Source organism: Psychrobacter lutiphocae DSM 21542 (genome assembly GCF_000382145.1).
Classification (GTDB): domain Bacteria; phylum Pseudomonadota; class Gammaproteobacteria; order Pseudomonadales; family Moraxellaceae; genus Psychrobacter; species Psychrobacter lutiphocae.
Genome location: NZ_KB907639.1, coordinates 1 through 57,671, shown reverse-complemented (window position 1 = coordinate 57,671; position 57,671 = coordinate 1). Strand labels below are relative to the sequence as shown.

The 57,671-nt window shown below is 41.3% G+C and carries 49 protein-coding genes, 2 tRNA genes, 1 rRNA gene and 2 pseudogenes (1 of these 54 running past the window's edge); 23 read left to right on the top strand and 31 right to left on the bottom strand.

The window, feature by feature from the left end:
• The 4 genes from torA to H140_RS0108075 all read right to left on the bottom strand — a co-directional run.
• On the bottom strand, positions 1 to 1,170 hold the start of the coding sequence (gene torA, locus H140_RS0108095; protein WP_019673157.1) for a trimethylamine-N-oxide reductase TorA. 1,353 nt of this gene lie to the left of the window's left edge; 1,170 of the gene's 2,523 nt are visible here — the first part of the coding sequence; its start codon is at positions 1,168 to 1,170; its stop codon lies beyond the left edge, outside the window.
• Between the two features lie 47 nt (positions 1,171 to 1,217).
• Entirely contained in the window at positions 1,218 to 2,453 is a 1,236-nt protein-coding gene (gene torC / locus H140_RS0108090) for a pentaheme c-type cytochrome TorC (RefSeq protein ID WP_019673156.1), read from the bottom strand.
• 413 nt (positions 2,454 to 2,866) lie between these two features.
• A complete protein-coding gene (locus H140_RS15530; protein ID WP_019673154.1) occupies positions 2,867 to 3,019 on the bottom strand; it encodes a periplasmic nitrate reductase, NapE protein in 153 nt (50 codons plus the stop codon).
• 655 nt (positions 3,020 to 3,674) lie between these two features.
• On the bottom strand, positions 3,675 to 4,253 hold the full coding sequence (locus H140_RS0108075) for an isochorismatase family protein (protein WP_019673153.1): 579 nt from the start codon (positions 4,251 to 4,253) through the stop codon (positions 3,675 to 3,677).
• 192 nt (positions 4,254 to 4,445) lie between these two features.
• On the opposite strand from H140_RS0108075, the gene H140_RS15180 reads away from it, so the two are divergent.
• Both H140_RS15180 and H140_RS0108065 read left to right on the top strand, forming a co-directional pair.
• Complete coding sequence (locus tag H140_RS15180; RefSeq protein ID WP_019673152.1) at positions 4,446 to 5,501, top strand: phosphatidate cytidylyltransferase; 1,056 nt, start codon at positions 4,446 to 4,448, stop codon at positions 5,499 to 5,501.
• A 55-nt stretch (positions 5,502 to 5,556) separates the two neighbouring features.
• Complete coding sequence (locus H140_RS0108065) at positions 5,557 to 5,799, top strand: hypothetical protein (protein ID WP_019673151.1); 243 nt, start codon at positions 5,557 to 5,559, stop codon at positions 5,797 to 5,799.
• Between the two features lie 161 nt (positions 5,800 to 5,960).
• Here H140_RS0108065 and fadA read toward each other — a convergent pair whose 3' ends face one another.
• Both fadA and fadB read right to left on the bottom strand, forming a co-directional pair.
• Positions 5,961 to 7,133, bottom strand: coding sequence for an acetyl-CoA C-acyltransferase FadA (fadA, locus tag H140_RS0108060; RefSeq protein WP_019673150.1), 1,173 nt, complete (start codon positions 7,131 to 7,133; stop codon positions 5,961 to 5,963).
• Positions 7,134 to 7,349: 216 nt separating this feature from the next.
• Positions 7,350 to 9,506 carry a fatty acid oxidation complex subunit alpha FadB gene (fadB, locus tag H140_RS0108055; RefSeq protein WP_019673149.1) on the bottom strand — a complete coding sequence of 719 codons (2,157 nt, stop codon included), beginning with the start codon at positions 9,504 to 9,506 and terminating at the stop codon, positions 7,350 to 7,352.
• Positions 9,507 to 9,945: 439 nt separating this feature from the next.
• On the opposite strand from fadB, the gene H140_RS14255 reads away from it, so the two are divergent.
• The 11 genes from H140_RS14255 (at position 9,946) to H140_RS0107990 (ending at position 20,692) form a co-directional block, all read left to right on the top strand.
• The gene (locus H140_RS14255) at positions 9,946 to 10,935 is read left to right on the top strand and encodes a polyprenyl synthetase family protein (RefSeq protein ID WP_019673147.1); all 990 of its coding nucleotides are present in this window, start codon (positions 9,946 to 9,948) and stop codon (positions 10,933 to 10,935) included.
• A 569-nt stretch (positions 10,936 to 11,504) separates the two neighbouring features.
• Positions 11,505 to 13,568 (top strand): tetratricopeptide repeat protein, encoded by a 2,064-nt coding sequence (locus H140_RS0108035; protein ID WP_019673146.1) that lies wholly within the window; start codon positions 11,505 to 11,507, stop codon positions 13,566 to 13,568.
• Between the two features lie 141 nt (positions 13,569 to 13,709).
• Positions 13,710 to 14,402, top strand: coding sequence for a lipoprotein insertase outer membrane protein LolB (lolB, locus tag H140_RS0108030; RefSeq protein ID WP_156819125.1), 693 nt, complete (start codon positions 13,710 to 13,712; stop codon positions 14,400 to 14,402).
• 88 nt (positions 14,403 to 14,490) lie between these two features.
• The gene (gene ispE / locus H140_RS0108025) at positions 14,491 to 15,465 is read left to right on the top strand and encodes a 4-(cytidine 5'-diphospho)-2-C-methyl-D-erythritol kinase (RefSeq protein WP_019673144.1); all 975 of its coding nucleotides are present in this window, start codon (positions 14,491 to 14,493) and stop codon (positions 15,463 to 15,465) included.
• 183 nt (positions 15,466 to 15,648) lie between these two features.
• Positions 15,649 to 15,724: transfer RNA gene (locus H140_RS0108020), tRNA-Gln, on the top strand.
• Positions 15,725 to 15,952: 228 nt separating this feature from the next.
• Positions 15,953 to 16,028: transfer RNA gene (locus H140_RS0108015), tRNA-Gln, on the top strand.
• Between the two features lie 89 nt (positions 16,029 to 16,117).
• Complete coding sequence (locus tag H140_RS0108010; RefSeq protein ID WP_019673143.1) at positions 16,118 to 17,074, top strand: ribose-phosphate pyrophosphokinase; 957 nt, start codon at positions 16,118 to 16,120, stop codon at positions 17,072 to 17,074.
• Positions 17,075 to 17,513: 439 nt separating this feature from the next.
• Positions 17,514 to 18,191: a 50S ribosomal protein L25/general stress protein Ctc gene (locus tag H140_RS0108005; protein WP_019673142.1), complete on the top strand. Its 678-nt coding sequence runs from the start codon at positions 17,514 to 17,516 to the stop codon at positions 18,189 to 18,191.
• A 202-nt stretch (positions 18,192 to 18,393) separates the two neighbouring features.
• The gene (gene pth, locus H140_RS0108000; protein WP_019673141.1) at positions 18,394 to 18,981 is read left to right on the top strand and encodes an aminoacyl-tRNA hydrolase; all 588 of its coding nucleotides are present in this window, start codon (positions 18,394 to 18,396) and stop codon (positions 18,979 to 18,981) included.
• Positions 18,982 to 19,154: 173 nt separating this feature from the next.
• The gene (panD, locus tag H140_RS0107995) at positions 19,155 to 19,535 is read left to right on the top strand and encodes an aspartate 1-decarboxylase (protein ID WP_019673140.1); all 381 of its coding nucleotides are present in this window, start codon (positions 19,155 to 19,157) and stop codon (positions 19,533 to 19,535) included.
• A 203-nt stretch (positions 19,536 to 19,738) separates the two neighbouring features.
• A complete protein-coding gene (locus tag H140_RS0107990) occupies positions 19,739 to 20,692 on the top strand; it encodes a calcium/sodium antiporter (protein WP_019673139.1) in 954 nt (317 codons plus the stop codon).
• 45 nt (positions 20,693 to 20,737) lie between these two features.
• Here the strand turns inward: H140_RS0107990 and H140_RS0107985 are convergent, their stop codons facing one another.
• Together H140_RS0107985 and H140_RS0107980 are read right to left on the bottom strand one after the other, a co-directional pair.
• Positions 20,738 to 22,015 carry an outer membrane protein transport protein gene (locus tag H140_RS0107985; protein WP_019673138.1) on the bottom strand — a complete coding sequence of 426 codons (1,278 nt, stop codon included), beginning with the start codon at positions 22,013 to 22,015 and terminating at the stop codon, positions 20,738 to 20,740.
• A 175-nt stretch (positions 22,016 to 22,190) separates the two neighbouring features.
• Positions 22,191 to 24,446: an FAD-dependent oxidoreductase gene (locus tag H140_RS0107980; RefSeq protein WP_019673137.1), complete on the bottom strand. Its 2,256-nt coding sequence runs from the start codon at positions 24,444 to 24,446 to the stop codon at positions 22,191 to 22,193.
• Between the two features lie 649 nt (positions 24,447 to 25,095).
• Between H140_RS0107980 and H140_RS0107975 the strand changes: the two genes are divergently transcribed.
• Entirely contained in the window at positions 25,096 to 26,778 is a 1,683-nt protein-coding gene (locus tag H140_RS0107975; RefSeq protein WP_019673136.1) for an AMP-binding protein, read from the top strand.
• A gap of 218 nt (positions 26,779 to 26,996) precedes the next feature.
• Here H140_RS0107975 and H140_RS0107970 read toward each other — a convergent pair whose 3' ends face one another.
• The 10 genes and pseudogenes from H140_RS0107970 to H140_RS0107935 form a co-directional block, all read right to left on the bottom strand.
• Positions 26,997 to 28,145 carry an aminotransferase class V-fold PLP-dependent enzyme gene (locus H140_RS0107970; RefSeq protein WP_019673135.1) on the bottom strand — a complete coding sequence of 383 codons (1,149 nt, stop codon included), beginning with the start codon at positions 28,143 to 28,145 and terminating at the stop codon, positions 26,997 to 26,999.
• 252 nt (positions 28,146 to 28,397) lie between these two features.
• On the bottom strand, positions 28,398 to 28,868 hold the full coding sequence (bfr, locus tag H140_RS0107965) for a bacterioferritin (RefSeq protein ID WP_019673134.1): 471 nt from the start codon (positions 28,866 to 28,868) through the stop codon (positions 28,398 to 28,400).
• A 100-nt stretch (positions 28,869 to 28,968) separates the two neighbouring features.
• Entirely contained in the window at positions 28,969 to 29,460 is a 492-nt protein-coding gene (gene bfr / locus H140_RS0107960; protein ID WP_019673133.1) for a bacterioferritin, read from the bottom strand.
• A 482-nt stretch (positions 29,461 to 29,942) separates the two neighbouring features.
• Complete coding sequence (locus H140_RS16245) at positions 29,943 to 30,647, bottom strand: RNA-guided endonuclease InsQ/TnpB family protein (protein WP_228127163.1); 705 nt, start codon at positions 30,645 to 30,647, stop codon at positions 29,943 to 29,945.
• Between the two features lie 6 nt (positions 30,648 to 30,653).
• The gene (locus H140_RS16240; protein WP_227672882.1) at positions 30,654 to 30,842 is read right to left on the bottom strand and encodes a hypothetical protein; all 189 of its coding nucleotides are present in this window, start codon (positions 30,840 to 30,842) and stop codon (positions 30,654 to 30,656) included.
• Positions 30,835 to 31,080 carry a helix-turn-helix domain-containing protein gene (locus H140_RS16235; RefSeq protein WP_227672883.1) on the bottom strand — a complete coding sequence of 82 codons (246 nt, stop codon included), beginning with the start codon at positions 31,078 to 31,080 and terminating at the stop codon, positions 30,835 to 30,837. The genes H140_RS16240 and H140_RS16235 overlap by 8 nt, the downstream gene beginning before the upstream one ends.
• Complete coding sequence (locus tag H140_RS0107950; RefSeq protein ID WP_026348941.1) at positions 31,077 to 31,697, bottom strand: IS607 family transposase; 621 nt, start codon at positions 31,695 to 31,697, stop codon at positions 31,077 to 31,079. Before H140_RS0107950 ends, H140_RS16235 begins: the two co-directional genes overlap by 4 nt.
• Positions 31,698 to 31,913: 216 nt before the next feature.
• The gene (locus H140_RS0107945; RefSeq protein WP_019673131.1) at positions 31,914 to 32,117 is read right to left on the bottom strand and encodes a (2Fe-2S)-binding protein; all 204 of its coding nucleotides are present in this window, start codon (positions 32,115 to 32,117) and stop codon (positions 31,914 to 31,916) included.
• A gap of 287 nt (positions 32,118 to 32,404) precedes the next feature.
• Positions 32,405 to 33,587: pseudogene (locus H140_RS14925) on the bottom strand (RNA-guided endonuclease InsQ/TnpB family protein).
• A 390-nt stretch (positions 33,588 to 33,977) separates the two neighbouring features.
• Complete coding sequence (locus H140_RS0107935) at positions 33,978 to 34,619, bottom strand: thiol:disulfide interchange protein DsbA/DsbL (protein ID WP_019673130.1); 642 nt, start codon at positions 34,617 to 34,619, stop codon at positions 33,978 to 33,980.
• Between the two features lie 453 nt (positions 34,620 to 35,072).
• Between H140_RS0107935 and ubiG the strand changes: the two genes are divergently transcribed.
• The 4 genes from ubiG to H140_RS0107915 all read left to right on the top strand — a co-directional run bounded on the left by ubiG (position 35,073) and on the right by H140_RS0107915 (position 37,951).
• Positions 35,073 to 35,876 carry a bifunctional 2-polyprenyl-6-hydroxyphenol methylase/3-demethylubiquinol 3-O-methyltransferase UbiG gene (ubiG, locus tag H140_RS0107930; RefSeq protein ID WP_019673129.1) on the top strand — a complete coding sequence of 268 codons (804 nt, stop codon included), beginning with the start codon at positions 35,073 to 35,075 and terminating at the stop codon, positions 35,874 to 35,876.
• Between the two features lie 97 nt (positions 35,877 to 35,973).
• Positions 35,974 to 36,681: an HAD family hydrolase gene (locus tag H140_RS0107925; protein WP_019673128.1), complete on the top strand. Its 708-nt coding sequence runs from the start codon at positions 35,974 to 35,976 to the stop codon at positions 36,679 to 36,681.
• Positions 36,682 to 36,771: 90 nt separating this feature from the next.
• Positions 36,772 to 37,548 (top strand): YciK family oxidoreductase, encoded by a 777-nt coding sequence (locus tag H140_RS0107920; RefSeq protein WP_019673127.1) that lies wholly within the window; start codon positions 36,772 to 36,774, stop codon positions 37,546 to 37,548.
• Between the two features lie 136 nt (positions 37,549 to 37,684).
• On the top strand, positions 37,685 to 37,951 hold the full coding sequence (locus tag H140_RS0107915; protein ID WP_019673126.1) for a DksA/TraR family C4-type zinc finger protein: 267 nt from the start codon (positions 37,685 to 37,687) through the stop codon (positions 37,949 to 37,951).
• Positions 37,952 to 38,361: 410 nt separating this feature from the next.
• Here H140_RS0107915 and ompR read toward each other — a convergent pair whose 3' ends face one another.
• The gene (gene ompR, locus H140_RS0107910; RefSeq protein ID WP_019673125.1) at positions 38,362 to 39,108 is read right to left on the bottom strand and encodes an osmolarity response regulator transcription factor OmpR; all 747 of its coding nucleotides are present in this window, start codon (positions 39,106 to 39,108) and stop codon (positions 38,362 to 38,364) included.
• A 290-nt stretch (positions 39,109 to 39,398) separates the two neighbouring features.
• Here ompR and H140_RS0107905 point away from each other — a divergent pair, with 290 nt between their 5' ends.
• From H140_RS0107905 to H140_RS0107885, 5 genes are all read left to right on the top strand, one after another.
• Positions 39,399 to 41,900 (top strand): Tex family protein, encoded by a 2,502-nt coding sequence (locus tag H140_RS0107905; RefSeq protein ID WP_019673124.1) that lies wholly within the window; start codon positions 39,399 to 39,401, stop codon positions 41,898 to 41,900.
• Positions 41,901 to 42,256: 356 nt separating this feature from the next.
• Positions 42,257 to 43,165, top strand: a complete 909-nt coding sequence (dapA, locus tag H140_RS0107900) for a 4-hydroxy-tetrahydrodipicolinate synthase (protein ID WP_019673123.1) — start codon at positions 42,257 to 42,259, stop codon at positions 43,163 to 43,165.
• 342 nt (positions 43,166 to 43,507) lie between these two features.
• Positions 43,508 to 43,873, top strand: coding sequence for a hypothetical protein (locus tag H140_RS0107895; protein ID WP_019673122.1), 366 nt, complete (start codon positions 43,508 to 43,510; stop codon positions 43,871 to 43,873).
• 174 nt (positions 43,874 to 44,047) lie between these two features.
• A complete protein-coding gene (purC, locus tag H140_RS0107890) occupies positions 44,048 to 44,785 on the top strand; it encodes a phosphoribosylaminoimidazolesuccinocarboxamide synthase (RefSeq protein WP_019673121.1) in 738 nt (245 codons plus the stop codon).
• 256 nt (positions 44,786 to 45,041) lie between these two features.
• Positions 45,042 to 45,353 carry a YqfO family protein gene (locus H140_RS0107885; RefSeq protein ID WP_019673120.1) on the top strand — a complete coding sequence of 104 codons (312 nt, stop codon included), beginning with the start codon at positions 45,042 to 45,044 and terminating at the stop codon, positions 45,351 to 45,353.
• Positions 45,354 to 45,418: 65 nt separating this feature from the next.
• Here the strand turns inward: H140_RS0107885 and yjgA are convergent, their stop codons facing one another.
• The 12 genes and pseudogenes from yjgA to rrf all read right to left on the bottom strand — a co-directional run bounded on the left by yjgA (position 45,419) and on the right by rrf (position 57,520).
• Positions 45,419 to 45,928, bottom strand: coding sequence for a ribosome biogenesis factor YjgA (gene yjgA / locus H140_RS0107880; RefSeq protein ID WP_019673119.1), 510 nt, complete (start codon positions 45,926 to 45,928; stop codon positions 45,419 to 45,421).
• Positions 45,929 to 46,000: 72 nt separating this feature from the next.
• Complete coding sequence (rapZ, locus tag H140_RS0107875; protein WP_019673118.1) at positions 46,001 to 46,960, bottom strand: RNase adapter RapZ; 960 nt, start codon at positions 46,958 to 46,960, stop codon at positions 46,001 to 46,003.
• A 108-nt stretch (positions 46,961 to 47,068) separates the two neighbouring features.
• Entirely contained in the window at positions 47,069 to 47,923 is an 855-nt protein-coding gene (panC, locus tag H140_RS0107870) for a pantoate--beta-alanine ligase (RefSeq protein WP_019673117.1), read from the bottom strand.
• A gap of 441 nt (positions 47,924 to 48,364) precedes the next feature.
• The gene (panB, locus tag H140_RS0107865) at positions 48,365 to 49,177 is read right to left on the bottom strand and encodes a 3-methyl-2-oxobutanoate hydroxymethyltransferase (protein WP_019673116.1); all 813 of its coding nucleotides are present in this window, start codon (positions 49,175 to 49,177) and stop codon (positions 48,365 to 48,367) included.
• Positions 49,178 to 49,453: 276 nt separating this feature from the next.
• Complete coding sequence (gene folK, locus H140_RS0107860) at positions 49,454 to 49,972, bottom strand: 2-amino-4-hydroxy-6-hydroxymethyldihydropteridine diphosphokinase (protein WP_019673115.1); 519 nt, start codon at positions 49,970 to 49,972, stop codon at positions 49,454 to 49,456.
• Positions 49,973 to 49,998: 26 nt separating this feature from the next.
• Entirely contained in the window at positions 49,999 to 52,011 is a 2,013-nt protein-coding gene (gene pcnB, locus H140_RS14240; RefSeq protein WP_019673114.1) for a polynucleotide adenylyltransferase PcnB, read from the bottom strand.
• A gap of 176 nt (positions 52,012 to 52,187) precedes the next feature.
• The gene (locus tag H140_RS0107850) at positions 52,188 to 52,784 is read right to left on the bottom strand and encodes a rhomboid family intramembrane serine protease (protein ID WP_019673113.1); all 597 of its coding nucleotides are present in this window, start codon (positions 52,782 to 52,784) and stop codon (positions 52,188 to 52,190) included.
• 105 nt (positions 52,785 to 52,889) lie between these two features.
• A pseudogene (locus tag H140_RS14920) lies at positions 52,890 to 53,883 on the bottom strand (5'-nucleotidase).
• 236 nt (positions 53,884 to 54,119) lie between these two features.
• A complete protein-coding gene (locus H140_RS0107840) occupies positions 54,120 to 55,409 on the bottom strand; it encodes a TRAP transporter large permease (RefSeq protein WP_019673112.1) in 1,290 nt (429 codons plus the stop codon).
• A complete protein-coding gene (locus H140_RS0107835; RefSeq protein ID WP_019673111.1) occupies positions 55,406 to 55,933 on the bottom strand; it encodes a TRAP transporter small permease in 528 nt (175 codons plus the stop codon). Before H140_RS0107835 ends, H140_RS0107840 begins: the two co-directional genes overlap by 4 nt.
• A 17-nt stretch (positions 55,934 to 55,950) precedes the next feature.
• Positions 55,951 to 57,030, bottom strand: coding sequence for a TRAP transporter substrate-binding protein (locus H140_RS0107830; protein WP_019673110.1), 1,080 nt, complete (start codon positions 57,028 to 57,030; stop codon positions 55,951 to 55,953).
• Positions 57,031 to 57,406: 376 nt separating this feature from the next.
• Positions 57,407 to 57,520 (bottom strand): 5S ribosomal RNA (gene rrf / locus H140_RS0107825).
• Between the last annotated feature and the right edge of the window lie 151 nt (positions 57,521 to 57,671).

Genomic DNA, 57,671 nt, shown 5'->3' with positions numbered 1-57,671 from the left:
ACCTAATAGACTGGCGATAATTGCACCCATCCAATAAGGCTGCTCACCATGTTGCTGGCGCTGAATCGCCCAACCAAAACATAGCTGAGTACGGTTGCTGGCCATTTTACGTGCCAGCTCACGAATTCTATCGGCACTAATGCCACAGATCTTGGCAGCCCACTCTGGTGTTTTTTCAACCTTATCGACCGTCTCACCCATCAAATAGGGGATAAACTCATCCAAACCTAAAGCATACATATCAATGAAGTCTTTGTCATATAAGTCTTCAGTGATCAGGGTATGCGCCAAGCCAAGCATAAAGGCAACATCAGTCATTGGATTTACAAACTGATGCTCACACTCTAAGTAGTTTTGGGTTTTGCTTTTTACGGGGTCAATACAGATAACTTCGATTTCTTTATTTTTGACCTTATCACGTAAGATTTCATAGTACTCATAGGCTTCATGAGTTTCTGTATTCCAACCCACTTGCAAGTTCTTAATTGGGTCGTTAGCCCAGAAGATAATTAGCTTTGAGTTTTCTAAAATCAGTGGCCATGAGGTGCCTTGTGAATACACTTCTGTCGAACCTAGGACATACGGCAAAATCATCTGGCCAGCACCAGTTGAGTAGTCACCTGCAGTACCGACACTATTGCCATGCATCCCAATCGCACGAACCATGTGGTTACCACAGCTGTGAATGTTGCCCACTGAGCGCCAACCCACGTTTGCGGTATGTAGCGCCCAAGGTCCATATTCTTTTTGTACCCGCTCAAGCTCTTCATACAAGGTGTCTAGCGCTTCATCCCAGCTAACACGCACAAAGCGGTTATCACCACGCTGAGACGTATCACTCTTATGACGATTTTTGTACCAATCAACTCGGATCATTGGATAACGTACACGTGATGGGCTGTACAGAATACCTGGTACACCGTCTAAGATTTTGGTTGGATACTGATCAAATTCAAATGGCTTAATTTCGACCAACTTATCGGCTTCAACGCGAGCTCGGAACGCACCCCAGTGCGCTCCTGACATTTTCCAACCACTCCAATCTTGCTTCTCACCACCTGTTGCTTTGGTTAAGACACTGTCATCTGCAAGTAACGGCATAGGTAGCACAGCGGTGCCAGACAAAGCGGCCAGCGATTTTAAAAAGCCCCTACGATTTATAGTTTTCATAAAATACCTCTAATATTTTAATGCTTGTTGTGGCTAAGCTGCACTTTTTATGGTCTGGCTGTTTGGATCGCATTTTCAGGTGATCCAGGTGCATGCGTACCTGCGGCAAAGTCAGATGAGTTAAGTTGTAGATATTTCAATACCAAACCGCCTGTGTCATCATCAAGGTTAGTAAACCCAACCATACCTGCCCATAAACCTGGCCACTGGTTCGCATCATGCCCTGCTGGATCTGGCTGACGGTGACACACACTACAATTATCTTCATAGGTCTGACCAGCAATGTCCCAAGCAGTTTCAAGACTATTCATTAATAAGCCATCTTCAACCCAGAATTGACCACTCACTTTCTGCCACTCTAGTCCAGTCATAGGATCTTCTTTTGACTCTTTAACCGTAATCAGTGACTCATCACGTGACAGCTCTTTGTCAATAATCGCATCCACAATGTTAAGACCGAAGTGCGTATACCAAACACGGCCATAGCCTTTGTTCTTACGCCACATATCAAGCTCAATTTGAGTCATGCCATTTTCGTGAGCGATTACTTTGGCTGGAGCAGCTACTTCGATAGTACCTACTTGTTTGGTTTTTTCTGCATCTAAATATAATGGCTGTGGTACAACGTTATAGTAAGTCTCACCAACGTTAATTTTGGTATGATTAGCTTCTGATACTAAGGTATCAAAGGCAGGGTTGTGCATACCTTCTAGGACAGGAAGCTCATGCGCAATACCTTTGTGACAGTCAACACAGCTGGCGTCACGCTCAGCTGCACTACGCATAATCATCTGTGAGGTCACACGCATTTTACTAAAATCCATACTGTCATAATCATGACAATTACGACATTCTTTTGAGTTATTGGCTTTAAAGCGGGCCCACTCACGTTGCGCTAGCACACCGCGGTGTGCTAAAAACTTCTCACGTGTACCAATATCTCCCATCACGTGCGATAACACTTCACGTGATGCTTGCATTTTACGAGCGACTTTATCTGTAAACTTATGCGGTACGTGACAATCCTGACATTCAGCACGAACCCCTGTACGGTTTTGCCAATGCACCGTTTTTTGTAATTCTGGTAGCATGTTGTCTTTCATTGTGTGGCAAGACAAACAAAACTCTTCACTGTTTGTGGCCTCAAGACCAGCATTAAATCCAGCCCAAAACCAGACACCACCAGCAAAGCCAATAATGACCAATAGGCCTAGACCGATTTTTGCTGAAGGTTGAAATAAAAGCCGACGCAGCCAGCTAAATAGGCGTTTAATTGCGTTCATGATAATTCCTTGCCATTTGTATCGTATCAAGGTCGAAAATTTGAAAAATAATCTCGCTTCAATGCATATTTATGCTTATCTTCATGCGTAATGCGTATCTAAGTTATCGTATCGACATATTTATTGATTTGCCTAATCTTCCTAAACCTAATCTATCATCAAACATAGTACAAATAGATCTAGCTGAAATAGACATAGTGCAACTAGGCAGTGTGAAAGAGGTTCAAAAAGCTATCAATAAAAAAAACTCTCAATATTAGAAAGCGTCGTCATCCATTAAAGCCGCACTTTGCTATTTGCTTGCCACAAATTTTGACTGTTGCTCAATATACGCTTATTTTAGATTCACCCTTATTTAAATACACCATTAACAGATAAGCAGCTTGACTTAAACCACTTGTTTTGAGCAACCCTTAGGTCGGTGGTCCCCAAAACAACATCTGACCAAACCAAACAATAAAGCCATAAGCACAAATAAACAATAAAGCGATTATTGGTAAGGCAAAGAAAGACATGACCAACGCAGTTAACCACTCACGCTTGACAGGTTGTTCTTTGGTTTGCATAGGTTTCCCCTTTTTTTCGATTTTGTATTTTGGCTAATCCCTAGGTGACTTATTACTAACTTATTAAGACTTACTCATTTCTTACAACCCTATGAACAGATAACCCTATGAACAGATATCGCAAAGTGATAAAAATGAGTTTTTAATATCGCGAAGACAACGCAAAGTTGTTAATAGATGTTTTCTGCTAGCGTCTTGCTATTTGCTTGCATATATAATTGGAGCTGATAAGAAAGCTCACACAGTAATAAACAGCTAATTGGCCATTTATCTTGGTAAATTGTTTAGAAGCTTATCTTAACAGTACCAAAATAATAGTTGTAAAATATAAAAAGATAATAACTGTACAAAAATAATGCTGTTTTATGTCAAAAAAGTTTTTAGATAGTTTATGCGAAAAATAAGAATATCCTTATTATAATTAAGGTTATTATAAATAGCTAGCATTTAACTACTATATTCTGACTATACAGGTGACAGTATTTGATTAGACACCTAGTTATTTTGTTTTTCTTAACATACAGTCTTTTATTATTAAGTTAATATAAATAAAAGACTGTTGAACTTTAATGCTTACTTATTAGTTTTAGCACCTATATAACATAACTAAAATAACTGAATGGCTGAAAATACGGTTTCATTGGAAATACGATATCTACTTAATCAACTGACTAATGGCCTTGAATGCTGGATCTTTACTAGAACGACACAGCTCAAATAATATGGCCTCAGTCGTGGTAATTACAGCTCCTGCTCGGCGCATACGGCGAATGGCTTGACGCCGATCATAGCTATCTCGTGAGCCTATGGCATCGGCTATCACTACTGGTTGCATACCATTGTCTAGCAGATCTAATACGGTCTGCATCACGCACACATGTGCCTCAATACCACATACAATCACCGAAGTTCGATTTTGCTGGGCAACATGATACCACGCTTCATCATTGTCACAGACGCTAAATGTGACCTTTTCCACGATTTTAGTCTTAGAGACGTCAAGCACGTCCATAATCTCAGGCAGTGTTTCACCGAGTCCTTTTTTATACTGTTCATTGAGCATGATCGGCACGCCCAATATTTGTAAGCCTTGAATTAAGGTAACAGTTTTGTGCAGAACATCTTCATTACGATAGATATGTGGGGCAAGCCTCTGCTGTACATCAATAATGAGTGCTTGCGTATTGTCGCGCACAATACGATAAGTTTTGTCTGTAATGGTGGTTTTTGACATAACACGCTCCTTGTGTTGTTAAAAAAACAAACGTCATTGCTTTATTAAAGCATATTACACCTAAGAATCCTATAAAACACATCAAGGTAACAGTTTTAGTTATACTAAGACATCACAAAAACAATATTAAGACAATATTAAAATAACTCTAATCTCTAGGGTTTGTTGAACATTCAAATATGAGATAATCAGATGACATGGACCGCCAGCACTATGCTTATGCCCAGCATTGTATTTATACCCAGCGCTGTATTTATACCTAGCATTGTATTTATGCTTAGCATCTTAACGATAAATCTTATCGTCTGGATACTATTATCTATACCCAACAATCGAAAAAAGCTACCTAAGGTCTATCTGATAGTCCGCTCATGGCTATGGATGTTGTCTGCGCTATTTATGTGTTTTTATCTCTCCAATATTAGCAATCAAGCTAATATCCAGCCTTACTGGTGGGCAATTGATATATTATTGGTGATCATCGGCTTACGGGGGTTATTTGAAATATCACGCTTGTGGCGATCCAAGAGTAAGCTTGCCTTTGTCGAAAAGCTTGAACGGTTGAAGGTTCAGCCTGTCCCAGTTGCCATTCATAAGCTTATCTTTACTAGTGTTAATACCAACAGCTTTAGTTTGTTTAGCTTACCTCCTTCTAAACCAAGCCCATCTCAATCAATCCCGGCCAAAGCACACCAAGCCACATTAACATTAAGCCGAGCCAAACGTCTGGCAAACTGGTGGCAACGTGTCACTTGGGTTGATACAGGACTGTGCGTCGCCTTTGTTTATCTAATTATCAGCCTAATTGCACTGGCGCATCTGAGTATCGTCCGCCAGCAGGCTGGGGTATTTTTATTTGTAATTTTTGCCAGTCAGTTTAATGACATTGCTCAGTATTTGTGCGGCCGCTGGCTTGGTGGTCGCTTATTTAGTAAAAAACTAGCACCAACTTTAAGTCCTAATAAGACCATCGAAGGCGCCTTATTTGGTAGCTTACTGTCCGCTTTATTAGCGACCTTATTGGGGTTATGGTTAACCTCATTTTCGGTCATCCAATGCTTTGCAATTGCCTACTTTTTGGCAATCAGTGGTATTATCGGTGACTTATTTGAATCAACCTTCAAACGTCGACATGGCATAAAAGATACTGGCACCATGCTTGCTGGACATGGTGGTATCCTAGATCGGGTGGATAGTTTGTTAATTGGGGTGCCGGTGATAACTTTTATTTATTGGCAATTTTTGTAACAAGATATTTACTCAAACAAACCATTGTAATAGGGTAAAAATTAAGGAAAACACTATGAATATGAAAGAAATAATAGGTATTGAAGTAGATTACTCTCAATTGCCGAGAGATAGAAATACATCAATGCACCCTGAAGCTGTGAAATACCGTAGAGCTTTAGCAAGGGCAAGTAACGCCATCGAGGGCGTTATTTTAACAGAAGAAGATAAGAAATTTTTAGATAGTATTCCGAATAATCTATCTAAAGAGAAAATTAAAAAGCTAGTATTAAAAAATATACATTCACGTTCTAAGTAAAGATAAAGCTATGGGTTCAGGAAAATCAGATAAACTACAAACCAGAAACATAAAAATCACAACAAAAAAAGCACCTCTAACATTACGTCAGAGGTGCTTTTTGATGCCAAAGGTTTAAATCATCCTAATCCTATTGACATATTACTTATCTAAATCAGTGATTAAACACGCTCAATAACCGTAGCAATACCTTGACCTAAACCAATACACATAGTCGCTAGACCGATCTCTGTATCCATCTGCTCCATCGCATTTAATAACGTGACTGTGATACGTGCACCCGAACAGCCTAGTGGGTGACCCAAGGCAATCGCACCACCATTGATATTGATGATGTCTTGCTTATCAGTCAGATTTAAAGCTTTTATTACCGCTAAACTTTGGGCTGCAAACGCTTCGTTTAATTCGATAGTTTGCATATCATCAAGACTCATACCAGCACGCTTAAGCGCTTTTTGAGTCGCTGGCACTGGACCGTAGCCCATGATAGCGGCGTCACAACCAGCTACGGCCATACTGCGGATACGAGCACGAGGTTTTAGACCTAAGTCTTTCGCTTTTTGAGCGCTCATCACAAGCATTGCAGAGGCACCATCTGACAAGGCAGACGAGGTGGCGGCAGTGACAGTACCATTAGCTGGATCAAATACAGGGCGTAGCTTCGCAAGCGACTCAACCGTGGTATCTGGACGGATAACTTCGTCCACTGTACAAAGCTGTAAGCGACCTTCAGCATCATGGCCTTCGATACCTACGATTTCATTAGCAAAACGACCCTCAGTAGTCGCTGCCCATGCACGACGATGTGACTCAGCACCGAAGGCATCTTGCTCTTCACGAGAGATATTATTCATGCGCCCTAGCATTTCTGCAGTTAGACCCATCATAAATGAGGCTTTGGCAAAGTGCTTAGAGGCCGCTGGGTTGATATCAACACCATGCATCATACCCACGTGACCCATGTGCTCTACACCACCGATGATGAAGATATCACCTTGGTTGGTCATGATTTGAGCTGCTGCTGTATGCAGTGCTTGCATTGAAGAGCCGCATAAACGGTTGACAGTCTGGCCACCCGTTGTTTTTGGAATATCAGCCATTAATGCACTGTTACGTCCAATATTATAGGCCTGCTCTAAAGTTTGTTGTACACAGCCCCAAATAACATCTTCAATCTCAACAGGATCAAAGTCATTACGCTTGATTAATGCACGCATCAGCTCAGCTGATAAGTCATCAGCTCGAACATTACGAAACATACCATTCTTAGATCTACCCATTGCAGAACGTACACCATCTACGATGACCACGTCTTTTGGACTTAATGTTGTCATTTAATACTCCTTGAATCTTTATTATGGTTAGGACTTACTTGAATAGCCATCATTCATCATGTTATAGCGACTGTATATTATTGAAGATGCTTTTTGCGTAGTCTCTTAGATAGTGCAATCTATCTTTTATAGGCTGCAAATAAATAATACTCAGTCACAAAAGCCATATTGTCAGTAAGCCCTAATTAAATTGTTTAAACGTTTATCGTATTAGGCTTATGGGTAAAATGTCTCGCCAGCGGCAGCCATATCACGGATTTTTTGTGGTGCTTCATAAGCTTTACCTAAGTGAGCATATTTCTCACATAGCGCTAAGTAGTTATCAAGGCCAACTTGGTCGATGTAACGACATGGACCACCACGGAATGGAGGGAAGCCAACACCCATGATCATTGCCATATCTGCTTCTGCTGGGGTTGCAACAATTTCATCTTCTAAGCAACGAACGGTTTCGTTACAGAACGCAAGCATCATACGATCAATGATGGTTTGATCTTCAAAAGCTTGTTTGTCACTATCAGTCGTTGCTTTTAGTAGCTCATAAGTCGCTTCGTCTGCCACTTTTTTCGGCTTACCACGCTTGTCAGTTTCGTACTTATAAAAACCCACACCATTTTTCTGACCTAGACGCTCATTTTCAAACAAATGCTTGATAGCGCCTTTATAGTCTGGCTTCATACGATCTGGGAAGCCTTCTGCCATGACTTCTGCACCATGTACACCCGTATCCAAACCCACCACGTCAATTAAGTATGCAGGGCCCATAGGCCAACCGAATTTTTCCATAACTTTGTCCACATGAACAAAGTCAGCGCCTTGTTTTAATAACAGATCAAAGGCACCAAAGTATGGGAACAATACGCGGTTTACTAAGAAGCCTGGGCAGTCATTAACCACAACAGGCACTTTACCCATACGCTGAGCTAGTGCAACAGTGGTTGCAATCGCTTCTTCTGATGACTTCTCACCACGAATAACTTCGACCAGTGGCATACGATGTACTGGGTTAAAGAAGTGCATACCAACGAAGTTCTCTGGACGCTCAAGCACAGTGGCTAGATGAGTGATAGAGATGGTTGAGGTGTTGGAAGCCAAAATAGCGTTTTCTTTTACTAGACCTTCTACTTCTTTTAATACTGCGTGTTTAACTTTTGGATTTTCAACTACCGCTTCGATAACGATGTCCGTTTCACCAAAGTCACCATAATTTAAAGTAGGGCGGATACGGCTTAGCGTTTCGCCCATTTGTGCTGGGGTCATTCTCTTACGCTCAACCTGTTTACCTAGTAGCTTGCTGGCTTCACCCATACCCAAGTCTAATTGCTCAGACTTAATGTCTTTCATAATAATTGGCAGGCCTTTTGAAGCCGCTTGATAAGCAATACCACCACCCATGATACCAGCACCAAGTACTGCTGCTTCATTGATGTCATGCGCATTTTTAGTGTGCTGTTTGGCCAGTTTCTTAACAGCTTGGTCATTTAAGAACAGACCCACTAAGCTTTCTGCTTGTGGGGTTTTAGCCGCTTTGGCAAAGTGCGCTGCTTCAACCTTGATTGCTTCGTCACGACCCAAGTTGACATGCTTTTCAATCGCTTGTATCGCAATTGCCACCGCTGGATACTGCTTAGGATTGGCTTTAGCGAAGATAGCGCCTTTAGCACTATTAAATGCCATGGTTTGCTCAAGCTGATTTAATTTAACAGGTTGCAGCTTCTCTTCACGTTTTGCTTGCCAGTCTAAGTCACCAGCAATGGCTTTTTTGACTAGGTCAATCGCTGCGGCTTGCAAGTCATCTTGTGCAACAACGGCGTCAACCAAGCCTAGTTTTAATGCTTGTGCTGGCTTTTGCGCTTTGCCCGTTGCGATAAGCTCTAGTGCATTATCAATACCGATGACTCGTGGTGTACGTACGCTACCACCAAAGCCTGGGAAAATACCTAACTGAGTTTCTGGTAAACCGATTTGCGCTTTTTCGCCCATAACTCGGTATTCACAAACTAAGGTCATCTCACAACCACCGCCTAGTGCTGCGCCATTGATAGCGGCAACTTTAGGAAAAGGCAAGTCTTCAAAACGATTGAATACACCGTTAATTTCAACGATCCAGTCTCTGATTTCAGTTTCTTCCTTACGGAAATGACCGACAAATTCAGTAATGTCAGCACCAGCAATAAATACACGTTTACCTGATGTAACAATTAAGCCTTTAATACTGTCTGCTGCTTTTTCAAGCGCATCAACAGCTTCGGAAAACTGTTGATTGGTTTCGGCATCAAACTTGTTAACGCTTTCATTTTCTGCGTTAAAGTGCATATTGGCGATGCCTTCTTCTAACATCGATACCGTAATGCGGTTACCTTGATATATCATGTAAATCTCCTTGTTATTGTTAACACGCTTTGCTTGGTAGTGCTTAGCCTATCATTGAAAGCCACAGCTATCATGAATTTTATTAGAGACTGTATAACATACAGGATAAAAATACACAGGTTGTATGAATTTTATATTATATAATTTGCACGAAATTATCTGTACACTACAATCTTATGCCGGCTAGTGTAGGGGATTTAACCCCTTGCTGTCACAGCGCAATGACTGACTCATAGGTCATATATTGATTATAGTGAATGTACACCCCAATAATGATAAAGCCAATAGTGTTAAAACTCACTGTATGCAAGCCACCGATAGTATTTAACACATTGATAGCATTTAAAATATTAACAGTCTTAAAATGAAACGAATAGTGTCATAATAAGTCACGTAAGTAAGTCACGTAGCCATTTTTTTAATTTTTATATCGAGCTTTATGTTTATGTCAAAACAGCAGGTCACTCCTCAATCCACACCAGAGCTTAGCTCCAGCCTCAGCACCGACAATACCTTTGGAAGCTTTAGCCAACAAGTCATTGCCACTTTACAAGCAGATATCGACACTCTACTGACGTATGCTAGGCTACCAAGTCCGCTAAAAGAAGCCTGTACTTATGCGATGACAGGTGCTGGTAAGAAGGTACGCCCCTTATTGGTGGCCAGTGCCTATGCCACCGTTCAATCCTCACAGGTTGATAAAAAGAGTACAAATACATTTATCTTAAATGCTAACTGTCGCCGTGCCATGTTGGCGGTTGAATTGTTACACACTTACTCTCTGATTCATGACGATTTACCCTGTATGGATGATGATGACTTACGCCGAGGTCGCCCAACCTGCCATATTGAATTTAACGAAGCCACTGCCTTGTTGACAGGTGATGTATTACAGACCTTAGCCTTTGAGGCATTAGCTGCTGATCTTCCAAGCTTTGAATCTATGCCTGAAGCAAAAGCTGCTAAGTTAATCAGTATCTTTGCTCCCAGAGCCAGACGCATGGTCTCTGGACAAATGCTCGACTTAAACGCTGAGAGCAAACAGGTAACCCAAGCAGAGCTTGAGGCCATTCATCGCGATAAGACTGGCGCATTGATAGAGGCTGCCACATTGATGGGTGGTGTATGCGCCAAGGCGAATGATACGCAGTTGGCAGCACTAGAGTTATTTGCCCGCAGCCTAGGCTTAGCGTTTCAAGTACAAGATGATATTCTTGATGTAATCTCAGATACCGATGTATTAGGTAAGCCTACTGGCAGTGATGAGGGGCTAAACAAGTCAACTTATGTTAAGCTCATGGGTGTCGCAACTGCAACAGACTATGCCAAGTCTTTATTCACCGAAGCCACTAATAGCATTGAGCATCAGTTTGGTCATAATACTACTTTAAACACATTGGCCGACTGGCTATGGGATAGAAAAAAATAGTTTTTTTTATCCCAATCCGCTATAAAACCTAGCTGTTTTGGGTAGAGATATAAGGCGGCAATAGCTATCGATGCAACGGTAGGATAGTTTGAACTCAAGCGACAACTGCAATATCAATATCAATTTCAGTATCAAGTATGCAGGTTGTCAGCTTGAGATTATAGATTAGGAGTTACACTACCCAAACCTATTCATACTGTCGTAAAATAAGTGGTGGTAGTATAAATGAAGTGATTTTGTTGCTTGGTTTTATTAACCCATCTAGTAGCTCATACTCGAGCAACCTCACTCTCAACTCTTTGCGTAGGCTGTGAGCATATTTGGTTAAAAAATAAGTTTCGCTGGGCTAAAAGCATCAGCCTACATTGGATTATAGTAAATTGGATTATAATAAGTTGAGAATGGGGTATTCTTATATATAGTAACTGATATAATCCAAAGCTGACATAATCCTATTATTAACTGCATTATCCAATGAATGACTTACACAACCTTTTTAACAAACTACCAAGCGAACTAACAAGCGAACTAACAAGCGAACTAACAAGCGAACTAACAAGCGAAAATCTATGCGTTTGATGCGTCCTTTTCAACAGCCTAAACTAGCAATCCATAAGCTCGAAACCTGCTTTCGAGCTACCAAGTTGCCTGTTAAAGCAATAAAGCCTAAAATCATCAAGCCCATCACACTACTGCATACTCCAAGCTTCATACGAAAAAAATCGCTGACCGCACATCAGCCAACCTCGTCAATACCAAAAAAAACACCACAACGACTCACGCTCTCTCGCCAGCGCCTACTTCGTACTTGCTTACTGATTAGTTTGGCTGGCGTGGCTACTCACTCCATCTCAGCCAATGCCAGTGTATTAGATCCGCTGCGCCGTGTGCTATCGCCTCTTATAAACCTGATCAGTAAAGACAACACCCAACAAGAGCTACCTGAATCAGACAGCTTATTTACCGAACAGGTGACTTTAGATCCTAACTCGCCTAGTCACCCTGTTAATACTAGCAACAATCGCCTGTCATTAACTGCAGACAGACCAAGCTTGCTTAATGTCATGCAGGCAGAGTTTATGGTAGATCGGGGTGACATTGATAACGCTCTTAACTTATATAAGCAAGAATCGCTCAAACAAGAATCAACCAGCGTATTTGAGCGAGCGCTTGAGCTATCACTTTTGTATGACGAGCCAGCAGAGTCACTTGCCTTTGCCTTGCAATGGCAACAACAAAACCCAGAGCACATTCCTGCTTTGTTTTATGTGGCACATTTGGCACTAAAAGCTAATAATTATGAGCTAGCTGGTGAGGTATTAGGACAAATACTAGATTACGATCCACAAGCAGATTTAAGTGAAATTTTAATCGGAATTTACCCCACTACCCAGCAAGATCAGCGCCTGCTATTAGAAACCTTGCTGACCCTACCTAAGCATGACAACCCCTCGTTATTGGTAATGCAGGCTGGTCTGATGTCCCAGCTTGGGCAACCGGATATTGCACTGGTCAGTATCAATCGTGCGCTACAATTCGCGCCTGACAATGCCGCATTTATCGTCCTGAAATCAGACATCTTAAAACAGCTAGAGCCAGATCGTGAGGTGCTGCAATACGTCAGTAATGAGCGCAAACGCCTCAAAGACAACAAGTCATTATATTTGTATGAAATTCGGTACCGATTAGAGCTTGGTCAGACTCAAGAGGCTTGGCACTTACTACTTGAAGCGCATGACTTATTTCACGATGATGAGGTAACACTACTTGCAGCTTTAGTCAGTATCGACATAGAGGCCTATGATAGCGCAGATGAGCTGCTATCTGGACTGGCGTCTTCACCCTCTTATATTGATCAGGCTTATTACTACTTAGGTATCAGTGCTGAGCGCCAACAAAATTATGAGCGTGCTGAACGTTTTTTATCGAAAGTCATGCAAGAAAGTCTGGTGCTGCCAGCACGTCAAAAGCTGGTCTCTATTTTGCTACTAAAAGGCAATCCAGACCAAGCATTAGCAGCTCTAGAAAAATTTAGCCAACAATTTGAAGTTTATGCACCCGAAAGCGCCATTATGCAGGCAGATATTTTGCGACAACAAAACAAACTGCTTGAAGCACACAGGGTATTAACGGAGGCCAACCAGCGTTATCCAGATGATACCAAGTTGTTATTTGCTCGTGCGCAACTATTGGATAATGAAAAGGATGCAGCCTTAAAGCAGCGCTTACTCGATCGGTTAATTCTAATAGATCCAGAAAATCCAAACTATCTTATAGCGTTGGCAACCTTATTATTTGAATCTAATGATGAACAGGACGTAAAACAAGCACTAAGCTTGGCACATTCTATATTGGATATTCCCTTTAACTCACCCATATTTAATCAAGATAACTACTTAACAGCACTCAATTTAATCGCAGCAGATGCCTTATCTGAAGCACGTTATCAAGAGGTGATTGGCTATTTGGAAGAAGCTTATAATATCTCCCCTACTTTAGATTCAGGTATTCTGTTATTGCGCGCATATCAAGGCATGCATCAAGACGATAAGGTAGCGAACTTATTTAATGATATTCAACAAAGGTTTGCGCTGGGTCAGCAGGATTTAAGTGATCGCCTTCAAGCGTACTAAACTCGTCTTGTAGAGGCAATCTACCGCCCAGTCTAAATTCAAGTGCTAGCTGTTATTTAAGCTATCAACTACTATTTACATTACACTATCAAATGCTATTTAACATATTACAACATCAAAGAACTACAACTAAGGACAACCATGACTACCCCACCTTCTATCCCCCTATCTCCAACAAGCGTTCACACCACTGACCATACTAAGACGAACATGCTGATCACCTCAAAAAAACGGTTTGGCTTGATTATTGCCAGTTGCGCTCTCGTAGCTACTGGTTGCCAAACCACACAACAGATGAATGCTGGTACCAGTAGCACCGTAGTTGCGCCTAAAGATACTGCCTACCCTGAGTTATTACAAGCCTTTAATATCCGTGGCAAAATTGGTGTCACCACTCCGCAGACAGAAAGCACCAGAGCTCAGTCTGGCAGCGCATTTTATGTCTGGGCGCAACAAGATGACCGCTTTGCCATCGATATCACAGGTGCCTTAGGTATTGGTCATACTGTTATCGAATACAACGGTGAAACCGCTACCTTAGTGAGTGAGCGTACTGGTGAAATTAGCGCCAGCTCACCAGAAGCACTACTACAACAAGCCACAGGCTGGCAAGCACCTATCTCTCAACTACGCTATTGGATTTCTGGGCGCCCAGCACCTTCAGATATCAATAGTCAGTTAGATCTAAACGGACGACTCAGCAGCAGCCAAAATAATGACTGGACAGCCAACTTTGATTACCCAAATACTACTTCTAGTCAGCGCCCCAGTCGAATCAAAGTAGTGCGCCACGATGGTCACAGAGTCACCATGACCATTGAGCATGCCAAATAAACATACCATGATAGATAGATAGATAGCTACCCAAACTAACTAACTATCCATCTATCCACCTATCTATCTGCATATAATGATATCTGCTATGACACCAATCACCAGATTAAGCTTATTTTCACCAGCCAAAATCAACCTATTTTTGCATATTATTGGTAAACGTGATGATGGATATCACAACCTACAAACCGTATTTCGCTTATTAGATTGGGGCGATCAGCTCACATTTTCTACCTTAGAGCAGAGCTTTGATCTACATCAAGCCAGGGATCCTGCCAAGACACCAATTCGCTTAACCAGCAACCTTACTATTACCAACAATCTGGCAGATAACTTAATTACAAAAGCTGCAATAGCACTGTTAGACGAGTTAAAGACCAATCTAGCTATGCCTGACACATTACCAAAACGCTTACCGATAATTGATATCAAATTACACAAGAAAATCCCCACTGGCGCAGGATTAGGTGGTGGCTCATCAAATGCGGCGACCACCCTAATTGCACTCAATCAGTTGTGGACACAAGCTTTAGATTGCACACCACTTAAGCAAGCAGAACTCATCAAAATTGGCGCAACTGTGGGTGCCGATGTGCCGATTTTTGTATTTGCGCAAGATGCCATTGCTGAAGGCATTGGCGACAAGCTCACTGCCATCAAGTTACCAGCGCAGCACTTTTTATTGCTACATCCTCAAGCGCACGCCTCTACCCAAAACTTATTTCAACATCCAAATTTGCGCCGTGATATGCCCGCTTTACCTCTATCTATCATTAAAGAGAACCAAGCCGACTATTTAAACCAACTGCGCCCACCTTATTGCAATGTATTTGAAGCTGTAATGACAGATTTAGTACCTGAGGTCTGCGAGGCATTAAGCTATCTTCAGCGTATAGAAGTACTGACAAGTTGTAGCGCACGCATGACTGGCACTGGCAGTTGTGTTTATTTACCAATAAAGACCACTCAGCTAGATACGGTGACACAATATCTAGAGCAAAATCCACCACCCTGTGATTATGTGCTTTGTCAGTCGCTACAAGCCGCAGCTCAAACAATTTAGATAATTTAGACAATTTAGACAATTTAGACAATTTAGATAATTAAGACAATTAAGACAATTAAGACAATTTAGATAAAAACACGCAAAGCAGGCGCAAAATACGCCTAAAATAAATTACTTTGCAATTATTACTGAAAAACGGTTGCATTAATAGAAATACTCTGTATAATAACTCGCCCATATAGGGGTATAGCCAAGTTGGTAAGGCATCAGGTTTTGATCCTGACATCCGTTGGTTCGAGTCCAGCTACCCCTGCCATATTCGTCATAAGTTCAGATGTTTCAATATACAAAATAAAACAGCCGAACTTGTTGACACACATGGTTAATTTTCGGTATAGTTCGCCACGAACGCAACCAAGAAAATAGCCAGCAAAAAATTATCAAGATATTAGCAAGCCTATTATTAATATTTTGGTAGCAAATCATCAAAAGAGATGCTAGATTAATATCAGCATGCTGCATCTTGATAAAGTTAGTCTAATACAGGGGTATAGCCAAGTTGGTAAGGCATCAGGTTTTGATCCTGACATCCGTTGGTTCGAGTCCAGCTACCCCTGCCATTTTCTTCTAGACGTTCAATTTTCTTCTTTATTTTTGCAGTCTCTACTGCTCCTTCTTATTATTAAGTCAAATAAATAGGACTTGAGCCATGCCATATCTGGCGATTTTTACGGGTAATGCCCACCCTGAACTGGCAAAAACTGTTGCAGATCACCTTCACATTCCTCTTGGCCGTGCTGATGTCACGCGCTTCTCTGATGGCGAAATTGCTGTTGAAATTAAAGAGCATGTGCGTGGTAAAGACGTCTTCATTCTACAACCTACCTGCGCTCCAACTAACGACAACTTGATGGAAATTATGGTGATGGCTGATGCATTGCGCCGTTCTAGTGCTGGTCGCATCACCGCAGTCATGCCGTACTTTGGCTATGCCCGTCAAGATCGTCGCCCACGCTCCGCACGGGTGCCTATCTCTGCCAAAGTAGTTGCAGATATGTTAAACATCGTCAGCATTGACCGTGTTATGACTGTTGATTTGCACTCAGACCAAATCCAAGGCTTTTTCGATATCCCAGTAGATAATATCTACGGCACGCCTGTCTTGCTAAAAGATTTGCAAAAGCAGGGTTATGAGGATCTTATGGTCGTCTCACCTGATGTAGGCGGTGTGGTTCGTGCACGTGCTATGGCAAAAGAGCTAGGCGACACTGAATTGGCAATTATTGACAAACGCCGTGCGCGTGCCAATGAGTCACAAGTGATGCACATTATCGGTGATGTCAAAGACCGCGACTGTGTCATTGTGGATGATATGGTCGATACCGCAGGCACCTTGTGCAAAGCTGCTCAAGCACTAAAGGATAATGGTGCACGTCGTGTTTTAGGTTATATTACCCACCCTGTATCATCAGGTAAAGCGTTAGACAACATTAGCAGCTCAGTACTTGATGAGCTGGTTGTAACCGACACCATTCCATTATCTGAAGAAGCAAAAGCTTGCGAAAAAATCCGTCAGGTAACCATTGCACCGTTATTGGCAGAAAGCTTACGCCGCATTAATAACGAAGAGTCTATTAGTGCGATGTTTGAGTCTATTAATACTTAATACTCTTTCGGTAAGCCCTAACAAAACTAGACCTAGCCAAACATTTCTTAAATACTAAGTCTAGGGCGTATCTTCATTTTTTAGCCTTAACCCATTTAAATGTCATTGAACGAATTGAAGACACGCCCTAGTACCTATGAATCTTGCCAACTGTTTTAAAAAACCGCTCCTATTTTAGTGAGCGGTTTTTTACTGGATTTTATATGTTCATCAGCGTATAATACGCCTTTTCTGCGTCTTGCTAGGACTGGCGACCATTCTGTCCTGTCCTATTAACAGCATTTTACACGCTGCTATTTGTGAAAAGCTATGATGCTAACCGACGAGTAGAATACAGATTGACAGCAGAAAAAACTCAAAGATGTTGCCTTAACTATGTTGGTCGCAAGCATGGTTAATACACATCATCCAACCCAATTATTTAAGCAAGGATACTCTTATGAGTAATGAACTATATACGGTAAACGGTATCGTCCGTACCGAAGATCAGCAGGGCAAAGGTGCGAGCCGCCGCCTGCGTAAGCAAAACTTAGTACCAGCCATTATCTATGGTGGTAACGAAGAACCAACAGCGATCTCAATCAAAGACAATGAGTTGCGCAAATTACTTGAGAACGAAGCGTTCTTCTCAAACATTCTAACCATTGAGCTAGATGGCGAAGATCATCTGGCCGTTATTAAAGACTTACAGCGCCATCCTTCAAAAGGCTTCCCAATGCATGCTGACTTCCAGCGCATTGTAAAAGGTCAGAAGATCAACATGCAGATTCCAATCCACTTCACTGGTCGCGAAGATGCGCCTGGTCTGAAAGCTGGTGGTATCCTATCTACACTAGTGACTGACATTGAAATCGTATGTCTTCCACAAGATCTACCAGAGTACCTAGAAGTTGACGTATCTGAGCTAGAAATTGGTGAGTCACTACACTTAACAGACATCAAACTTCCAGAAGGCGTTATCATCTTCGAACTTGACGTTGATGAGCCAGTGGACCGCACTGTTGTTAACATGCAGGCACCAACTGTTGAAGAGGTTGACGAAGATACTGAAGTAGAAGTTGATGCAGCTGACGTTCCAGCCAGCTCTCAAGGTGATGAAGAAGACAAAGGCGAATAATTTTTGGCGTATCAATTGTTGGCGTATCTTAGTAAGCGCACCTAAGCAAGGTTAAATTAGACCACTCTTTCTATCTTGCTTAGAAAATAAGTAGCTACTATTTGTAATATCGTCAATATTTATAGGCTTCTGTCTTACCATTAATTGTTTTAAAATAATTTGTTTTTAAAATAATCTATTTTTAAAGTAAAGTGAGATCGCTATGTCCCAACTTAAACTTATTGTTGGGCTTGGCAACCCAGGCCAGCAGTATGCAGAAACTAGGCATAATGCTGGCTTTTGGTTTGTGGCCCTGATTGCTGACCGCTTCAATATTGAGCTGGCAGCTGATAAAAAATTTCATGGTTTAACTGGTCGTGGTCGTATCTATGATACCGATGTGCGTCTATTATTGCCGATGACTTTTATGAATAAATCAGGTCAGTCTGTCGTCCCTATGGTCAACTACTATGGAATTAAGCCCAATGAGCTGTTAATCGCTCATGATGAGCTTGATATTCCTGCTGGCAGTATTAAGTTAAAAACAGGCGGTGGTCATGGTGGTCATAACGGTCTTCGTGATATTACCCCACATCTTGGCAATGATTTTCATCGTCTGCGCATTGGCATTGGTCATCCCGGCCATAAGTCCAAAGTTAGCGGTCATGTCCTCTCTAAGCCATCCCCTGATGATCAAGTCGCTATTGAGGCTGCGTTAGATGCAGCCATGGATGCACTCCCTTTGCTGGTTTCTGGTGAGTTTGAAAAAGCACGCACCCAAATTAATGGGTTTAAGCTGTCTTCAAACTAATACCTCAAGCACAAGTCAAAACACAAGCCCGCCAGCAAACCTCATATTTACGCACAAACAGCGTGCAAAAAAACTTCAGCATCTGACTCTAAATATGGGTATAATTTGCAGTTAAGTTTTTTTATGCATTGCTGCATATTATAGTTAGAGTCTATTATTTCAAGGAACCCTCTATGTTATTGACCTTATTAAAAGGCAAAATACACCGTGCCCGTGTCACCCATGCAGACCTTCACTATGAAGGCTCATGCGGTATAGATGGTAACTTATTAGAGTTGTCCGGGATTCGTGAAAATGAATCGATTGATATTTATAATGTCACCAATGGCAAGCGCTTTCGTACCTATGCAATTCGAGCTGAAGCAGGCTCAGGCATTATCTCCTTAAATGGTGCTGCCGCTCATATGGCAGATTTAGGTGATATCGTCATTATCTGTGCCTATGCACAAATGGATGATAACGAAGCAGACAACCATAAGCCCAGGCTGGTCTATTGCAATGAAGACAATACAGTAAAAGATACCGCCAACGTCATCCCAGTGCAAGTGTCTTAGTTGTTGATGCAAATAGTAGTTATTGATGCAAATAGTGGTTATTGCACATACCTAGTTATTTAAGTAAAAAAAACGTCTTTAAGTTAACAACTCTTAAGTAAGTATTAAATATATTGTTATAAATAAAATGAATACTAAGCGCTAAGTGATTGTATTACTTAGCGCTTTTTTAAATGACTTTAAATGAATAGTTGGAGAAGTTTATGGCACTAGCACTATTTGCGGTCATTGTTGGCCTAATCATATTAGTATGGAGTGCTGATGCCTTTATTGATGGTGCTACCGATTTGGCCATCCGCTTTAATATGCCAAGTTTTTTAATCGGAGTTGTCATCTTAGGGGTTGGTACTTCTGCTCCAGAGATGGTGGTCTCCGCCCTAGCCGCCCTATCAGGCAGCCCTGGCCTAGCGCTGGGAAATGCGTATGGCTCCAATATCATTAACATCACCTTGGTGCTGGGAGTTACCGCCTTGATCAGCCCAGTATTGATTCGCAGTGATGTGGTACGCTATGACTTAGTGTTACTGCTGCTGGTGACCGCTTTGGCGGCTTTTCAACTGGTCGATGGCAGCTTAAGCCTAGTTGATGGCGTTGTCCTCATGATAGCTTTGATTAGCGTATTGTTAATTCAAATCTATTTAAGCTTACGTCATCACACCGATGCCGAAATAGATCCAGAAAAAAAGGTCAATACCCTCAAAGCGGTCATTGGCATTGTTGTTGGTTTGGGATTGTTAATTGGTAGCTCGCAAGCGATTGTGTGGGGTGCTGTTAAGCTTGCCACCTTCTTGGGCATGAGTGAGTTGGTTATTGGGTTAACCATTGTCGCCGTAGGGACATCATTGCCTGAGCTGGTCGCCAGTGTTACCGCTGCCAGACGTGGTGAGCACGATATGGCACTGGGTAATGTGATTGGCTCCAACTTATTTAACACCTTGGGTGTGGTAGGACTGGCGGCCATCATTCATCCCATGGATAACATTGAGCCACAAGTGCTATCACGTGATATGCTGATGGTCGGCATTGCCACTGTGTTGCTATTTGTGTTGGCCATTATCGCCTTTAAGCGTCAAGGCGTCATGAAGCAGGCCAGTGGCTTAGTACTGTTATTAGCCTTTATTGGATACTCAGTATGGCTTGGCCTGACATCACTTTAAGCGTTAACTTGGCGCTGATCGTTTACCTTAGCGCGAAGCATTTAACTAAAACTTATAACCCAGCTTCATACCCACCGCATAGCCAGTGCCATCTTTAAATTTGGCAATGGCTCGCTGTGATAAGGTATCTTCGATGGGTAGCTTTGAATACGCCAAACCGCCATCAAACCATATGTACTGAGCACCAGCAGAGACATTGAAGTTATTGGTGACATCATAACTACCGCCTAATGCCACTGTCTTAAATGCATCGTATGGGCCAAGCAAGCTTAGTGGTTCGCCTGTACCTGAGTCATAACCTACCCGTATCTCACCAGAGAACTTAGGAGTAAACTGCTTACCCAAAGCAACCTCGACCGAATAAGCATCTTTCCCATATTCTGCCAATGGCTCACCGACCACTTGTGTAATTGCATGTGGCGTTATCTCAAACTTACTCCACTCTACCCAACGTGCATTGAGCATTCCCAAAAGTTGATATTTCTCACTAAGTCCAGTTTGAAAATCAAAGTTAACTGATTGTGGGGTTTTAAGGCTAAGTTTTGTTGGGCCAAACGTCACTTCTGGCAATGCTAATGCCTGCTTAATACCGCTTGGAATGTGGTTATAATCTGTTGGTGCTGTTGGATTCAAAAGACCATTATTAACCAATAAGCTTTCTGACGCTTTAAGACTGTGTCGGCCTTCCCCACGCCAAGTGAGGGCTGCTCTTAGCATGATACGGGGGACTTCATAAGCAAAGCCCACCACAGGGATATAAGTATGACTTTTGCCTGACGTTTTTAAGTCATAATAAATAGGATCCTCGTCAAATTTTTGTGCTAGGGTCAAAAATCCTTCTGCTTGTTGATACTCAAGCCCGCCATAGACCCAAACATTGTTGTGTATCTTACCACCACCCAGTAAAGTTAAGCCTCTGGTATCCACTCGTGCTTCCGTAGTACCCATCGCGTTATTAAACTCACTACCAGTAGTGTACAGTGTATCGACTCCAAACGGCTCATCATATATCAAAGCCAACGCCGTATCTTCGGTAGGTGCTACCTTAATTGCGGCACCAAAAATATTAAAATCATCCATCATATCGCGAATTTTGTTATTCTGAGCTGAACCCAAACCGCCTGTCACATCGTGCCCTTCAATTTTGGGATCAACATAGGCATAGGTTAACTCGGCATAATTGCCGTCTTCAAAAATAGGTAGAATAGATTGTTTGGTATATTCAAGACCAGCAGCGTGTGCAGGAGTGGTGGCAAAGATAGTAGCAATTATGCTTGTGGCCATTGCTGTGTGTCGCATTGGGCATAGTAGCTTTTTACTCATGACAATTCCTTTTGTCAGTTAACAATCTTTTATCTTACTGACTTGTTTGCTAAATGTAAATTATTATTTCAAGCTTCTTAAAACAAAATAAAAAAGAGCGCTTAAGTTAATAAGCACTCTTTTTTACAGTTAATATCAGTCTTTTGTTTATAGTAATGTTTTTAAAGCTTAGTTTTTAAAGCTTAGCGGCCAGCTCTGCCCCATCACGTATTGCACGTTTTGCATCCAACTCAGCAGCCAGCTTAGCACCACCAATGATGTGGTATTGGGTCTTCGCTTTTGCGCCGCCTTTAGCTTTGCCATCTTTAACTTTGCCATCTGTCACCGCTGGCATCAGCTCATTAACTGACTCTTGACCAGCACAAACAACAATAGTATCAACACGCAATAGCTGGCTATGACCTTGTGGTGTGGTAATCCATAGCCCTTCATTGGTCACCTTATCATAAGTAACCCCTGGCATCTGCATCACGCCGTGTGACTTAATATGAGCACGATGCACCCAGCCTGTGGTTTTATTTAAACCCTTACCCAAGCGGCCAGAACGACGCTGTAATAAATATACTTGACGGGCTGGTTTGATTTTTTCAGGCTGGGTTAAGCCACCATCTGTTTGATACTCCACATCCGTGTTCACCCCCCACTCTTGCATCCACTCTTCAATACCTTGTGGCTCTGGACGATAGCTTGGATCTTTTAGGGTCTCAGGACCAAGCTCATGTAACGGTTGACCGTGACGTGCGGTCAAATATTCGCTAACATCAAAACCAATACCACCAGCGCCAATTACCGCCACTGTATCACCCACTTCTTTTTCACCCGATAGCAGCTCAGCATAGTTAATAACTTTTGGATTATCTGCACCTTCAAGCTTACCAATCAAGCTGCGTGGCACTACCCCAGTGGCCACAATCACATGATCATAATTACCTTCATCCAGCATCTCTTTGGTAACCTTGGTGTTAAGCTTGATCTCAACCTTATTGTGATTAAGCTCATTTAAGAAATAGCGGGTGGTCTCAAAAAACTCCTCCTTACCAGGAATCACTTTAGCATAGTTAAACTGACCACCTAAAATATCTTTTTCTTCAAATAAAGTGACTTTATGACCACGTTTTGCAGCAACAGTTGCCGCTGACATACCAGCGACACCACCACCGACTATTGCAATATTTTTTGGCTTTTTGGTAGGCTCATATACCAGTTCAGTCTCATAACAAGCTTGTGGGTTTACTAGGCAGGTTGAACGCTTGTTTTCAAAAGTATGATCGAGACAGGCTTGGTTACACGCAATACAGGTGTTAATAAGATTTGTTTGACCATTGCGCGCTTTATTAACCCAAGCTGGATCTGCTAAAAATGGACGTGCCATTTGAATCAAATCAGCCTTGCCAGAAGCCAATACCTGCTCAGCAGTCTCAGGCATATTAATGCGGTTGGCTGCCATTACTGGAATTGACACGTGCTTTTTGACCTCAGCGGTATAATCAGCAAAAGCTGCACGTGGTACACTAGTCACAATAGTTGGTACACGTGCTTCGTGCCAGCCAATACCAGTATTAATAATGCTAACACCTGCCTCTTCTAATGCCTTAGCTACCGTAATCACTTCATCCATGACGTTACCATCTTGCACTAGATCAATTACCGACAGGCGGAATAAGATAATAAAGTCGCTACCGACAGCTTGACGGATAGCCTGTACTACCTCGATGGCAAACTTCATGCGCCCATGAATATCACCACCATATTCGTCCTTGCGCTGGTTGACATGACGTGACATAAACTGATTGAGCAAATAGCCTTCTGAGCCCATCACCTCAACACCATCATAGCCAGCTTGCTTGGCCAAGCTCGCTGCACGCGCATAATCTTCAATGGTACGCTTAATATTTCTGATACTCATTTGGCGAGGTTTGAAGGGTGAGATGGGGGATTTAATCGGGCTAGCCGATACCACAAATGGATGATAGCCATAGCGACCACTATGCAAGATTTGCATGATAATTTTGCTATCATAACGATGTGCAGCACGAGTGACACGTTGATGGTTGATAACGTCTGCCTTGGTATTCATCGTGCCACCAGCAGGTAATAGCCAACCTTCACGGTTTGGTGAGATACCACCTGTAATCATCATAGCAACCCCACCTTTTGCACGCTCTGCAAAATAGGCGGCCAATTTGCCATAATTATAAAAGCGGTCTTCAAGTCCAGTGTGCATTGACCCCATTACTATCCTATTTTTTAAGCTGGTATGACCTAAATCTAATGGCTCAAAAATATGGGGGTAGCTGATACTGGTAGTTGTCAGTTGATTGTCTGATTTATCTAACGGCTGGCTACTTTGTGGCTGGCTGTTTTTTATCTGATCAGCGTTTTTTTCCTGACACTCTTTCGAGTTTAGGTTAAAGGTAGCGGCGACTGCCATAAAAGATATCCTTATATAAATATAGATGAAAAAAAGATCAAAATAGAAAGCAAAAGATATAAAAACGAAAAAACATATCCAATTTAGATAAGCAACGTTACCATAATTTAGAGGCTGTATTATATATTTTGTGCTGCTGTATCACTTATTGAATGGATTATTGAACCGTTTATTGCTATGACTACACAGTGATGATCTTGACTTATATCCTTACCATAATAGCATTTTTAAAAAAAGGTAGTTGACCCTAGGATTTAAGTTAACATATACTCACTAACCATAGTTATAAGTTACTCATTTTGGCTCAAAACCTTAATTGACCTAGTTAAGTTAAACAATTAAATCAGGGTCTATTGAATATTTGTCTTCCTAGAAAAAATTAGCCTCTTTTTACACGAAAATGATATTATCTGCGTTATTTTCCCAGTCTGACTGCGATTTATCTTATTTTTATCACCATTTTCAAAATGAAGACACGCCCTAATATGCTTATCATAATCCTATTATGCTAATGCATGCAAAGAATATGCAATGACCGCTTAGACATTAACTTAAACCAGAGTAGAAGCTATATAGAATTGATGCATAAACTGCAATCTGGTTGATAATTTAACTGCTATCTCTCTCACTTTTGATAAAGGACTATCATATGACCGACTATAATAGCGGCTTGGACAAAACCGAAGCCAACCATCAGCCACTAACGCCTATTCAATTTATCGCACGTGCTGCTTTTGTTTATCCCAACAAAACATCTATCATTTATGATAACTTACAGCACACCCCCATTACCTACACTTGGTCACAGACTTATGCCCGCTGTCGTCAACTGGCACATGGCCTACGCAAGCTTGGTATTGCCAAAGATGATACGGTTGCTATCATGGCTCCCAATACCCCAGCTATGGTCGAAGCCGCCTTTGGCATACCCATGTCACAAGGCGTGCTCTGTACACTAAATACACGACTCGATATCAATGCCATCACCTTTTGTTTGCAACACTCAGAAGCTAAAGTACTGATTATGGACAGTGAATTTGCACATCATGTGGACTTGATTCAAGAAGCCTTCCCAAAACTAATCATCATCCATTCAACAGATATGGCGCTGGCCAACGTACCTGCCTTTGGCAAAATGAGCTATGAGGAGTTAGTAGAGCTTGGTCAATTTGACAGCACCGAAGATGAGCAAGCTTTTGACCGTACAGTTTATCCTGATGATGAGTGGGAGGCTATCTCTTTAAACTATACTTCAGGTACTACTGGACGACCCAAAGGCGTGGTTTATCACCACCGCGGAGCTGCTTTAAATGCCATTGCAAATATTTTAGATTGGGATATGCCTAAACATAATACCTACCTATGGACCTTACCTTTATTTCACTGTAATGGTTGGTGTTTTCCTTGGACTATCGCTGAACGTGCTGGTATCAATGTCTGCCTACGTCAAATTGATGCTGATTTAATCTTAAAGCTGATTGCCAAATATCAAATTACCCATTACTGTGCAGCACCTATCGTACACAATATGATTGCGGCTGGTGATGAACAGCTAAAGCAAGCCATTGACCATAGTGTTAAAGCCTTTGTTGCTGGTGCGCCACCATCTGAAGCAATGCTAGAAAAAATGGAGGCAATGAACTTTAACATCACCCATGTTTATGGATTGACCGAAGTCTATGGCCCTGTAACCATTTGTGCTGAGCATGACGAATGGCAACAACTGTCGGTCTCTGAGCGTGCCAGTAAAAAGTCGCGTCAAGGTGTAGTATCGCACCTTATGACTGGTTTTGAAGTATTTAAGACTGGTACCACTGAGCCAGTTGCTGCTGATGGTGAGGAGATGGGCGAACTGGCACTAAAAGGCAATATGGTGATGAAGGGGTATTTAAAAAGCCCAAAGGTGACACAGGATGCCTTCGCTGGTGGCTGGTTCCGTACTGGTGACTTGGGAGTTAAATATCCAGACGGCTATATTAAAGTCATGGATAGATTAAAAGACATTATCATCTCAGGAGGTGAAAACATCTCAAGTATTGAGATTGAAAATGTCTTATATCGTATGCCTGAAGTCGCAAGCTGTGGTGTAGTCGCAGCTTCCAATGAAAAGTGGGGTGAGGTACCAGTCGCCTTTATTGAAATTGCTGATGGCGCTACCTTAACTCGTGATCAAGTCATAGATCATTGCCGTCAACACTTAGCTAGATTTAAGGTACCAAAGCACATTATCTTTGCTGAACTACCCAAGACCAGTACAGGTAAAATTCAAAAGTTTGAGTTACGTCATGCAGCTCAATCTATGGCGATAGAAGAACCAAAAGTTAAGCCTTAATATCTTAAATCTACTACAAACTCAAACGACTAAAGTAAAGTTAAGGTAAACGTAAAAACATCACCATAAAAAAAGCCAACTTACTCAATAAGTTGGCTTTTTAGTTTTTGGTTTTTAAGACTACCTAGGCCGTATCTTCAATAAGATTATGAAGCCAAAAATGAGATAGACTTTTGCCAAACCAGGATAAATTTGCAGATAATATCAATGCAAGGCTGTTATTTTGCTGGCTGCACTTTATCTAATACTGCTTTAAAGCGATTTACTGCGCCATCAATATCTGTCAGCTTATCCAAACCAAACAGACCTAAGCGGAAAGTTTTAAAGCTATCTGGCTCACCCACTTGTAGGGGTACACCAGAAGCAATTTGCATGCCGTGCTCAGCAAAAGCACTGCCTTTGTGCATACCCTCATCTTCGGTATAGCAGACCACCACACCTGGGGCTTGATAACCTTCAGCGGCAACACTTTGAATACCACGATCTTCTAACAAGTCACGGATTCGGTTGCCCAGCTCCCACTGTGCTGCTTTTAATTCATCAAAGCCAATACCTTTGGCTTCAAGCATCACATCACGGAACATACGTAAGCTGTCGGTTGGCATGGTCGCATGATAGGCATGACCACCATTTTCATAAGCACGCATGATGGTTAACCACTGTTTGAGATCTAAGCTAAAGCTATCTGATTCGGTGGCTTCAACTTGCGCCACGGCCGCCTCACTTAGCATGACCAGACCGGCACAAGGGGTGCTGCTCCAGCCTTTTTGTGGTGCAGACACCAACACATCAATGCCAAGCTGCTTCATATCAAGCCAGATACAACCTGACGCGATGCAGTCAATAACCAACAGACCGCCAATGCTATGCACCGCATCTGCCAGCTGTTTGATGTAGTCATCGGCTAAGATCATACCTGAAGCGGTTTCAACGTGTGGTGCAAATACGATTGCTGGCTTTTGCTCTTTAATGACAGCCACAGCGTCTTCAATAGCAACTGGTGCAAACGGCTTTGGCTGACCGTCTTCAGCCTCATCCTCTACTTGATGTGCTTTTAACGCACCAACGCTTTTGGCAATTTTGCCTTTTTCTAAAATCTGGGTCCAGCGATAGCTAAACCATCCGTTACGAATAACCAAACAGTCCTTGTCAGTGGCCAGTTGACGAGCAATAGCTTCCATTGCATAAGTTCCTGAGCCGGGCACAATGGCCACCGCATCGGCGGCATATACTTGTTTTAAATTGCTCGATAAGTCATTCATCACTTGTTGAAAGACCTTTGACATATGGTTTAGGGCACGGTCAGTATAAACAACGGAATACTCTAATAAGCCATCTGGATCGACATCTGAACGTAATGCTGGCATACCTACTCCTTAGTGTATGTGATATTAATATCTTGTGGGCACAACATAAAATTTAGTTAAAGCTAATTTTATTTAAAGCCAATTAAGTATAGCGTTAACCGAGTACAGAATACAATCATATCCCCTGACAAAAAAAACGACAACAAAAAAAACAGCCGTAAGCAAATGCTCAGGCTGTTTTATTATCATGTTTTACCAGTGATTTTCAAAATATGAATACTTTACTGCTAACCATCGGTCAAGCCAATAGCTTTAATCATCCATTTTTTGTTGGATGTAGTTTTCAATACCGATATCTTTAATTAAGTCCTGCTGTGTATCTAACCAGTCTAAGTAATCTTCATTACCATCTTTTAGACCTGTTAAAATTTCACGTGACACATAATCACGCTTTTGTTCACATAAGGTAATGGCTTCTGCAATAATTTGATATTTTTGCTGTTCTAAGCGCTCATCACACTCAAGAATTTCTGCCACATCTTCACCGATAAGTAACTTACCATAATCTTGTAAATTTGGTAAACCTTCTAACAGTAAAATACGCTCAATCAACTCATCTGCCCACTTCATCTCTTTAATGGACTGTTTATAAAAAACTTCATTGAGCTCTTGAATATCCCAGTTTTTGGCAATACGCGCATGCAAAAAGTACTGGTTAATCGCCACTAGGGTTTGACCCAATACTTTATTTAACGCACGAATGACTTCTTTATCACCCTGCATAATTTTCTCCTACTTAAATAGAGACCGCGTCAACAGCCCTATTGATTTCGTTAATATCTTACTGACTTTATAAATACTTAATGAGGCGATTTACGCTTTATTAAGCATCACTGTCATCGGATACTTCACCAATTTGGCTTTGTAGGTAGTTTGGCAAACCAACCATATCAATCAAGCGTAGCTGTTTTTCAAGCCAGTGTGCATGATCAACTTCTGTATCTTCTAGCTGTGCTACCAAGATATCGCGGGTTACATAGTCACGCTCTTCTTCACACAAAGCAATAGCATCTTTTAAATGCTTTTGAACTTTGTATTCAAGCTCTAAATCGAGTTGTAGCATTTCTGGTACTGTACTACCAATACTGATTGGATCTACTGTCATATCTGGCTTACCACCAATCATTAGCAGACGGCGGATAATTTGTTGTGCATGCATGGTTTCATCATGCATTTCGTGATGGATACGGTCATATAATTTACCGTAGTTCCACTCACCATACATCTCTGAATGGATAAAGTATTGGTCACGTGCACCAAGCTCGCCACCTAATAAGAAGTTTAAACAATCAATTACTTTTTGACTACCTTGCATGATATACACCTTAATCTAGTTAATAGTATGAATACGCTTTATATCATTTATTCCATACTCAGTTATTAGTTATAAGTACGGTAAAATATAAGCGTTTGACTTAAAAATAGGCGTGGGCTAGGGATTGAGCTCACCATTCAATAACACTAGTTTACTGCTTTATAAAAGAATATATAGCATAAAACAGCAATTTATTACGTACATAATAGCAAACTATCTTTGCTTATTCAGTTTCTTTTAGAACTGCGAATGAGGAGACTATCAGGAATGAGAAACAAACTTATTTGGTTGTATAATAAAATCAATAAGGGCAAAGCCTACATATTGAATAGACTTCACCGTTCCGAAAAACTTACCTAAATCCACTCACGTAGTTTTAGCGTTTTCTTCCTGCTTCATAGACGTTTGCCATTATGATTGCACGTAGGTATTACATCGTCTCCACAGGCTAATACGGTGGAACTCACCGCTTTTTTAACTCATTAGTGATGGGTTAAAACTTTGTCTGCATGATGCAGTATATTGATACTGGCATTGATATCCCTGTCATGAGCTTGCTGACAAGATGGACACTGCCACTGCCTAACTGATAGAGGCAACTCAGCCTTATCTAGCAAGTGACCGCAATTAGAGCATGTTTTAGAGGATGGATACCATCTATCTAACTCTTTGACGGTTTTACCGTATTGATTAGCCTTATAAACAAGCTGACGCTTAAACTCATAAAAACCTAAATCGCCAATAGCACGACTTAGCTTGCGATTTTGCATCATGCCTTTTGTGTTTAGGTTCTCAATCGCAATAACATCATACTCACTCACTAAACCAGTAGTAAGTTTATGTAGTGCGTCTTTGCGGATATTGCTGATTTGCAGGTGTAATCGTGATAGCTTGGCTTTCGCTTTAGCACGATTATTACTGCCTTTTTGTTTACGACTTAATTGGCGACTAAGCCTTTTAAGTTTTTTGATTTTTGTTTTAAGTGGCTTAGGTGCTTTGACTGTAATACCGTCTGACAAGCTAATTAAGTTGGTAATGCCTAAGTCTATCCCTGTCTGTTTACCTGTCTTTTTGGTAGCTGTCGTAATTTTTGCTATTTCAACAGCAATGGATACAAACCACCTACTACCTTTGCTAAAGACTTTTGCTGAGAGTATCTTGCCGTCAAAGCGCAGAGCTTCACGCATACGAACCTAACCTAAGTTAGGTATACGGATGTATTTATCTTTAACGCTAAACTGGTCGTTAGTAAGGCTGAATCTATCGTTAACGCCTTTTTTCCGATACTGAGGGTATCTGGCTTCACCTTTAAAGAAACGTTTATAGACATCACCTAGCTGCATAATAGCAAGCTGTGGGGCGCATTTTGTCACCTCAAGCATGAATAATGGCGTTTAATTGCTTGCGTAGCTTGCCTTGACTAGGTTTTAGTAGTTTGCTGTCATCAACGTCAATACCAATGATACGACAAGCATCACGATAGGCTTTATCTTGAGTATATTGTTTTTGCCACTGGGCTAACGCCCAGTTATAGGCAAGACGAGCAATACCGCAAGCCTTGGCGAAATAAGTGGCTTGCTTGTTGTTTGGATTAAGCTCAATAACCTGCCCTCGTATCATTCTAAACTCGCCTTAACTGCTTCAATGAGTTTTTTGTTCTTCTTGCTACGTGAGCCATAAAGCCTTGCCGAAAATACGGTTATAATCTCAAGTACATCTTGCGCCAATTCTTCTTCAAACGATAAGTTCTCACCTTGATTGATAATAACGACTTCAACCTGACGAGCTTCACATAAAGCAAATACAAGCTCCGCACCAAAGCGCAGTAACCTGTCTTTATGAGTTAGCACCAGCCTATCTATTTTGTTATCTAAGATATCATCAAGTAAGCGCTTTAGCCCTTTTTTATGGTAATTCATGCCACTGCCTAAGTCGCTTATAACCTCGAATGACCAGCCTTGAGCAGAGCAATACAGCTCAAGCATTTCAATTTGACGTTGTAAGTCTAATTTTTGCTCATGACTTGAAACACGTGCATAAGCAATGGTTTTGCGTTGTTGCTCCGCTTTGTTACGAATCAGGTTTGGATTTATTTTAGATAAGTCGTATCTGCGATGACCTTTTGGAGTTCTTTGAGCGACAAGCATTCCCGCCTCATCCCATCTTCGCAGGGTTGAAACAGAAACGCCTAATTGGTTAGCTGCTTGTTTTATGCTTAATAATTCATAGTGAGTGATTGTAAATAGATTTAGATAGGTTTGTCGTTACTGTTTGCAACCCTTACTTACTTGTTTAAACTTAGTTATGTTGTTTAGGCTTAGTGATTAGTATAACGCTTGGATTATTATTTGTTGGTTGCTATTTGTTATTTTTTAGCCCATTTAAATGTTGTTACACGAATTGAAGACACGCCCTAGCGGGCATATCACAATTAAGAACAAAGCAAATTCAACTTATACGGCATAAGCCAGCTTATCAACCAAAGAGGCATTAATTGAATGGTGTTCTTCTAGATAATCATTGACCATAGGCTCACAGCAGCCACAGCAGGTGGCAACATCTAACGCTGCTTGCAATCCTTCCATGGAATCCACGCCTGAAGCGATGGCCGCTTTAATTTGGCGGTCTTTAACGTCATTGCAGATACAAATAACCATGTCATGCTCCTTGTCAACTTATGCCTTTTGCTGTTTATCGCTATAAGCTAATGCCATTTTTTATAGGCGTAAGTTTTCTCTTATATACATTTTTATCATATAGCTTGAGTGAGTAGCTAGGTGGTATTCATTGGCTTATCGACACATATTTAGCGCTAACGAGTACACATTACACCTAACCATCAAGCACAAAAAATAAGTGCCGTAATGAATACACATAATAACGATAACGGTTCTTATTTACAATATGTTTTTTACTTTTTTACAAAAAGATAAGCTTGTAGCCGCTATTTCATCGTCAAGGGGCCATTTGACTTCCTCCCCTCCCTAAAGGGGATTCCTACATCTAGACGGTCAAGCCCGACCGCAAGGATATTTTCCGCAGCATTGATATCTCTATCATGCCATGTGCCACACTCCGCACAAATCCATCCTCTTATTCCAAGAGATGCTCTACCTTTTGGACTACTATCGCTTATTTTGCGACAGTGCGAACAAGTCTGGGTAGTGTAACTCTCATTTACTATCTCAAACTGACAACCTGCATGCTTGCATTTATATTCCAGTTGTCGCTTAAATTCAAACCATCCTGCATCGTATGTTGATTTAGCTAGTTTGGTTTTTTTGTTGGTAAATGAGCGTGATTTAACATCACCAACCACAATTAAGGCATTGTCTTTGACTAATTGGGTGGTGAATTTGTGTATTGCATCTAGTCTTGAATTTTTTATTTTGGCGTGAATCGCTTTGACTCGCTTTTTATTGTTTGCTCGTTGAGCGATTGCAAGTGTATCCGCCCATTTTTGAGTTTGTTTGATTGTCAGTTTATCACCATTTGAGGTGGTGGCTGACTCTGTTAAGCCTAAATCAATACCGACACTCCCATTGCCTCTTGTTTGTTTAGGGTAGTCTTTAACAGTGATACAGGCATACCAACGGTTACGACTGTCTTGTACTATTTCTAGGGTGTTTAGGTTATACAATGCCAGATTATAGCTATCCCATAGGTCAATAACTAACTTTTGACCCTTGGCTAATGTTTTGATCCTTAACTAATGATAGCTGTATGATTGATTTAAGTGCCTTTTTGCCTGTTTGGTGTGTGGCAATATGCTTGATGGCTGATTTTTTAAAGGGTATCCAGCCTAAAGATTTATGTTTAGCATCGGGTCGGTTGGTTCGCCAGTTAAGTTTGGCTTTTTTAAATTGCTTACGAGATTTGGCATGAGTCTCGTTAATGGCTTGCAAAGATTGGCTGTGCAAGCCTAAATACTCACCACTTCCTTTGGTATATTCGTTTAGGTCGTAGGCTGAAAAGAATCTACCTGTCTTTCGTAGATGCTTGTAACTTACGTCATTAACATAGTTCCACGCGTCATTAACATGGTTCCACGCATAGTGAACACTGCCAGCTATTTTGTTTAGCTGGTTTGCGTGTTTGTCTTTGATGCGCAGCTTGAGTGTTTTCATATACTTAGTATGCCAAGGTTAATATTGATATACTACCCTTTAACCGCTTTTTACGACAGTTTGTGTCGCCTTATATCCACCCCCTGAAGTGGGTGGTTTTACGGCGACTGGTGATAAATAATACATCCAGCTTTTAAGACAGACAGAGCTAAGCTAAGGCATAAGATGAGCTAAAGTTGAAATGAGCTAGGGCGTGTCTTCATGTTAAAAATGGTGACAAAAATAAGATAAATCGCAATCAGATTAGGAAAATAACTGGTTAATATCATGATATTAACCAGTTATTTGAGACGTATGACAAGATTTAGCTATTTCTAGCCCATTTAAATGTCATTGCATGAATTGAAGACTTGCCCCAGTCAGCGACTACTTATTATTTACTTGTACTGATTACTTACCTGCTTTTAAGTCCATCCGAACCTGTTTTACTAAGTAATCAACAATCTGTGGTACTCGCTCTGGCTCAGCTTGTACAACATAACGACCATGCACAACCACTGCTGGCACACCTGTCAATTGATAGCGCATAGCGCCAGATTTTGAACGTGCTACCTTAGTACTAACCGCAAATGAGTTATATAGCTCATCAAACTTCTTTTGATCTAAGCCTTGTGCAGCATACCACTTGGACAATGACTTTTGATCAAATAAGCGCTTATTGTCTTTGTGCACCGCATCAAATAACTTATTATGAGTTTGTGCTTGATAGCCCATCAACTGAGCTGCATAAAAACCACGTGCATTCACCTCCCAAGTTGGGTTAAGCGCTGCGGGCGATTCTAAGAAAATCACGTCATCTGCTTTGGTTTGTGCCCACTTTTGCATATAAGGATTTAATGCATAACAATGGGGACAGCCATACCAAAAGAACTCACGTACGATAATCTTATCACCACTAATGGTTTCTGGATTATCCAATACCCTATAATCTTTGCCCGCCACATAATCTGCTGCTGTCGCAGGCAAGGAGGCCAAACCAACGGCTGCTACTAATGAGGCTAGAGCAAAACCTCGTTGAGAATAAAACGTCATCGTAATTCCTTAAGAATATTTAGGATATAATTGCATCACTTGGAGTTTTAAAACGTGCTAACTAAATGCTAGTAATAATATTAGCTTATTATCTATAACATATTGCCACTATTTAAATACATCTATGATAACGCATTTACCCTAGCTCTGTGAACCATTAGCCTTGCTAAAACCTTAATAGATGGTTAAATATGCGTTATTTGGATTGCTACAAACAATTCAGTCAAACAACGCACCATAGACAACACTGGCATGGTAAGATATCCGACATAATACAAGATACAACCTGCTAAAATGTTAGCCATTGCTACTGCTAGCTACTGATAAAAAAAACAGCAGGTTACCAATTTCAGACAAGTCACAATAAATACGGTCAATATTTAAATACAGTCAATATCTAAATGCTATCAACCTTAAAATACTGTCAATCTTATAGCTAAACTAGGATTTCTTATGACACAAAGTACTCAACCTTCTAACAGCCAGTCTCACAGCAACCACACTGAGCACTCTGTGCTAGGCAACCATGTTAACGTTGACATGAGTGAAGTGGGCAAGTTTACCCAGTTGGCCAGTCAGTGGTGGGATAAGCAAGGCCCATTTGCTACCTTGCACGAAATCAACCCTCTACGCCTCAACTGGATTGAAAAAAACGTAAACCGCCATACTGGTAGTGGCTTAACTGGAAAAACCGTATTGGATGTCGGTTGTGGTGGTGGTATCTTAACCGAGTCTATGGCTCGCCGTGGCGCTGATGCCACTGGCGTTGATCTTGGTATTGAGAACCTACAAGCTGCCAGTGTTCATGCTGAACAAAGCGGTCTGACAGACTCTCTACGCTACAAGCATATCCCAATTGAAGATCTTGCAGCTCAACAACCAGCAAGCTTCGATGTGATCACCTGTATGGAAATGCTCGAGCATGTACCAGATCCAACCCAAATTGTACAAGCCTGCTATGAGCTGCTTAAACCAGGCGGGGTTTGCATTTTGTCAACCATTAACCGCAATCCTAAATCCTATCTTTTTGCTATTATTGGTGCTGAATATATTTTGCGCCTATTAGACAAAGGTACTCATGATTATGCCAAATTTATCACTCCAGCAGAGCTGGATAAAATGGCAATTAATGCAGGGTTTAACCGATTAGATCTTATTGGTTTACACTACAACCCTATCACGAAGCGCTACTGGCTTGCTCAAAACGTTGATGTTAACTATATGATGGCCGTTGTCAAACCAACGCAGCAATTTTAATTCCTAGATTAATACATGAAGTGGAATAATAAAAACTTATAACTATTAACCAAACCACAACATTAAAGTAGATAACCATTAAAAAAAGTAGAAAACTATGTCAACCCAATATGTCAAAGCCGTCTTATTTGATTTAGACGGTACGCTAATAGATACCGCTGCTGACTTTATTCGTATTATTAGACGTATGTCAGAACAAAACAACTGGCAGACTCCACCAAATGAGGCCATCCGCGAACAAGTATCAGCTGGGGCATCAGCTATGGTAGGTCTCATGCTCAAATACAATAATCAGCCCTTGTCAGAAGACTTGATTCAGCAATATCGCCAACAGTTTTTGGCTGAGTATGAGGCAGATATTTGTGTCGATAGCACCCTGTTTGATGGTCTAGAACCATTATTACGCCATTACGAAGAAAATGACATACCTTGGGGTATTGTCACTAATAAACCGCGCCACTTGTCTTTCAAGCTACTCGATAAGCTTAGCTTAAATGAGCGTTGTAGCGTATTGGTCTGCCCAGATGATGTCAGTACCACCAAACCTGATCCAGAGCCACTGTATCTGGCATTAGAGAAGTTGGAATTACCGCGTGGTATTGCCAATAGTGTTATTTATGTTGGTGACCACATTCGTGATGTCCAAGCTGGTGCGGCAGCTGGCATGACAACCATATTAGCCAGCTACGGTTATATTCCGCCTGAAGATCAGCAAAATCTGGACACTTGGGGTGCGGACTATGTTGTCGATACTCCACAACAGTTGGTTAAGTTACTAAAATCTAAGCGATTTGACTATCTTTAACCGTATAGTCTTTAACTGTATAACACTTTATTCACACCAAACCTATTAACGTTAAACTGTTTTAAATTACTTGAATAAGCAGCCTAAATTATGACCCAACCTATACTCACTCATGATGACATTCGTAACTTTTCTCCCACATCAGGATGTCTAGAGAATAAAACTATTCTGGTCACTGGTGCTGGTGATGGCATTGGCCGTGTGGCCGCTTTGACTTATGCTAGCTATGGTGCAACCGTCTTACTGCTGGGCAAAACTCAAAGCAAGCTCGAAGCCGTCTATGACGAGATTGAAAGCGCAGGTGGCAAACAACCTGCCATCATGCCCATGAATTTAGAAACCGCAAGTTATAGCGATATGCAACAACTGGCCAAATTAATTGAAACTGAAATTGGCGATCTACATGGTGTATTACATAATGCCAGCGTTTTAGGTGCGCTGACCCCGCTTGAGATGTATGACATTATTACCTTTGAGCAGGTCATACGGGTCAACACCACTGCCACCTTTATGTTAACTCAAGTACTAATGCCCTTGCTTAAAGCAGTTGACAATGGCTCTTTTGTGTTTACCAGTAGTAGTGTTGGCACCCATCCTCGAGCCTTTTGGGGTGCTTATGCCTTATCAAAGCAAGCTGTCGAAGGTATGAGTGATATCTTTACTCAAGAGACGCAAAACACTACCAATCTTCGCTTTAACTGCATCAATCCTGGTGCAACTCGTACTAATATGCGAGCACACGCCTACCCTGGCGAAGATCCTATGTCGCTCAAAACACCTGAGGACATCATGCCAGGCTATGTGTGTTTAATGAGTGATGCCAGCATTGGTGTGCGTGGTCAAGTCATTGCGCTACAACCCAAATAAATATACGATAGCTCATGGCCTTCTGCTTTAATTGTTTAATATGCTCATTAACGGGCTGTATAGAATTTATTTGTGGAACTGACAGTAACATTTATCAATTATCAATGCTAGACAGCCCTAGTCCAAGGAGGTTTTTATGGCCGGAGGCTGGGCGCCTGATGGAGCCGAACTTGAACAAATAGAAGCCACAATCAACGATGCCTTAGAGCGAGCCAGACGTGCATTGCCAACAGGCGAAAGCTTGAGGTATTGTGATGAGTGTGGCGAGCCTATTCCTGAAGCACGTCGACAAGCGCTACCTGGTGTACAGCACTGTGTTAGTTGCCAAAGCCAACTTGAGGCAACGACCAACAGTCAAGAGCTATACAATCGTCGAGGCAGCAAAGATAGCCAGTTGCGCTAGATAGCGGTCACCCGTTTAACATCTGAGTAACCACAAGCTGTTTAATGAGAAATGAGCTCGCCAAACATTTGGTTCAGTTTTACTGCAAGCCTATGCTATGGACTGAAGCTTATGGCTTGCTTATAGCTGACTGCTAATAACTAACGGTGTAGCGACTGATACACTCAGGAGGTACATCGAAAAACAAGAGCGCCTGATTAGAGCGCTAGTGCTGATATCTCCACCTAAAATCCAAGATTATAGATTATAGGTGGAAAGTAAAAAACTAATACCAAATCTGAAAATTAAGATATCGAGGAAAACGAGTGCAAACACTACAAGTAGTAAGTTTAGCGAGTTTGACAAAGATAGGTTGTTTTTCAGAAAAGGTATTAGGTGGAAAGTCACCTACAATAAGTTAAATCCAACCATTAAGCATCTTCTTCATCTGGTACAAATACATAACCCACACCCCAAACGGTCTGAATATAACGAGCTTGTGATGGATTGTCTTCAATTAAACGACGTAAGCGTGACACCTGCACGTCAATTGAGCGTTCCATAGCCCCCCACTCACGACCACGAGCCAAATTCATCAGCTTATCTCGTGTTAATGGCTCACGTGGATGTTGCACCAAGGCTTTTAATACCGAAAACTCGCCTGTGGTTAGGGTAACCAAGTTGCCATCCCTTTTTAGAGTACGTGTCGATAAGTCTAATGTCCAAGGACCAAACTCTACCACTTCAATTTGCTGTGAGGGTGCTCCAGGTAACTCACGGCTATGACGGCGTAATACTGCTTTGATACGAGCTAACAATTCCTTTGGATTAAAAGGTTTGGGCAAATAATCATCAGCACCAGCCTCAAGCCCTGCGATTCTATCGCTATCTGAGCCTTTGGCAGTCAACATGATAATAGGAATATCACTATTTTCTTCACGCAACCGCTTACAAATGCTAATGCCATCCTCACCAGGTAGCATTAAGTCTAATACAACCAGTGAAAATAGCTCACGCTGCATAAGCTTATCCATTTGACTGCCATCATGGGCAGTGCGCACCACAAAGCCATCATCTTCCAAAAAACGTTGCAACAAAGAGCGCAGACGGGCATCATCATCGACAACTAAGATGCGGTGGGTTAAAGTATCTGTATTATTCGTTTTGTTCTCTGGCATCATAATTTCCTTTTATTTGTTTTTCTTTTAGGATTTTAGTTTGAATTTTAGTACTATCTTATAGGTTGCAATAAAACTTAGAGTTTGCAATAGCAATAAGTATCTTGCACTTACTCATTAGTGTATAAGATTATGCAACAAATTACACACCTGTTAGATAGTAATGCTGTATGCATTTGTTAAAAAAACATCTAACTTACACAGAAACAAACATAAATAAGCAAAAACATTCTTATTGTGTCAGCTTTTGCTATAATGTAAACCACACTTACTTATAACTCGATACGGATATGACCCAAACCGATACCAACACGACAAATACACTCGCCAGCCAGAGCGCAAATACGTTGCCGGCTGAAGTCACTGCTAACATCCATAACAAGCTTGCAAAGCAACTGGGCATTAAGCCTGCGCAAGTCAATGCGTTTGTTAAACTTTATGATGAAGGTGCAACCATACCCTTTATTGCCCGTTATCGTAAAGAAAAAACGCAAGGCTTAGATGACAGTCAGCTACGTGCTTTGGAAAAAGGATTAAGTTATGAGCGTGATATGGCATCACGTCGCGCAAAAATCTTGGAATTATTGGCCAATCAAGGCAATTTAACTGAAGCCTTGCAAGCGCGTATTGAGCAAGCCAGCTCTAAGCTTGAGCTAGAAGATATTTATCTCCCCTACCGTCCGCGTCGCCGTTCTTTGGCTGCCAAAGCACGCGCTGCTGGTCTCGATAAAATTGCTGAACAAATTTTAACCCAAGATATTGCCCCACTTGACGCACTACAAAACTACCGTCTGCCCAAAGAAGTTACAGATGATACGGGTGCCGAAATTGAAGTGGACTTTGCTGACAGCGACAAACAACTTGCTGGTATAGAGGCGATTATTATTGATGATTGGACACAGCAATTAGAGCTATTAGATGAGTTGCGCAATGGTTTTGTTAAAACTGCCACCATCAATTCAAGCTTAACCAATGAGGAAAAGCGTGAAGTAGGTGAAAAATTTGCCGATTACTTTGAACACAGCGAAAGCTTAGCTCGCCTACCTAACCATCGCCTACTAGCTATGCTGCGTGGTCGTCAAGAAAACGTCCTAACACTTAAAGTTGACGGTGAAGATGCCCCTTTTATCGAAAAGATTATCAGCAACCTAGAGTTAGATGCCAAACAACCAATAGCCCGCCGTGAGTTTTTGGTAGCAGCTGCCAATAGCTTATGGAAAGACAAATGGCGCCCACATTTAGAACATCGTTTATTAACCGAAAAGCGCCTAGCTGCTGAAGCTGATGCAATTGAAGTCTTTGCAAATAACTTGCAGCACTTATTAATGGCTGCGCCTGCTGGTCGCAAAGTTATCCTTGGTGTCGATCCAGGCATTCGTCATGGTGTGAAAATGGCGGTTATCGATGCTCAAGGTCAAGTTATCCATGATGCTGATGGTCAACCAGCCACTGCCACAGTTTACCCTTTTGCTCCAGACAACAAAATGGACGAAGCAAAAGCTACTATTGGCGAGCTACTAAAAACCTATCAAGTTGATCTTGTTGCCATTGGCAATGGGACAGCCAGTCGTGAAACAGACGCCATGATTAAAGAGCTGTTTGATGCTGATAAAGACATCAGCGCTAAAGCGGTAGTGGTCAATGAGTCTGGTGCATCAGTTTACTCTGCCAGTGAACTTGCCAGCGATGAACTTGGTGATTTAGATGTGTCCATTCGTGGCGCTGTGTCTATCGCTCGTCGCCTGCAAGATCCCCTTTCTGAACTGGTGAAAGTTGAGCCCAAAGCGATTGGCGTTGGGCAGTATCAACACGATGTGAACCAAACTCAACTGTCCGATAGCCTAGACAAAGTCACTCAAGACTGTGTAAACGCAGTTGGTGTTGATGTAAACACTGCAAGTCCCGCAATCTTGGCGCACATCGCTGGCCTTAATCGCAACGTAGCACAGCAAATTGTCAACTACCGCAAAGAACACGGTGCTTTTACTAATCGTGAAGAATTAAAAAATGTACCAAGACTTGGTGTAAAAACTTTTGAGCAGGCTGCTGGCTTCTTGCGTATCCGTGATGGTGAAGAGCCTCTAGATGCCACAGGCGTACACCCTGAAAGCTATGCCTTAGTCAAAGAGATGCTAGAAAAGTCTGGCAAAAAGATTACAGAAGTTTTAGGCAATGATAGTGTTATCAATACCTTAACTACTGAAGGTATTACAGCGGCCAATGATGACAATATTAGCATCGCTGCCATTAAACAAGAGCTTGCTAAGCCAGCTCATGACCCACGTCCTGAATTTAAAACCGCTCAATTTAGAGAAGACGTCAATAGTGTCAGTGACCTTGAAGTAGGTATGCAACTTGAAGGTGTGGTGACCAATGTCACCGGTTTTGGCTGTTTTGTAGATGTTGGCGTTCACCAAGATGGCTTGGTACACATCTCTGAGTTGGCCAATAGCTTTGTTGCCGACCCAATGAATCTGGTAAAACCAGGTGATATCGTCAGTGTTCGCGTTATCTCTATTGATGAAAAACGTGGTCGTATTGGTTTTAGTATGAAGTCTAATCAAGCTGTAAGTAGCAAACGTCCGCCTGCATCTATGCCAGCTAATAAGGCAGTGGCAAATAAGCCACCACAACGTAAATCCAATCGTACTAAGTCTAGTGGCGCAACTAAAACAAGTACGCGCAGTGATAACACTAAAAAAACAGGCAAATCAAAGTCCAACAAGCCAAAAGTAGATAACAACAAAATTGGCACATTAGGCGCTTTATTAAAGCAAGCAGGTCTAAAGTAGTATCTTTAGCATATCTCTTTAATATTAAAAGAACATAAGAGAGCGCCCTAGGGCGCTCTTTTTTTTAATAGATCTGGCTATTTCATATTTCAGCCCTAAACAAAACAACCATAACAGTTGTCACTTGCTAAATATAACCATATTGTATTGTTGTTTTATTTTAAAACGTGACATAGCTTGATGCTTGAGCAAGTGAGAATGTGCTACACTAATTGCATCTAGCTCTGATTGGTATAATCATGCATTACAACCAATAAACCAATTCTTTTACAACAAACGAAACTCACCTCTATTATACTAATATTAAATTCATACCATCTCATTCATATAACAGGTTAAGATAACAAGGCGATATTATGAGTAACCCCTATTCTGATTTTAAAACCCAACTACAAGGCTCGATGGTTGCCTTAGTCACTCCCATGCAAGCTAATGGTGATGTGGACTATCCACGCCTAGCTGAACTGATTGACTGGCATATCGACCAAGGTACCGACTGCCTTGTCGCAGTAGGTACCACAGGTGAATCTGCAACCTTGTCTATGCAAGAGCACAGCGATGTTATCCACTACTTTGTAAAGCAGGTTAATGGCCGTATTCCAGTCATCGCAGGCACAGGCGCCAATAATACTCAAGAGGCTATTCACCTAACCACAGAAGCCAAAGCGGCTGGTGCAGACTGTGCGCTATTGGTTGCCCCTTACTACAACAAACCAACACAAGAAGGTCTATATCAACATTACAAAGCTGTTGCTGAAGCTGTCGATATGCCACAAATGCTTTATAATGTACCAGGCCGTACTGTGGTAGATATTGCTCAAGCAACCGTAGAACGCCTAGCTGATATTGATAATATTGTAGCCATCAAAGATGCGACTGGCTCTATTGAACGTGGCAAACAGCTTATTGAAGCGCTTGGTGATCGCATTGTGGTATTATCTGGTGATGACGCCACTGCACTTGAGCTGATGCACCACGGTGCCAAAGGTAATATCTCAGTCACTGCCAATATTATTCCAAAAGCCATGAGTGATATTTTCAACTTCGCCTTGAAGGGCGACTTCGATACCGCTAACGCAATACACAACGACATCGCTCCTTTGCATACCTTGATGTTTGTTGAATCTAGTCCTATTCCAGTAAAATATGCCCTTCATAGAATGGGTAAAATTGATAAAGGCATTCGCCTACCTCTGGTTTGGCTAGACAAAAAATACCACGACCAAGTTGATGCAGGCTTACGTACTGCTGGCTTAATTGACTAAACTCTTTACTCTTTTTGACTGAAAGTTGCTGTTATCAGCACAGGTTATGATAGTGACTCACTCGTTTTAAGCTAGTTACTACCCTAATGCTATATCTTACTCTGGTGCGATATTTTAACTTAGTTCGATATTTTAACTTAGTTCGATATTTTGCTTAGCGCCATATCTTCAGTCAGTGCAACTTAATTTTGTTGCAATACAACCAGCATCAGGTAGTCGCTAGTTCATCAAAGTAGCTACCTCTAGAGCAGGCAACACTGTAACAGGTTTAAAGTGAATTGACTAAAAGTACGTAGTAGACAACATCTAACCTACTGTATTTGCAACGACAAAGGATAATCCATGCACCCGTTTCAACTATCAAAATGCTCACAACCGATCCTACACTCTGTGCCTAAGGCAGGTAGATCGCTATTACGTACTACAATACAAATCACCCTCATCGGTGTCAGCAGTATCACCTTATTATCTGGATGCCAAGCCACTCAAGGCTTTTTTAGTAGCTTTAATAACGGTAGTTTGGCATATCAAGATTCAGAAAAACTAGAGCCACTGCAACTACCTGAAGACCAAGAGACTGCGCCCTTTATTCCGCTATATCCTACCCCACCGGTCGGTGTAAATACGCTAGATCTTGAAAATGAGTCTGGCAAACGTTATAAGTTGCCTGCTCCTTATCGTCAAGTACCAATACAACAACAGCAATAAATAAATGTGTAGCAGTTGTTAACACTGCACTAAGTCCCGTAAGTTGCTTAGTGCAATCAATATTGACATAAATCACAATCAAACAGCTTACCCTGTTACAACTGACACTTAAACCACCCTTTTTAGCTAAATGGATATCTAAACTCATATAGCTTTTTGCATAGGACTTAAATCATGCAACTTCAAAAACATAGTCTTCTTTACAAAGGTAAAGCAAAATCTGTCTATGAAACAGAAAATAATGACTACTTAATCCTCCACTTTCGTGATGACACTTCTGCTTTTAACGGTGAACGTATTGAGCAGTTAGGTCGCAAAGGACAGGTTAATAACCGTTTTAACGCATTTATCATGCAAAAGCTTGATGAAGCCGGCATAGAAACCCACTTTGAAAAACAGCTCTCTGATGACGAAGTTTTAGTTAAACGCTTAGATATGATCCCAGTCGAGTGCGTAGTACGCAACTTTGCCGCTGGCAGTCTGGTGCGCCGCTTAGGTCTTGAAGAAGGTCAACCTTTAACGCCACCAACCTATGAGTTGTTTTTTAAAGATGATGCCCTAGGCGACCCTATGGTTAACGAATCTTTATCCGTATCTTTAGGCTGGGCAACGCCTGAGCAGTTGACCACAATGAAAAAGCTATCTTTTCAAGTGAATGACGTACTTAGCAAGTTGTTTGATGATGGTGGCTTGATGCTGGTTGATTTCAAACTAGAATTTGGTATCTTCCACGGCCGTATCGTATTGGGTGATGAGTTTTCACCAGATGGTTGTCGTATTTGGGACAAAGAAACGAAGAAGAAACTTGATAAAGATCGTTTCCGTCAAAGCTTAGGCGATGTTATCGAATCGTATGAAGAAGTTGCACAACGTATCGGTGTTCCAATGGAATTAGGACTTACGCACGAGTAGATATTATGGCAACTGGTAATCATTTATGAATCCTCTGAGGGTAGAGCCAGACGCTCCATAAATAATAACCAGTCGCTTTTAAAGCCTTGAAATCGTATTTTTGCGTAAGTCCTAGGAATAAGACCAAGAGCTTGTGACCTTGTTTCCAAAAAGCTGACTGTCATTAACTAACAGTCAGCTTTTTTATACTCAGGATCTAAGGCTAACATCTTCTACTTACTTCACCTGATTACCCTTATGACAAAAAGGAAATATTATGTACAAACTCACCGTATTTATTCCAGACACGGATTTAGAGACTGTTAAATCTGCCTTATTTACAGCTGGTGCTGGTCATATTGGCAATTATTCCAATTGCTGTTGGCAGGTTCAAGGCACTGGACAGTTTATGCCATTAGCAGGTAGTCAGCCACATATCGGTCAACTCAACAGCGTTGAACAGGTAACAGAGTGGCGGGTTGAAATGGTAGTCGCTAAAGATAATATCCAAGCTGTTATTGAAGCACTAAAGCAGGCACATCCTTACGAAACACCCGCTTATGATGTCATTGCTATGATTGATATTTGATGACAAATGACAAGTAGTGATGGCTTCAGGCATATACTTGACAAGGAATACTGCTCTTCTGTGACTCAAGACAGCTGGCTTAATATAGCCACCTCTTTGATATAGCTCAACAGGTCTGTTTCTGACTCTAATAATAACTCACCGTCTTCCATGTGCTTTGCATACTCAATCCATAGCAATAGCTGATAGACACTGTTGCGCTCTGCGGCCTTAAACTGTTTGCAAAATTGCTTTAAAGTACTTTCGTCATGGATGTTTAAGCGCGTGTACCAACCTTCAACTTTGGCCGCTTGTTCGTTGCTAAAGCGGGTCTGAAACAGCGCATCCACTAATGCATGCCTATCTTCTTCAGCGATAAGCTTACCAACACGCTTAATTTGACGGTTGCGCGCAGCAGCACTGGTAATATCAGCTAATGCCATTAATTCTGCCAAAAAAAACTCGCTTGCTGGCAATTTTTTTAACTGCTTTTTTGACAACTCAGATAAAGGAATTGATAGCTTTTGTAAACGCTCATGGGCTTTTTTTAACTCCGTGCGCGATACACGCATATCCTGTTCGGACCAATCAATCATAACACTCTCAAATTATTAAAAATTAAATTACAGTTAGTTGTTGATATAAGCAATAGACGATGGTGTTTATAATTATTGAGCCCACTGTGATTTTTCTCTATGCTTAACCAACACTTTTAAATCAGAAGGCAAGCTGCCCGCTAAGCTCTCATATAAGCCTTCTGTAATAAAGACAGAACGATGCTTACCACCAGTGCAACCAATACCAATGGTGACCGTATGGCGATTATTATGCAAAAACTCAGGCAACCAGCGGCTTAAAAAGCGGTGAATATCATCCTTCATCTCTTCCACTTCTGGAAACTGAGCAAAAAACGTGGCAACCGCCTCATCTTTACCTGTCATCACCCTTAGACGTGGCTCCCAATGTGGATTGGGTAAAATACGTACATCAAACACAAAGTCAGCATCAATCGGCACTCCATATTTAAAGCCAAATGACAATAGATTAACCGTGACTTGATTATCAATACCTATATGCGCACGCACCTCATCTTTAAGCTGATGAATGTTAAGCTGACTGGTATCAATTATAATCTCAGCATTGCTCATAATCGGTTGTAGCGCATCACTTTCATTTTTGATAGCACTTGGTAAGTTCTTGACTTGTGGATCTTTGGTTACCATTAAGGGATGCACGCGACGGGTGGCGGCATAACGGGCTACCAATACTGCCTCGCGTGCTGTGGTGTACAGCACCTTCACACTATCTTTGCCATAATTGGCGATCAAGTCATCTTTGATACTCATAAAATTTGATGAATCGGCCTGCAAGGTACGAATATCGACCCCAAGTGCTAGCTTAGTAATACCACCATCTGCAATTAGTTTGGTTGCTGCATCAGGCAATAGCGATAAAGGCATATTATCAATCGCGTAATAGCCAAAATCCTCTAAAATATTTAAGACAGATGTTTTGCCTGAGCCTGAACGACCAGATACAATTAAAATGCTTATCTGCGTATTGAATCTAGCCGAACTTGCTGTGCTACTTGGTACGCTATCTGGGCTGACACTCTTATCCGCTGACATAAACCTATCTCCCTATGTTATTCACAAGCCTACCGATATCTATTTTATTCTATTAAGAAGCATTATATAGCCTAGGAAAATAATATAGCCTAGGAAAATACAGCACTATCAGACCTCCTGATTATCTAACAGTCGTGCTTTACCTAGCCATGCAGCCACCAAAATAACCCATGCCTTATCATCTGTAAAATCATTAATCTGAGTTAGATCTTGATTAACAACTTCTAAATAATCTACCCTAAATCCTGATTGATTGATAGCCTCTTTCATATTATCAATCAGCGCTTGAAGCTGTGTTTGGCTATTAATTTTTTCATCACGCAGTGACGCCGCTAACTGTCTGATGTGCTTATTTAATAAAGGTGCAATAGTGCGCTCATTTTCACTTAAATACTGATTGCGTGATGACAGTGCCAAACCATCCTCGGCACGTATAATCGGGCCACCAATAAGCTTAATATCATAACTTAGATCACGTACGATCTGCTTAATAATTACCAATTGCTGATAGTCTTTTTTGCCAAATACTGCCACATCAGGCTGCACAATATTAAACAGCTTGGTAACCACAATACCTACACCATCAAAATGAGTGGGGCGTGACTGTCCACAAAATTTCTGACTGATCTCCCCTGCCAAAACTTGTGTCGGTGGTGGCATCACAGGGTACATCTCCTCCACAGTTGGCGCAAAGATATAATCGACACCTTCAACTGCCAATAACTTACTATCAGCGTCTAAAGTACGTGGATAGCTATCTAAGTCTTCGCCAACACCAAACTGGGTTGGATTTACAAAAATACTGACTACCACTATATCAGCCTGCTGCTTGGCTAATTTGACTAAAGATATATGCCCTTGGTGTAAGTTCCCCATAGTCGGTACTAACGCAATAGTTTTTTGTGCTCTGTGCGGCTCTAAGGCACTGCGTAAGTCTAAAATGCTAGTAAATGTCGCGGTCATATTTGATTTCCAAAACTTCGTTTAAAACTTTGTTAACAACTCATTTTATTATTAACTCATTTTATTATTAAAAGGACTTACGCACGAGTAGATATTATGGCAATTGGTAATCATTTATGAATCCTCTGAAGGTAGAGCCAGACGCTCCATAAATAATAACCAGTCGCTTTTAAAGCCTTGAAATTGTACTTTTGCGTAGATCCTAATTAACTCATTGTATTACAAGAGCATATATAGTCGCATGCAACAAACTGAGGCACAAAGCAACCGAATGAGAGTACGACTGCCTAAAACCAAACAAGGTGAATACCGTAACTCTTTTATTTGGCTATGACTATAACACACGCCTAAAGTATAAGATAAGTCCATGCTACCGTTATACCGACAGGGTATCTGCTCCTTAGAAACTAGAGGCCGTATAGAATTGATATATTAGCTAGCTTATAAAAACTGATGCTCAGGACGCGGATAACTACCCTCAATAACAGATTGGTGAAACAAAGCAAAAGCACCTTCAACACTGCCAGTATAAGCCCCTGTTTGGTTACGCTCATCGGTCAAAAAATCATGCACAAAACGTGCGGTACGACCATGAGTCACACCTAGCATGTCATGCATGACCAGCACCTGACCATCGGTATCTGGTCCAGCACCTATACCAATGACCGGCACATCCACTGTCTGACTGATCTGGGTAGCTAAAGCTGCTGGCACACATTCTAATAAAAGAATAGCTGCACCAGCGGCCACTACTGCCTGTACATCTGCCAACAACTTAGCAGCACTGTCTTCGGACTTACCTTGTACTTTATAGCCACCAAAAACGTTGACTGACTGAGGAGTTAGCCCCAAATGTACACAAATTGGTGCGCCTGCTGCGGTTAAGGTGGCTACCATATCTGCCAGCTCAGCACCACCTTCAAGCTTTATCACATGCGCGCCAGCTTGCATAACTTTGCGTGTATTGATTACGGCATCTTCTAGTGTTACATAGCTCATAAAAGGTAAGTCTGCCAAAATTAACGCATGCTGATTACTGCGAGCCACATTAGCAGTATGATAGGCAATATCATCAACACTAACTGGCAGGGTTGAATCATGACCTTGCACAACCATACCTAAGCTGTCACCTATTAAAATTGTGTCTATTTGTGCATTTTGCATCATCTTCGCAAATAGTGCATCATAGCAAGTCAGACAGCTAAACTTACGTCCTTCTTTTTTATATTTTTTTAAGGTAGATAAGGTAATCATAAGGAGTCACCGAAAAATAAGTAAACAGTCAATAAGTACATCGCTACTCATTGCGAGCTTTGAGACTATGAAAGCTGGTTGTTAGTTTTTTACTAAATTAAAGTCTGTTGAACACTCACCACATGTACTCAATAGCATTCTAGGTTTAAAAGTAGTCTAGATTTAAAGCAAAACTTCATTTGCGTACAAAAACAGGCTGCATAGAGTTGGTATATTCGCATCGACATAATAAAAATAATTACCGTCAGTAGCAACGAGTACATAGCAACTTTATATCTATACACCCGAGTCTGGCATCAACCGTGTCAACCCTGTCCAGTCATGAGTTAGTGCAAACTGAGCAATAGGATTGTTGTCTATTTTTAAATCAGGATTTAGCTCTATTAAAGGAATAAGCACAAAGTTGCGCTCTGTGATGCCTGGATGCGGTATGATCAGTGTCGTAGTATTTATATGTAGATCTGCATACAAAAGAACATCAACATCAAGACTGCGTTCACCCCAATGGCGTAAGCGAATGCGCTGTGCTTGCTGCTCTAAGCTTTGACAAAGACTTAATAGATCATGAGGCACCATACAAGTATCTAGCTCAACCACGGCATTGATAAAGTCAGGCTGATCTTGTGGTCCCATCGGCTTTGACGCATACAAAGAAGAAGCTTTGATATGACTAATATCAGGATGTGCCGCAAGCTTAGTAATGGCTTGCTGAATATGCTCAGTTGGTGTACCTAGATCGTTGCTAACATTACTACCTAAACCCAGATAGCATCGCTTATAATACTCACTACTCATTTCAGATACCTGATCTCTTTGCCGTCCTACTTAGACAACTGCTCACTCTGCTTTTCATTAATACTAGCATCCACGCTCGGCTGACGGCGGTGACGAACATCTGGTACAGGCCCGCTGTTTTTAATAAGTTGCAGAGCAACTGAGTCTAGCTTAATCTCTGTCGCTTTGTTCTGATTAGCCGTATCAGACTTAGACGCTTGCACCCTTGGCTGCGCTGAGGCTGATTGACTTTTACTGGGCTGACGACGGCGGCGAGTACTTGGCACTGGCTGTGGCTTAGGAATAAACAGCACATTCTCGCTAAGCGTTACTGCTGTCGTGCTAAGTGCTTTTGTATCAAAATCAGAGTCACTAACTGGCTGCGACAATGAATCTCTAGATTTTTCAACTTGTGTCGCAGCTTGTTGTACTTGCCCCACATTCACATCTGATTTCAACTGTGCATCTACATTTAACTGCTGTGGTACTTGCTCTGCCAGCTTATCAGCACTAATAGTAAATAAGGGACTAGGCTGTTGCTGGGCAGGTGTTTTTTCAACCAATTTCCCAAGAGATAACTTTTCAAGCTGTGCTCTTTCTAAAGCATAGTGATCTTGGTATTTGTGATCAGTATCCTGCGCCTTGCTTAGCTGCTTGTGTTGTTTTTCAATAGCTTGGTGTTGATCTTTTGCTTGGGGTACTTGGGTTGGTTTACCTTGTGAACCTAGCACCTCCTGTACCGGATGCTTAGGTGGTTTAGGCGTGTAACTGTTCTCACCACTGACATCATCACTACGATTGCGGTTACGATTACGGGTTGATTTACCGCGACGCCTATCACCAGCAAAGTCATCAATAGCCTTCTGTTTTTGTTTTTCTGTCAAAGTTTGATAAGTCTGCCACCACTCACCCATGCCATTGGTTGACTCAGATAAGGGATTTAACTCATCACCACATTGCTCACGTAATAACAAAAAGTCAAAAGCCGCACGAAAACGCGCATGCTCTGCTAACTGTGGGATTTGTTTTACTCGTGGATTAGCCAGCTTAGGCTGCATAATCCAAATATCACGAATAAACTGCTCTGCAAAACGAGGAATGGCTGTTTTGATGCGTTGACGCTCAATGACCTTGCTGGCTGCTTGAAGCTGTGCATCATGAAAGGGCATATTTTTCTTTTTAAACTTCGCTAACTGATGTAAGTAGTTGTCCCACAAAAGCGCTGCATAAAAGAAAGCTGGATTAATACTCTTGCCTAAAGCGATGCGCTTGTCAGTATTGATCGCCACTTGATTAACCAAGGCAGTTGGTTGCTTAGGTGGATAGATAATCAAGTGACGAATCGCACCGTATTCAAATAATATCGGCAATAAGGGCACCAGATAACCACCAGTAAACATCTTTTGTGATTCAGCATAAAGTCGATGTGGCGACACTTGATCTAACAAATCCCAATTAGCATCATGAAACTGCTCTGATAGCTGTTGATCAAATTCAAAGCCAAGCTTGGCTTTAAAGCGCAATGCACGTAACAAGCGCACAGGATCTTCTTCAATACGCACAGGCGCATCACCAAGTAATCGTAAGGTTTTATTTTTAATATCATCAAGTGCATTACAAAAATCTAGCACCACGCCTTTTAAAGGCTGATAATATAGCGAGTTAATCGAAAAATCACGACGGGCAAAATCTTGCTCAATATCACCCCATACATTGTCACGCACAATCATGCCATCACTGGTGGTGTGCGCATCACTATTCGGTGGCGCACGAAATGTTGCCACCTCAATCATATCGCGACCTGAGTAAACATGAGCTAACTGAAAACGGCGGCCAATAATACGGCAACGTTTGCCAAACAAGTCTTTTACTTCATGCGGTCTTGCATCAGTTACGGCATCAAAATCTTTTGGATTCAGACCCAATAGAGTATCACGCACCCCTCCACCAACAATATAGGCATCAAAACCACCTTTATTTAAAGTGGCAATCACTTCTAAAATTGAATTGGGTAAATCCGCCTTACTTAACCCTAACTGCTTGGCTGAACGTTCTGCCATGCATCTACTCCCTACAAACTAACAAAAGCCCTATTTAACCTGACCACTTATCATCTAATAAGTTTGAGTTATCTGAAAAATACTCTTAATCAACAAATAACCCACAGCCAATAACACTAGGCGTATATATGCGCTAGTGTAACAAATTTTCAAGGTTGCTGCCCAATATACTGTAACTAATAACGAAGCGACTCATAATGTTTGGAATTAGCACCAATGAGTAAACCGACACACAACCCCCCAAAATGAGCCGCAAAAGAGATACCAGCTTGCGGCATTAACCCCTCTTTTAAGATGAACCAATAACTTGCTCCCATAATTAGGCAAGCGAGTAAGTAGCCCCATCTTCTAGCAAATATAGCACCACCAATCATATACCCTAACATTGCAAATATCAGTCCAGAGGCGCCAATGTGAATCGAAAATGGCGAACCCAACCCCCAAGTCATCAACCCTGAACCTATAATTAGCTTCACAATAGTGCGATAAGCATTACGCTCAAATAATCCAAACAAAAATAAAGTTTGCACTAAAATTAAGGTATTCCCCATCAAATGAGCAAAATTACCATGCATGGTCCAAGAGGAGGTCACTCCAATCAAACTATTTAAACTTAGCGACCTAGGAATAATACCCAGTGCATTCCAAATATTAAATAAGACGGTATTGTTCAAAAAGAACATGACCCAAATGGGAATTAGTACAAAGCCATAAAGCCCAATAACTTGACCGATACGGTGTTTTATTAAATTAAAGATTCGCTGCCAATTCATATTAAATGCCATATCGTGAGCTAAAAAAAAGCTAGATTGTATAAAGGTATCTTTAAGGACTCATAATTAAGTATAAATGATCATCTAAAACCATCTTGCTGGTTATTATTCATTTATCAAATGCCAAGTATGATTATAAAGTTTGGAGGTAGAATGATAGGGAACTAGAGCTGTAGGCACATAATTCTTCGCCGCATCTATATGCTGCACTGAATCATCGAAAAAAATATGTGGAGCAAAGCTCTTAAGTACAGCCGTTTTTTCAAGCCCTCCTAAAAAAAAGGCCATATCCACAGATACCCCCCATTCCCGTAATGTTTTGATTGCACGAACATCAGCAGGGGCATTACGGGCAGTAACCAAAGCTATTTGAATAGGCTGTAGATCTTCTAAATGAGGCAACCTTGATTGTAAATGCGACAACTTTATCAATAAATCTGCATAAGGCCCTTTTTCAATTGGCATATCTGTCATTAGCGCCTCACGATCATGGAAGGCCTTCAATCCCTTTTGTTTATACAATAATTCTCCTGAATCATCAAACAATACTGCATCACCATCAAAGGCAATCCTGATCTGGTCGGTATCTAACTGGCAAGTATTAACGGGTATCGCATCCAAAATAGCACAAGCACATATCTCGGCATCGGCTACGCTTTGGGCATCTTATCTATTGGTAGTTAAAAATAAATCAACATTAAAATCTTCAATATAATCTGCTACTTTGCCACCTGATATAAATGCAGAACGAGTTATAGACAAACCCTGTTCTCTAATAGCATTTAATACTCTGAGCCCAGTTTCAGGGGTGCTTTTTGAGATAATAACAACTTCTACCAAAGGTTCAGTCAATTGATAATCATCTTCTGGCTTTTTTGGCATAATGATTCAGGTTTAATATGGCTTGAATCAAAGGAAAGCCAGCACTCGTCTCTAAATGGCCATTGTCATGACGTTGCATATAGTTTCGGAACAGGGCAGCTGCTTTGGCAGGATTGTCTTGCAGCAACTTTTCACGATATCGCTCAGATTCTGTCAAGTCGAATAAAGCAGTTGCTGATATTGCAACAATAAGTGTATTGGATAAGTCTATTGCCATATTATTTAAACCAACTAGGGTTATTGAATCGTTAAATCCAATATTAAATTATAAACATCTATTTGAACATCTTAAAATGTGTTTAATTATTATCCAAATTTAACTAGCGGTAAAGCTTACTGATCCAACAAAGCGATTTATAATTAAAAAACCACACTACCCTTAAAATAGTGTGGTTAATTGAATAGATCATTAATTTTAAGCTATAAGAATATATTAACTCTCAAGAATTGTATTTATTTTAGCAATACCAGTGATATCTCTGGGAATGCCACCAATATTGCTAGCCTTATGACATCAGAAACGATGAAGGGAGTTACTCCCTTGAACATATCGCCTAGCTTGATGTGTGGTGCCATCGCCTTAATTACGAAGATATTCATCCCCATAGGCGGTGTAATCAGTCCCAATTCGACGGTTAATACAGCGATAATTCCAAACCATACAGGATCGTAACCTAATGCTATTATAATAGGAAATACTACTGGTATGGTAATGACTAACATCGCTAAGGCATCCATGAATAAGCCTAGTAGAAAGTACATTATCAATATACTAATCAACACGATCATTGGGCTTACTGCTAAACCACCAATCCATGTTGCGAGAGAGTACGACAGACGAGACACTGAAATAAAGTAACCTAGCGCCTCTGCACCAAGTAGCATAAAGAAGACAACAGCAGATAAAGCTAATGTTTCAATCAAAGACTGTTTTAGTCCTTGTAAGCGCATACCTTTAAATGCAGCATATAACCATGACGCAAATGCCCCGACAGCAGCACCTTCCGTTGGCGTAAATAAACCGAAGAAGATACCAAAAATAATCAATACAAAGATAAAACCAAACGGAATTAAGCCAGTTAAAGAGAAAAACTTTTCTTTCCAAGGTGTTGGCTCACCACGCTTAGCTAAATGTGGTTTCCAGCGTACCATAATCATAACGGTGATAGAGTACATCACCATTCCAAGCATGCCTGGTAAAAAACCTGCAATGAACATATCACCAACCGATTGCTCGGTTAAAATAGCATAAACCAGTAGAGCGATACTAGGAGGTATCATTATACCTAGGGTACCACCAGCCGCCAAAATGCCACAGGCAAAGCCAGGTTGATATCCGTATTTTTCCATTTCCGGTAATGCTACACGAGTCATGGTAGAGGCTGTCGCCAAAGAAGAACCTGAGATAGAAGCGAAAATACCGGAAGAGCCGATACCCGCAATGCCAAGGCTACCTCTCACACCTCCAAATATAGTTCGTGTGGCGTCAAAAAGCTTACCCGCCATACCTGAATGAGCGGCAAACACCCCCATTAAAATAAACAATGGAATGGCACTAAAATCATACTTTGCTAGCACATCAGTCGGGATATCTCTCAACATCTGCAAAGCACTACTCGGACTGGTTACTGCACCAAATCCAACCAGGCCAACCCCTAGCATAGCTAGTGCCACAGGAACTCGCAGACAAACTGCAAGAATCATACAAATCAAGCCAATAGCACCAATAATTTCTGGACTCATGCGCCTGTCTCCTCGGCGTCATAAAACTCGCCTGTAACAAAAATGTTGATAGACTCAATGCATGAACGTATGGCTAAAATGACACTTAAAAATGCACTAAAACCATAGATAGGTGTCATCGAGATTCTAAGATCTTGAGTAACTTTGCCATATTCTGCTGCATCCATTGCACTCTCGAAAAGACCCCAGACAAAGACAATACCTAATGCAAAGAAGCCAACCATGAAAACACCCATCATATAGCCTTTAACCTTCTGAGACATTTTTTGGGTAAAGACATCAACGATAACTTGAGAGCGCTCAACATATGCAGCAAAAGCCGAGAGCAAGGCAAATAACATCATATAAGAAACAATTTCAACTGTTCCTTTGATGGTAAACCCGAACTCCCCACCTGTAAGCTTAAAAATATACCGTGTCACGACATCAGAGATTGTAACCAAAACGATTACGACCAAACTGATGCCACCAATAAACTCACACAGTCGTGCTAAGAAACGACTTATAACAGCTAAAACAGGCATAACGTCATCCTTAATTCTTATACTTTACAAGTGTCGCTAGCCACTTTCGCTTTTTCATAGACCTCACGAGCATCATGACCAAGCTCCTCTACATCGTTTAGATACTTTTCAGTACCTTTTTCAAGTGGACCTTTCCACGCAGGGTCGTTCAGAGGATCTGGAATCTCGATGACTTCATGGCCTAAGTCTTTTGCATTTTGCAGTGCTGTTTTATCATGCTTATCAAACACTTCCCCCACCTTTTTAGCTAAATTCATACCAGAGTTGTCATCCAGTACTTTCTTTAGATCGTCAGGTAAGTTCTGGTAACTGTCTTTATTCATCGCAACCATAAGACCAGAACTATAAAAAGGAATATTGGTATGGTATTTAGTGACCTCATCAATTTTAAACGTTGTCACCGCCTCCCAAGGGAAGCTCAATCCGTCTACAACACCACGTTGTAGTGAGGTATACATATCATTGGCTGGAAGACCAACAGGTGAAGCTCCCATACTCTCAATAATATCTCCGGCCACTGCTGACGGACGGCGTATGCGCATGCCTTTCATATCTTCTGGCGTTTTAATTAACTTGTTTGTAGTATGAAGCGCACCAGGGCCTGCACCGTACATAAACAGAACGTGTGAATCCTCATACTCTGAAGCAATCGTGCCATCTTCATAGAGAGTTTGCAAAATACAACCCATTTGAGTGGCAGAGCTTGACAGTCCAGGCAGCTCAGCAATTTGAGTTAGTGGGAATCGACCATTAGTATAGCCATGGGCTTGCGACCCAATATCGACAGTACCTTTAACTGCGGCTTCATAAGTAACTTGCGGTTTGCTTAGGGTAGCAGAAGGATAAAGCTCAATTTCTAAACGCCCTCCGGATTCATCTTTAATCTTCTGTGCCCAAGGTTCAAGAACCTCCTTGCTAAAAGAAGAAGTTGCTGGCCAAAAATGTGATAAGCGTAGCGTGGTGACCTCACCTGTCGGAGAGTTGACTGAAGAATCAGCGCTTTCTGAAGAGTTGTTATCTGTAGAAGACTGGTTAGAACAGCCTGAAAGACTAAAGGCTATTAAAACAGCCAGCGATAGAGAAGTACGTAGTGTCATTACCAATTCCTTTTGATAAAAAATAGTGAATCTAAAATAAATCCTAGGTTTTCAAATTCTAATCTTAGATGGAGTTGGTCAATTTAAGCTACGTTATTTTATTGAATTAGATTCAAATATACTGTCAAATTAATTAGCAAAAAAATCCTTATTTACTGCAAATAATAATATCCATTTAAATATTCTCAACTCCTTTTAAGAATATACATTAAAACTAACAGTCATAATGATATAAGTCAAACCATTTTAGCGATAAAATAAGATAATAAGTCTAATCTAATAAAGATAATAAATATCAAATTTTTAGTATTTATAATTTATTTAGCCAAAAAAAAGCCCCCATTCAAATTAATGAAGGGGGCTTTTAGGTATAGGGAGCTGACGATGACCTACTCTCACATGGGCGAACCACACTACCATCGGCGCTACGATGTTTCACTTCTGAGTTCGGGAAGGGATCAGGTGGTTCCATCGTGCTATTGTCGTCAGCAAAGGGGGTATAGATATGAGTTGGTTAAGGTGTTAGCTTAACTTTGTATTGACTAGTAATATCAAGAACCTGAATCAAGGTTGCTATAAATAAGCAATCATCAGGATGATATCGAAATAATTGGCGACATACAAAACCACTTGGGTGTTGT

What these genes read in the sequence shown, in the direction of transcription:
- torC (WP_019673156.1), bottom strand. Translation starts at nt 2,453, where the DNA reads ATGAACGCAATTAAACGCCTATTTAGCTGGCTGCGTCGGCTTTTATTT.
- H140_RS15530 (WP_019673154.1), bottom strand. Translation starts at nt 3,019, where the DNA reads ATGCAAACCAAAGAACAACCTGTCAAGCGTGAGTGGTTAACTGCGTTG.
- H140_RS0108075 (WP_019673153.1), bottom strand. Translation starts at nt 4,253, where the DNA reads ATGTCAAAAACCACCATTACAGACAAAACTTATCGTATTGTGCGCGAC.
- H140_RS15180 (WP_019673152.1), top strand. Translation starts at nt 4,446, where the DNA reads ATGACATGGACCGCCAGCACTATGCTTATGCCCAGCATTGTATTTATA.
- H140_RS0108065 (WP_019673151.1), top strand. Translation starts at nt 5,557, where the DNA reads ATGAATATGAAAGAAATAATAGGTATTGAAGTAGATTACTCTCAATTG.
- fadA (WP_019673150.1), bottom strand. Translation starts at nt 7,133, where the DNA reads ATGACAACATTAAGTCCAAAAGACGTGGTCATCGTAGATGGTGTACGT.
- fadB (WP_019673149.1), bottom strand. Translation starts at nt 9,506, where the DNA reads ATGATATATCAAGGTAACCGCATTACGGTATCGATGTTAGAAGAAGGC.
- H140_RS14255 (WP_019673147.1), top strand. Translation starts at nt 9,946, where the DNA reads ATGTTTATGTCAAAACAGCAGGTCACTCCTCAATCCACACCAGAGCTT.
- H140_RS0108035 (WP_019673146.1), top strand. Translation starts at nt 11,505, where the DNA reads ATGCGTTTGATGCGTCCTTTTCAACAGCCTAAACTAGCAATCCATAAG.
- lolB (WP_156819125.1), top strand. Translation starts at nt 13,710, where the DNA reads ATGACTACCCCACCTTCTATCCCCCTATCTCCAACAAGCGTTCACACC.
- ispE (WP_019673144.1), top strand. Translation starts at nt 14,491, where the DNA reads ATGACACCAATCACCAGATTAAGCTTATTTTCACCAGCCAAAATCAAC.
- H140_RS0108010 (WP_019673143.1), top strand. Translation starts at nt 16,118, where the DNA reads ATGCCATATCTGGCGATTTTTACGGGTAATGCCCACCCTGAACTGGCA.
- H140_RS0108005 (WP_019673142.1), top strand. Translation starts at nt 17,514, where the DNA reads ATGAGTAATGAACTATATACGGTAAACGGTATCGTCCGTACCGAAGAT.
- pth (WP_019673141.1), top strand. Translation starts at nt 18,394, where the DNA reads ATGTCCCAACTTAAACTTATTGTTGGGCTTGGCAACCCAGGCCAGCAG.
- panD (WP_019673140.1), top strand. Translation starts at nt 19,155, where the DNA reads ATGTTATTGACCTTATTAAAAGGCAAAATACACCGTGCCCGTGTCACC.
- H140_RS0107990 (WP_019673139.1), top strand. Translation starts at nt 19,739, where the DNA reads ATGGCACTAGCACTATTTGCGGTCATTGTTGGCCTAATCATATTAGTA.
- H140_RS0107985 (WP_019673138.1), bottom strand. Translation starts at nt 22,015, where the DNA reads ATGAGTAAAAAGCTACTATGCCCAATGCGACACACAGCAATGGCCACA.
- H140_RS0107980 (WP_019673137.1), bottom strand. Translation starts at nt 24,446, where the DNA reads ATGGCAGTCGCCGCTACCTTTAACCTAAACTCGAAAGAGTGTCAGGAA.
- H140_RS0107975 (WP_019673136.1), top strand. Translation starts at nt 25,096, where the DNA reads ATGACCGACTATAATAGCGGCTTGGACAAAACCGAAGCCAACCATCAG.
- H140_RS0107970 (WP_019673135.1), bottom strand. Translation starts at nt 28,145, where the DNA reads ATGCCAGCATTACGTTCAGATGTCGATCCAGATGGCTTATTAGAGTAT.
- bfr (WP_019673134.1), bottom strand. Translation starts at nt 28,868, where the DNA reads ATGCAGGGTGATAAAGAAGTCATTCGTGCGTTAAATAAAGTATTGGGT.
- bfr (WP_019673133.1), bottom strand. Translation starts at nt 29,460, where the DNA reads ATGCAAGGTAGTCAAAAAGTAATTGATTGTTTAAACTTCTTATTAGGT.
- H140_RS16245 (WP_228127163.1), bottom strand. Translation starts at nt 30,647, where the DNA reads ATGCGTGAAGCTCTGCGCTTTGACGGCAAGATACTCTCAGCAAAAGTC.
- H140_RS16240 (WP_227672882.1), bottom strand. Translation starts at nt 30,842, where the DNA reads ATGCTTGAGGTGACAAAATGCGCCCCACAGCTTGCTATTATGCAGCTA.
- H140_RS16235 (WP_227672883.1), bottom strand. Translation starts at nt 31,080, where the DNA reads ATGATACGAGGGCAGGTTATTGAGCTTAATCCAAACAACAAGCAAGCC.
- H140_RS0107945 (WP_019673131.1), bottom strand. Translation starts at nt 32,117, where the DNA reads ATGGTTATTTGTATCTGCAATGACGTTAAAGACCGCCAAATTAAAGCG.
- H140_RS0107935 (WP_019673130.1), bottom strand. Translation starts at nt 34,619, where the DNA reads ATGACGTTTTATTCTCAACGAGGTTTTGCTCTAGCCTCATTAGTAGCA.
- ubiG (WP_019673129.1), top strand. Translation starts at nt 35,073, where the DNA reads ATGACACAAAGTACTCAACCTTCTAACAGCCAGTCTCACAGCAACCAC.
- H140_RS0107925 (WP_019673128.1), top strand. Translation starts at nt 35,974, where the DNA reads ATGTCAACCCAATATGTCAAAGCCGTCTTATTTGATTTAGACGGTACG.
- H140_RS0107920 (WP_019673127.1), top strand. Translation starts at nt 36,772, where the DNA reads ATGACCCAACCTATACTCACTCATGATGACATTCGTAACTTTTCTCCC.
- H140_RS0107915 (WP_019673126.1), top strand. Translation starts at nt 37,685, where the DNA reads ATGGCCGGAGGCTGGGCGCCTGATGGAGCCGAACTTGAACAAATAGAA.
- ompR (WP_019673125.1), bottom strand. Translation starts at nt 39,108, where the DNA reads ATGCCAGAGAACAAAACGAATAATACAGATACTTTAACCCACCGCATC.
- H140_RS0107905 (WP_019673124.1), top strand. Translation starts at nt 39,399, where the DNA reads ATGACCCAAACCGATACCAACACGACAAATACACTCGCCAGCCAGAGC.
- dapA (WP_019673123.1), top strand. Translation starts at nt 42,257, where the DNA reads ATGAGTAACCCCTATTCTGATTTTAAAACCCAACTACAAGGCTCGATG.
- H140_RS0107895 (WP_019673122.1), top strand. Translation starts at nt 43,508, where the DNA reads ATGCACCCGTTTCAACTATCAAAATGCTCACAACCGATCCTACACTCT.
- purC (WP_019673121.1), top strand. Translation starts at nt 44,048, where the DNA reads ATGCAACTTCAAAAACATAGTCTTCTTTACAAAGGTAAAGCAAAATCT.
- H140_RS0107885 (WP_019673120.1), top strand. Translation starts at nt 45,042, where the DNA reads ATGTACAAACTCACCGTATTTATTCCAGACACGGATTTAGAGACTGTT.
- yjgA (WP_019673119.1), bottom strand. Translation starts at nt 45,928, where the DNA reads ATGATTGATTGGTCCGAACAGGATATGCGTGTATCGCGCACGGAGTTA.
- rapZ (WP_019673118.1), bottom strand. Translation starts at nt 46,960, where the DNA reads ATGTCAGCGGATAAGAGTGTCAGCCCAGATAGCGTACCAAGTAGCACA.
- panC (WP_019673117.1), bottom strand. Translation starts at nt 47,923, where the DNA reads ATGACCGCGACATTTACTAGCATTTTAGACTTACGCAGTGCCTTAGAG.
- panB (WP_019673116.1), bottom strand. Translation starts at nt 49,177, where the DNA reads ATGATTACCTTATCTACCTTAAAAAAATATAAAAAAGAAGGACGTAAG.
- folK (WP_019673115.1), bottom strand. Translation starts at nt 49,972, where the DNA reads ATGAGTAGTGAGTATTATAAGCGATGCTATCTGGGTTTAGGTAGTAAT.
- pcnB (WP_019673114.1), bottom strand. Translation starts at nt 52,011, where the DNA reads ATGGCAGAACGTTCAGCCAAGCAGTTAGGGTTAAGTAAGGCGGATTTA.
- H140_RS0107850 (WP_019673113.1), bottom strand. Translation starts at nt 52,784, where the DNA reads ATGAATTGGCAGCGAATCTTTAATTTAATAAAACACCGTATCGGTCAA.
- H140_RS0107840 (WP_019673112.1), bottom strand. Translation starts at nt 55,409, where the DNA reads ATGAGTCCAGAAATTATTGGTGCTATTGGCTTGATTTGTATGATTCTT.
- H140_RS0107835 (WP_019673111.1), bottom strand. Translation starts at nt 55,933, where the DNA reads ATGCCTGTTTTAGCTGTTATAAGTCGTTTCTTAGCACGACTGTGTGAG.
- H140_RS0107830 (WP_019673110.1), bottom strand. Translation starts at nt 57,030, where the DNA reads ATGACACTACGTACTTCTCTATCGCTGGCTGTTTTAATAGCCTTTAGT.